This window comes from Microbacterium sp. Leaf151 (assembly GCF_001424225.1).
GTDB lineage: Bacteria > Actinomycetota > Actinomycetes > Actinomycetales > Microbacteriaceae > Microbacterium.
Window position 1 is genome coordinate 285,258 of sequence record NZ_LMOR01000002.1, and the last position, 56,218, is coordinate 341,475.

A 56,218-nucleotide genomic window follows, 5' to 3' on the forward strand; every position below is an offset into this window, starting at 1 on the left:
CCGCTGACGACCCGGTACGTGCGCGAGCGACGTCGTCAGCGCGCCACCCCGTACGGCAGCGTCACCACGGGCCGCGGACCATCAGCAGCACGGGAGCAGGACCGCCCGCGGCACGCCACCGAGCAGCCGTAACGGGTTGACGTACTCCCCGTCCAGGCGCACCCCGAAGTGCAGCGTCCGCGGCGCGGTGTGCCCGCCCGCTGTGAGCCGACCGACCGGAGCCCCCCGCGCGACGGCATCGCCGACGGCGAGATCGGAGGCGACGGGCTCGAGCGTCGTCACCAGCCCGCCCCCGTGATCGATCGTCACCACCGGGCGACCGGCCACCTCGCCCGCGAACGCCACGTGCCCGTCGGCGGGGGAGCGGACGACCTCGCCGGATGAGAGATCGAGTCCCCGGTGGCCCGGTCCGTAGGCGTGGGCCGGAGCCTCGTAGGGCCGCACGACCTGGACGTGCTCGACGGGCCACACCCATCCGAGGTCGGCGAGTGGCTCCGGTGCCGCGAGAAGGAGCGCGGCGAGCACCGCGAAGGAACGGAGGGATGCCGACATCATCGAGGCAGTCTGCCGCGCGCGTTCTCCGGCGGGCCGCGCTCTCTACGCGGGTGGGGACCGGCACGCGGTGGGGAGGAGCGGTCCTGTATGCTGGGGGATGCATCCCGCATGTCGGGATGACTCCGCGTGCCCATTGCGCACCGCGTCGTTCTCGCGAATGACGCACCGCGCGGCATCCACACCCCATGGTCCTCCGCTCCGGCGGGTGGCGGGTGTGCGCCGGGCACCAGGCTCGTCAGGCGAACCGCTTGACGCGAACAACCACAACCACGGCGCGAAAGCGCTCAGAAACAGGAGTACGACCATGGCCGTCGTCACCATCCGCCAGCTGCTCGACAGCGGCGTTCACTTCGGACACCAGACCCGCCGGTGGAACCCGAAGGTGAAGCGCTTCATCCTCACGGAGCGCTCCGGCATCCACATCATCGACCTGCAGCAGTCGCTCGGGTACATCGACAAGGCGTACGAGTTCGTGAAGGAGACCGTCGCGCACGGCGGCACCATCCTCTTCGTCGGCACCAAGAAGCAGGCGCAAGAAGTCCTCGCCGAGCAGGCGACCCGCGTGGGCCAGCCCTACGTCAACCAGCGCTGGCTCGGTGGTCTCCTCACCAACTTCCAGACGGTGTCGAAGCGTCTCGCCCGCATGAAGGAGCTCGAGGAGCTCGACTACGAGAACCCGGCCGAGAGCGGCTTCACCAAGAAGGAGCTGCTGCTCAAGAAGCGCGAGCTCGACAAGCTGCACAAGTCGCTCGGTGGTATCCGCAACCTGCAGAAGACCCCGTCGGCCATCTGGGTCGTCGACGCCAAGCGCGAGCACCTCGCGGTCGACGAGGCCAAGAAGCTCGGCATCCCCGTGATCGGCATCCTCGACACCAACGCCGACCCCGACGAGTTCCAGTACCCGATCCCCGGTAACGACGACGCGATCCGCTCGGTGAGCCTGCTCACGCGCATCATCGCCGACGCCGCCGCCGAGGGCCTCATCCAGCGTCACCAGCCCGCCGGTGAGGACGAGGCCGCCGAGCCCCTCGCCGAGTGGGAGCGCGACCTGCTCGAGACGCCCGCCGAGACGAACGCCGAGACCACCGAGGCTGCAACGGAGTCGCCCGCCGACGCCGCCGGCGCCGAGGCTCACGACGAGACCGTCGCCGCCGAGTCGGGCGAGACCGCGACCGAGGTCGCCGACGCCGAGGCAACCGACGCCGTGGCAACCGACGCCGAGGCCGCTGACGCCGAGGCCACCGACAGCAAGTAAGCCGCGCGACGCCCGGTTCACCATCGCGTGAACGGTGCGTCACCCGCACAGGCTACGATCCGGCGGGGTCGTGACTGCCCCCTCGCTCGAGGGTGGCGACACGGCCCCGCCGGGCTCACATCGAGAACGAAAACGACAAGGAGACCGCCACACCATGGCAAACTTCACGATCGCCGACATCAAGGCGCTGCGCGAGCAGCTCGGCACCGGCATGGTCGACACCAAGAAGGCGCTCGAAGAGGCTGACGGCGACGTCGAGAAGGCCGTCGAGATCCTGCGCCTCAAGGGTGCCAAGGGCAACGCCAAGCGCGCCGACCGTTCCACGAGCGAGGGCCTCGTCGCCGCTCGCGAGACCAACGGTTCCGTGACGCTTCTCGAGCTCGCCTGCGAGACCGACTTCGTCGCCAAGAACGAGCGCTTCATCGCTCTGGCCGACAAGGTCGTCGACGCCGCCGCCGCCGCGGGTGCCGACTCGGTCGAGACGGCCCTGTCCGCCGACGCCGACGGCAAGACCGTCGAGCAGCTCATCTCCGACGAGGCCGCCATCATTGGCGAGAAGGTCGAACTGCGTCGCGTGCGCACGATCTCGGGCGACAAGTTCGAGGTGTACCTGCACAAGACCAGCAAGGACCTGCCTCCGCAGGTCGGCGTGGTGCTCGCCTACACCGGTGACGACGCCGAGACCGCTCGCTCCATCGCGCAGCACATCTCGTTCGCGAACCCCTCGTACCTCACCCGCGACGCCGTGCCCGAGGCCGACGTCGACAAGGAGCGCGAGATCGTCACCGAGATCTCCCGCAACGAGGGCAAGCCCGAGGCCGCCCTGCCGAAGATCGTCGAGGGCCGCGTCAACGCCTTCTTCAAGCAGGTCTCGCTGCTCGACCAGGACTACGCGAAGGACAACAAGCTGTCCGTCGCGAAGGTCGCGTCCGACGCCGGTCTCACCCTGACCGACTTCGCCCGCTTCAAGGTCGGCGCGTAACGCACGCATGACAAGGCCCGGGATGCCATGGCATCCCGGGCCTTTTCCCTGCCCGGGCTCCCGCTGCGACCGCCGCGGACGCACGCAGGAAACGCGCGGGGGATAGTTTGTTCAAGACGAGAGGACACCACACGTGATCGATGAGGCCAGCAAGCGCCGCCGAGTTCTTCTGAAGCTGTCGGGGGAGGCGTTCGGGGGCGGCCAGTTGGGCGTGAACCCGGATGTCGTGAGTCAGATCGCGCGAGAGATCGCCCAGGCCGTCGACCGGGTCGAGATCGCGATCGTGGTCGGTGGGGGCAACTTCTTCCGCGGCGCCGAGCTCAGTCAGCGCGGCATGGACCGCGGACGCGCCGACTACATGGGGATGCTCGGCACCGTCATGAACGCCCTCGCCCTGCAGGACTTCCTCGAGCAGGCCGGAGCCGCCACCCGCGTGCAGTCGGCCATCTCGATGACCCAGGTCGCCGAGCCCTACATTCCGCGTCGCGCCGTCCGCCACCTCGAGAAGGGGCGCGTCGTTATCTTCGGCGCCGGTGCGGGACTGCCCTACTTCTCGACCGACACGGTCGCCGCCCAGCGGGCACTCGAGATCGGCGCGACCGAGGTGCTCGTGGCCAAGAACGGCGTGGACGGCGTCTACACCGCCGACCCGCGCACCGACTCCTCCGCCACGAAGCTCGACCACATCACCTACCGCGACGCCCTGCAGAAGGGGCTCAAGGTCGTCGACTCGACCGCGTTCAGCCTTTGCATGGATAACGGCATCGACATGCGCGTGTTCGGCATGGAGCCCGGCAACGTCACCGACGCGCTGCTGGGCGAGACCATGGGAACCCTGGTCACCGCGTGACGCGCCGCGCGGGCCCGGGGAGCCGGGCCCGCGCGCGACTAGACTGAGACGTCAGTCCCAACGAATGGAGTCACCGTGATCGCCGATGTCCTCGCCGATGCCGGAGCGCGCATGGATCGCGCTGTTGAGGCCGCCAAGGAGGACTTCGCGACCGTCCGTACCGGGCGCGCGAACCCCCAGATGTTCCAGAAGGTGCTGGTCGACTACTACGGGTCGCCGACACCCCTCGCGCAGCTCGCGTCGTTGAACAACCCCGAGGCCCGCACGCTCGTGATCAACCCGTACGACAAGACGGCGCTGAAGGCGATCGAGCAGGCCATCCGCGACATGCCCAACCTCGGCGTGAACCCGACGAACGACGGCACGATCGTGCGTGTCACCATGCCCGAGCTCACCCAGGACCGCCGCAAAGAGTACGTCAAGATCGTTCGCGGCAAGGGTGAGGACGCGAAGGTGCAGGTGCGCAACCTCCGTCGTAAGGCGAAAGACGACTTGGACGCTCTCAAGAGCGACGTCGGCGAAGACGAGCTCGTACGCGCCGAGAAGGAGCTCGACACCGTCACGCGCACGCACGTCGACATGATCGACGAGGCGCTCAAGCGCAAAGAGGCCGAGCTGCTCGAGGTCTGATCCGAATGCCCGACGCCCCTGAGACCGGCGAAGATCAGCCGGTCGATCTGCCCGGCTCGCGTCGGGAAGAGGCCGCGCGCCGCTCACCGGTCACGGGAGAGGGCGTGACGGCCATCGAATCGCAGTTGCGTGCCATGCGCACGGATGCCGAGCAGCACATCGCCCATGCCCGCGCGGAGTTCGGGCAAGCGAATGAGCGGCTCAAACAACGCACCGGTCGCGACCTCATCGTCGCGACGCTGATCGGCGTGGGCATCGGCGCGGTCCTCGTCGCCTCGCTCATCTTCGTGAAGTGGCTCTTCGTGTTCTTCGCGGGGGCGGCCATGGTCCTCGGGGTGCTCGAGTTCTCCCGCGCTCTGCAGGTCGCAGGACGTCGCGTCGACGTGGTTCCGCAGCTCGTGATGGGATCACTGCTTCTGCTGAGCGGATTCTTCCTCGGTCCCTGGGTGCATTGGATCGCGGCCCTCACCGCCGTGGTCGTCGTCGTCGTGTGGCGCGTGATCGCCCAGATGATCGCGTCGGACGGCCGTGCTCGGATCGACGTGATCGGCGATGTGCTGGTCGGGGGATTCGTCCAGCTGTACGTCCCCTTCCTCACGAGCATGGCGGTGGTGCTGCTCGCGCAACCCCGCGGCGAGTGGTGGGTCCTGGCCTTCATCATCCTGGCCGTCGCCGCCGACACCGGCGCGTATGTGTCGGGCCTCACCTTCGGGCGGGGCGGGCGGCATCCGATGGCCCCCCGCATCAGCCCCAAGAAGACGTGGGAGGGCTTCGCCGGTGCCTGCGTCGCCGCCCTCGTCGCGGGCGCGCTCCTTGCCGTGTTCATGCTGCAGGTTCCCTGGTGGGCGGGCCTGGTGTTCGGTGCCGTGGTGCTGGCCACGGCGACGGTCGGGGATCTCGGCGAGTCGATGGTGAAGCGCGATCTGGGCATCAAAGACATGAGTTCCTGGCTGCCCGGGCACGGCGGGGTGCTCGACCGCCTCGACTCGATCCTGCCGTCAGCCACCGCCGCCCTGGTGACCTACTACCTCCTCGCACCGTTGGGAGTGTCATGAGCGAGACGCAGATCCACGACAAGGTCGAGGCGATGCCATTCCCCGATTCCGGTCGGGCGAAGGGCTACGAGAGACGTGCCGTCGACACGTTCCTCTCCCGTGCGCGCGAAGTGTTCGAGAGCGACGACGTCGGGACGCTCCGGTCCTCCGACGTCCGCGCGGCGGCGTTCCCCCTCGTGCGCGGGGGCTACTCCGTCACGGCTGTCGATGCCGCCCTCGGACGGGTCGAAGACGCCTTCGCGGCACGCGAGCGCGAACACGCCCTGTCGCGACTCGGGGCCCGCGCGTGGGTCGCCGAGACCCGGGACACAGCTCAGGTCGTCCTCGATCGTCTGCGTCGTCCGAGAGGGTCGCGCTTCGAGCGTGTGGGCATCCTCCGCTACGGCTACCGTGTCGACGAGGTCGACGTGGTGGCCGACCGCGTGGCGCGGTATCTCGCGGCGGGCGACCCCGTAACCCCCGATCAGGTGCGTGCGGTGGCCTTCCGGATGCAACGCGGCGGGTACCGCGAAGCTCAGGTCGACGCCGTCCTCGACGCCGTCGTCGATGTGATGCTCGCCGTCGGATGAGCGCGGATGACACCTCCCGCCGCGCCTCGGTAGACTCAGCGGCACTGTGACTTCCGGTTCGCACCTCTCCCGCACCTCATCGCCCCGTGTCGCCCGTCGCGGCGAGACGGGACACGACGTGATCCCTCCGGTGATGCCCCGTCGAGCCAACCCCCGCTGGTCACGCCGCCGCGGCGTCGTCGGCGCCTTCGGCGCCTGCGCGGCGGTGCTCTTCACCGTGGCCTACGTAGGCCCCATGGGTGCGGCGCTCCAGCCCGCGCAGGCCGATGAGCCGCGGACGGTCACGCTCTACGCCGAGGGCTTGGACGACACGCAGGCGGTCTCGACCCTCGGCGAGAAGCAGGCGCCGCAGCTCGATCGCTCCAGCTACAACGTCTACGTCAAGCCCAAGCCGACACCGACGCCCACGCCGACCCCGACCTCGACGCGCGAGAGCGAGTCGGACTCCGAGTCGTCGGCGGGCAGTTCCGGGCCGCTGTTCTACACGGGCGGCGGGGCTCCCGCCGAGTGGATGGCCGCGGCGGGCATCGCCGAGTCCGACATGGGCTACGTCGACTACATCGTCAGCCGCGAGAGCGGGTGGAACCCCAACGCCACCAACCGCTCGTCCGGGGCGTGCGGGCTCGTCCAGGCGCTTCCGTGCAGCAAGGTGCCCGGCAACGGTTACGACCCCGTCGACAACCTGCGCTGGGCCACCGGTTACGCCACGGGCCGTTACGGCAGCTGGGCCGGCGCCTACGCGTTCTGGACCAACAACCACTGGTGGTGAGCGGCATCCATGCCCCGCTCCCGTAAACGACGCCCGGAGCCCGATCGCGGCGACGACTCCCTCGACCGCCTCATCGCCGGGTGGAAGCGCACCGAGGTCAGACGCGGCATCGAGTGGACCGTGCAGCCGATCTCCGCCCCGCAGGCGCAGAAGGACTACATCTGTCCCGGCTGCGGGCGGGCGGTTCTGACGGGGACCGCTCATCTCGTCGTCTGGCGCGCTGACGGCGTCCTCGGCGACGCCGCCGACCTGGCGGCACGTCGACACTGGCACACACACTGTTGGAGGATCGCCTGATGGAGATTCGCGGCCCCGTTCTGCTTCCCGCCCGTCGGGAAGACATCGAGTTGCACACGGTCGACGACCTCACCCTCGTCGGTGAGCTGGCTCTCCCCGCCGACCGGGCGCCGGTCGCCACTCTCGTGACGCTGCATCCTCTGCCGACAGCGGGTGGATTCATGGACTCGCACATCCTGCGCAAGGCCGCCGGCCGCCTTCCCGCTCTCGCCTACATCGCCGTGCTGCGCTTCAACACCCGCGGGACGACCTCGCCCCGGGGTACGAGTGAGGGCGCCTTCGACGGGGGAGCGAGCGAGGTGTTCGACGTGGCGGCCGCGGTCGACTTCGTTCGGGAGCGGGGTCTCCCGCGGCCGTGGCTGGTGGGCTGGTCGTTCGGCACCGAGCTGGCGTTGAAGTACGGCCGCGACCACGACATCGAAGGCGTCATCCTGCTGTCGCCACCCCTTCACCGCGCGACCGCCGACGAGGTCGCCGCCTGGGCGGGTGACGAGCGTCGGATGGTCGTGCTCGTGCCCGAATTCGACGACTACCTGCGGCCCGACGCGGCGCGCGAGCGTTTCGCCGCGGTTCCGGATGCCACCCTCATCGCCGTCGAGGGCGGCAAGCACCTGTGGGTGGGCGAGACGCAGACCCGCCGCGTGCTGACCGAGATCGTCGCCGCGGTCGTCCCCGACGCCCTGCCGCTGCCCGTGGAATGGGACGGCGACGTCGCCGACTGAGCTCAGCGCTCGTTCTGCCGGGGGATGATGACCTCGCGGTAGATGATGAGGATGCTGGCGGCCACCGGGATCGCGATGAGCGCGCCCAACAGGTTCAGCAGCGCGCCGCCCGCGAGCGCCGAGATGACCACGACGGATCCCGGCACCGACACCGCGCGATTCATGATGCGCGGGGAGATCACGTACGCCTCGATCTGCATGTAAACGAGGTAGTAGACCAGGGCGATGATCGCGATGGTGGGCGATCCGACCCCCGGGATCAGGCAGGTCAGCACGATGATCGTCGACCCGGTGAGAGTTCCCACAAGGGGGATGAGCGAGAAGAAGAAGGCGATCACCGCGAGCACGGCGGGGAACGGCGCCTGGATGATCGACAGGAAGATCGCGCTCAGCACGCCGTTGATGACGCCCAGACTGACCTGGCCCATGACGTAGTAGCCCACGGAGTCGGTGATCTTCTCGGCGAGTTCGATGAAGCGCGCGCGCTTGGACGCCGGCACGAGCTGGTACACCGCCGACTTCAGCGACGGAGTGGATGCCGTGAAGTAAATGGTCAGGATGAGCACGATGAACGCGCCGCCCAGGCCCGCCGCCACCGCCCCGCCGACGGTCAGGAGGCTGTTGCCGATCATGGTCGAGATGGAACCGACGTCGAGAGTGGAGATCCACTGCTGCACGCCCGCCCACACGTCGTCCAGGCGCAGCCAGGGGAGGTTCGCCGACACCCAGTCCTGCACCTGCCGCACGACCTCGTTCCAGCGGTCGGGCTGGAGCAGCTGCTCCACCTGCACGACGAGTTGCGCGATCTGCCCGACGATGATGGGCACGACCATCACGATGATCCCGGCGAAGATGCCGAGGACCCCGAGGATCGTCACGAGCACGGCCGCCCAGCGCGGGAGGCCGCGCCTCTCGAGGAACGAGACCACGGGGTCGAGCCCGAGCGAGAGGAAAAGCGCCGTGCCGACGTAAAGGAGGATCGTCGAGAGGTTCTGTACACTGCCGATGAGCAGGAGGCCGACTCCGACGCCGAGCGTAGCCAGCAGTGCGACCCGGAATGGGTTGTGGATCTTCATGCCGCCAGACTCCCGCCTCAGCGGGCGTTCGCGCCCGTGACGTCAGGATACTGACGACGGCGGCGCCAATTGCGCGCGACGGGCCTCGCCGAGAACTTTCAGCCGCCCTCGGATACTCTGGAACGTCGATTCTTCGGTGGCGCCCGAGCCGCCGGTGGGGATGGTGTGAAGCGTGAGATTCGTCTGGGCTGTGGTGGCGTTCGTCATCGCGGCCGTCATGATCGGTGCCGGAATCGCCCAGAGGACGGTGTTCCAGGGTCCATCCGAGGCCTCGGCGACCGTTCAGACCGAGGGCACGTCCGCCTACACGCTCGTCGATGGCGCGCTGCTCACCAGCGTGCCGGGGGCTCAGACGCTGCGCGTGGAGGGTGACGGCGAGGTGTTCGCCGCCTACGGCCGCACCGCCGACATGGAGGCATGGCTGGCCGATGTGCCCTACACCGCCGTGACCGTCGACGGCGAAGGCGTCGTGCAGACCAGTGAGGTGCAGCCCACCGTGACGGCGACCAGCGCCGCGGCGGCCGGTCGCAGCCCCGTCGACTCCGACCTGTGGCTCGACGAGTACGAACAGACGGGCACGCTCTCCGCCACCCTGCAGTTGCCGAGCGAGATGAGCGTGCTCATCGCGTCCGACGGCATCGCCCCCGCTCCCGCCAACGTCAGCGTGAGCTGGCCCATCGACGACTCCACCCCGTGGGCCGGCCCCCTCATCGTCGGCGGGGGCATCGTGCTGCTCGTCGGTCTCGTGCTCTACCTGCTCGGCATCCGGCACGTGCGCCGCTCGCGTCGTCCGCGCCGAAAGGGACTGCCCCTGCCCGTCACCGAGCCGATCTCGATGGTCGGCGGCGCCGAGGCGAAGGGCGTCATCAGCGACAGCCCCGGCCGACGCGGTTCGCGTGGACGTGGCGTCCTCGGCGGACGCAGGGCGCTCATCGCGATGCCCGCTCTGGGTGTCTCGGTCGCCCTCCTCGCCGGCTGCTCCGCCGACGCGTGGCCGCAGTTCGCCGCTCAGGAGACACCGAGCCCTACACCGACCGTGATCGTCCCCGAGGGGCAGTTCCCTCCCGCCGTCACCGAGGCGCAGGCGCAGCGCATCGTGTCGCGCGTGTCGTCGACAGTGGCGCAGGCCGATGCGGCCCTCGACGCGACGGGGGCCGCTGAGCGTCTCGCGGGCCCCGCGCTGGCGGAACGCCAGACCAACTACACGCTGCGCGCGGCGATCCCCGACCGGGCCACTCTGCCGGCCATCCCCGCCGAGCCGGTGCAGATCGTGCTCCCGCAGACCACGGGGGCCTGGCCGCGCACGCTCATGACGGTCGTGGAGTCCGCGGATGCCGCGACGCCGACGACGACGATCATGATGATGACGCAGGAGTCGCCCTGGGACGAGTACAAGGCGTCCTACGTCGGCAACCTGGAGGCATCCACCAATCTGCCCGAGCTCGCTGCGCCCTACGTCGGGGCGACGCAGGTGCCGCCGGACTCGAGTTTCCTCGTGCTGGCGCCCGAGAAGGTCGCCGCGGCGTACGCCGACATCATCAACAACGGGCAGAACAGTGCGTCGTGGTCGACGTTCGACACCGCCAACGACCTGTTGCTGTCGGCCATCCAAGACAATAAGACCAAACGCACCGACGAATTGAACCAGACCGGTGCGGGAACCGCGGAGATCAGCTTCGCGGCGTCGGCCGGCCCCGCGACCCCGATCGCCCTCGCCACGCTCGACACCGGCGCGATCGTCGCGGTCAACGTCTACGAGAGCGACACCGCGAAGCCGACCAACGCCGACGCTGTCATCAAGCTCGACAACAACCCCGCGGTCAAGGCCCTCACCGGGGTCGACCAATCCGCGACCGGCTTCACCACGACCTACTCCGATCAGGTGTTCTTCTACGTGCCCAGCCAGGGCTCAGACGACCAGATCCGCCTGCTCGGTTACCGATCCAGCCTCCTCGAAGCGAAGGTGTCCCCGTGAGCACTCCCGCCCCCGGTTCCGTCTTGCGCGGTGCCGTCGACCTCTCGTCGCTGCGCAACCGCCCGCAGACTCCCGCGCCCGCGTCTGCCGACGCCCAGGCGGGTGGCGCGACCCCCCTCGTCTTCGATGTGACGGATGCCACTTTCGGCGACGTCCTCGAGCTCTCGCGCACCGTGCCGGTGGTCATCGACCTGTGGGCCGAGTGGTGTCAGCCCTGCAAGCAGCTGAGCCCCGTGCTCGAGAAGGTCGTCACCGAGCTCGGCGGACGCCTCGTGCTCGCCAAGGTCGATGTCGATGCGAACCCGCAGCTGGCGCAGGGCTTCCGTGCGCAGTCCATCCCGATGGTCCTCGCGCTCGTCGCGGGGCAGCCCGTTCCTCTGTTCACGGGGGCGGTACCCGAAGAACAGGTGCGCGACGTGTTCGCCCAGCTGCTGCAGCTCGCCGCTCAGCACGGCGTGACGGGCACAGTGCCGGTCGAGGGGGTCGCGCCGGCCGAGGAGCCCGGTGACGAGCCACTCCCGCCGCTGCACGCCGAAGCATTCGCCGCGATCGAGGAGGGCGACTACGCCCGTGCGGTCGCCGCCTACGAGAAGGCCCTCGTCGAGGATCCGCGCGATGCCGATGCGCGAGCCGGTCTCGGGCAGGTGCGCCTGCTCGCTCGCGTGCAGGACGCCGACCTGCAGGCTGCCCGCGCGGCCGCCGCAGCGTCGCCGACCGGTATCGAGGCGCAGTTCCTCGTCGCCGACCTCGATGTCGTCGGCGGACACGTCGACGATGCCTTCGGGCGTCTGCTCGAAATCTTCGCGGCGCTTCCCACGGACGAGCGGGCCCCCGTGCGCGAGCGTCTGCTCGAGCTGTTCGGCCTCATCGGTGACGACGACGCACGCGTCATCCGCGCGCGCACCCGCTTGGCATCCCTGCTCTTCTGAGCCACCGGCGGGGGCGTGATCCTCGCCCCCGCGCCACGTACGAAGGCCCCGTCCGAGGACGGGGCCTTCGACGTTCGCGTGCCGTCAGGCGTCGGCGCGGTGGTGCAGCCAGAGCACACCCAGCGGCGGGAGCGTCAGCGTCGCGTTGCCGCGGGCGTCGGTCGTCACCGCGCCGAGGTTACCCTGGCCCGAGCCGCCGAACACCTCGGCGTCGCTGTTGAGCACCTCGGTCCAGGTGCCCGCCTCGGGAAGGTCGAGCGGGAAGTCGCCCAGGGGAACGCCCGAGAAGTTGCAGACGACTGCGACGGTGTTGCCGTGGTGGTCACGGCGCGCGAAGGCGAGTACGTTCGGATTCCACGCCGGCGCACCGAGGCGAGAGAATGCCGCCCCGTCGTGATCGCGCGACCAGAGGGCCGCCTGATCCTTATAGACGCGATTCAGCTCGGCGACGAACTCGTGCAGCTGTCGGTGGGCGGGCTGGTCGAGCATCCACCAGTCGAGGCTGCGCGATTCGGACCACTCCGACATCTGGCCGAACTCCTGGCCCATGAACAGCAGCTGTTTGCCCGGGTGGCCCCACATGTAGGCCAGGAACGCGCGCATGTTCGCCAGCTTCTGCCAGTGGTCTCCCGGCATCCGTCCGAAGAGGCTGCCCTTGCCGTGCACGACCTCGTCGTGGCTGATGGGGAGCACGAAGTTCTCGCTGAACGAGTAGACAAACGAGAACGACAGTTCTCCTTCGTGGTGCGAGCGGTACATGGGGTCGCGCCCGATGTACTGCAACGAGTCGTTCATCCAGCCCATGTTCCACTTGAAGCCGAAGCCCAGACCCGCGGCCGACGTCGGCGCGGTCACCCCGGGGAAGCTGGTGGACTCCTCGGCGATGAGCGCGATGCCGGGGTAGCGCTTGTAGGAGGTCGCGTTCACCTCCTGCAGGAAGCGGACGGCCTCGAGGTTCTCGCGGCCCCCGAACTGGTTGGGCGCCCACTCTCCCTCGTTGCGGGAGTAGTCGAGGTAGAGCATGGACGCCACGGCATCCACCCTCAGTCCATCGACGTGGAACTCTTCGAACCAGTACAGCGCGTTGGCGACGAGGAAGTTGCGCACCTCGTTGCGGCCGTAGTCGAAGATGAGCGTGCCCCAGTCCTTGTGCTCGCCGCGACGCGGGTCGGGGTGCTCGTAGAGCGCTTCACCGTCGAAGCGGGCGAGGGCGAAGTCGTCCTTCGGGAAGTGTCCGGGGACCCAGTCCATGATGACGCCGATGTCGGCCTGGTGAAGCCGGTCGATCAGGTAACGCAGGTCGTCGGGGTTTCCGAAGCGGCTGGTGGGGGCGTAGTAGCCCGACACCTGATAGCCCCACGAGCCGCCGAAGGGGTGCTCGGACAGGGGCAGGAACTCGACGTGCGTGAAGCCCTGGGCACCGACGTAGTCGATGATCTCGTCGGCCGCGTCGCGGTAGGACAGGCCCTGCTTCCACGAGCCGAGGTGCAGCTCGTAGATCGACATCGGGCGATCGATCGGAGCGGTGGAGGAGCGGTGCGCGATCCACGCCTCGTCTGCCCAGCTGTAGTCGGATTCGGTGACGACCGACGCCGTCGCCGGCGGCACCTCGGCGAGGCGCGCCATGGGGTCGGCCTTCTCGATCCACTGACCGCCGCGGGTCAGGATCTCGAACTTGTACCGCGTGCCGGTTCCGATGCCCGGGATGAACACCTCCCACACGCCGCTGCCACCCATCGAGCGCATGGCACTGCCCGAGCCGTCCCAGCCGTTGAAGTCGCCGATGACGCGCAGGGCACGCGCATCGGGTGCCCAGACCGTGAAGGCCACGCCGTGCGATCCGTCGAGCTCGCGTACGTGTGCCCCGAGGACTCGCCACAACTCTTCGTGGCGGCCCTCCGAGACGAGGTGGAGGTCGAGCTCGCCGATGGAGGGCGCATGCCGGTAACCGTCGTCGGCGACGTGTTCGCTGCCCTCGTAGCGCGCGCGCACGGTGTATGCACCGGGGTGGTCCTCGGTGTGCGCCTCCCAGATACCGCCGCGTAGGTGCTCCAACGGCACGCTCTGACCGTCGGCGAGTTCGGCGACGACCTCGAGGGCGAGGGGACGCCGCGAACGGATCACCCAGCCGTCACCGGTCTCGTGCACGCCCAGCACGCTGTGCGGGTCGTGGTGGGCACCGTGGGCGACGGCATCCAGGATCTCAGCGGGGAGCGGGGTCATCGGTTCTCCTTGACGTGCAGGATGTGCACGGGCTCGTTGAAGGCGTCGAGACGCACGAAGTTGTGGTCGGCCCAGGTCCAGACCTGGCCGGTCACGAGGTCTTCGACGTCGTACGACGCGCCCGGCTCGATGCCGAAGACGGTCGTGTCGAGGTGGACGGTCGTCTCGCGTGTGGAGTGCGGGTCGACGTTGGCCACGACGATGATCGTGTCGGAGGCGCCGGTCGGCGAGAGCTCTGCGGGCAGGTGCTTGGAGTAGACCAGGGTCGCGTCGTCGTCGCTCCAGTGCACGTCGAGGTTGCGCAGCTGACGGAGAGCCGGATGGGCGCGTCGCGCCGCGTTGAGCATGCGCAGGTACGGCGCGATCGAGTGCCCGGAGGCCTCAGCGCCCTCCCAGTCGCGGAACTTGTACTCGTACTTCTCGTTGTCGATGTTCTCTTCGGACCCCGGGCGGGCGACGTTCTCGATCAGTTCGTACCCCGCGTACACGCCGTACGTCGGAGCCGCGGTCGCGGCGATGGCGGCGCGGATCTTGTACGCCGGCCGTCCGCCGTACTGCAGGTATTCGGTGAGGATGTCGGGGGTGTTCACGAAGAGGTTGGGGCGCAGGAAGTCGTCGGTCTCGTGCGCGAGCGCACCGAGGAACTCCTCGAGTTCTTCCTTCGTGTTGCGCCAGGTGAAGTACGTGTAGCTCTGTTGGAAACCTGCCATGGCCAAGCCCTGCATGGGGGCGGGCCGTGTGAAGGCCTCGGCGAGGAACACCGCATCGGGCTCTTCGGCGCTCACCGTGGCGATCAGCCACTCCCAGAACTGCAGGGGCTTGGTGTGCGGGTTGTCGACGCGGAAGATGGTCACGCCCTGGGCGATCCAGTGGCGCACGATGCGCAGCACCTCGGCCCGGATGCCGTCGGGATCGTTGTCGAAGTTGACCGGATAGATGTCCTGGTACTTCTTCGGCGGGTTCTCGGCGAACGCGATCGAGCCGTCGGGCAGCGTCGTGAACCACTCGGGGTGCTCCGCGACCCAGGGGTGATCGGGCGACGCCTGGAGCGCGAGGTCGAGGGCCACCTCGAGGCCGTTGTCGCGCGCAGCTGCCACGAACGCCCGGAAGTCGTCGAGGGTGCCGAGGTCGGGGTGGACCGCGTCGTGACCGCCCGCGGCACCGCCGATGGCCCACGGCGAACCCGGGTCGCCCGGCTGCGTGACGAGAGTGTTGTTCGGGCCCTTGCGGTTGGTCTCGCCGATGGGGTGGATCGGCGGCAGGTAGAGCACGTCGAAACCCATGCCGGCGACGCCGGGGAGACGGTCGACGGCGGTGCGGAACGTGCCGCTGACGACGGAACCGTCCTCGCCTCGCGTGGCGCCCTCGGAGCGCGGGAAGAACTCGTACCAGGCGCCGACGCCGGCGCGTTCGCGTTCGACGAGCAGCTCGGCATCCCGGCCCACCGAGACCAGACCCATCATCGGGCGTGCGGCGAACAGCGCGGCGATCGCGGGATCGCGCACGATCGACAGGGCGACGTCGTCGTGGAGGTCCGGGTCGCGAAGAGCCCGCGCGGCTTCGTACAGCGCATCTTTGTCGGTGCCGGGGCGCTTCTTCTCGCCGCGCGCGCGATCGAAGAGCTCCGCGCCCATCTCGCGCATGAGCGCACTGTCGACACCCGCCGCGATCTTGACCTCGGCGGCGTGCTCCCACGTGGCGAAGTCGTCGGCGAAGGACTCGAACCGGAACCGCCACACGCCCTGCTCGAGCGGCGCGACGATCGTGGACCACCGGTCGAATCCGTCGTTCAGGGGGCTGAGGCGGTGCAACGACTCGTCACCCGAGGGCGAGAACAAGCGCAGGTTGACACCGATGCGGTCGTGACCCTCGCGGAAGGCGGTGACCGTGAACGGCACGGCTTCCCCGACGTAGGCCGATGGGCGGAAGGCTCCGCCCGGCACGCTCGGGTGGGGGAGCGCCATCGGAATGCGCGGTGTGACCACGCGTCGCGACGTGGGCGTCGGTTTGACCGGACGCACGGGGATCGAGGCGGCGCTGCGCCAGGGCAGCTCGGGCGAAAGTGTCGTCGTGGTGGCCACGATCCGAACCTACCGCGGGCCACCGACGTTGCCGCATCGTTTCGTGCGGCCTTGACAGCGGGGCCTGATCAGTCGACGCGGAACAACCGCATCGACGCACCGGCGAGGGGAACGACGTCGCCCGGCGCGAACGTCGCGCGGACGTCGGAGGGTGTCTCGTCGGCGCTGGACCACAGCTCGACGAATACGGCGTCCTCGAGGTCGGGGAGAACGATGTCGGATGGGTGCTCCGTGCCGTGGATGACCAACAGCACGCGATTGGGCGCCTCGAGCTCGGGTGTCGAGGTCGCGAGGTATTGCAGCGTGCGGTGGGCCGGGTCGTTCCACCGGTCGCTCGACATGGTCTGGCCGTGCTCGTCGAACCACTCCATGACCGACGCCGAGGGGATCTGCTCCCCGAGGCGCGCGAAGCGCTGAGGACGCAACGCCGGGTTGTCGCGACGCAGCTGGAGCAATCGCTGCGTGTGGGCGAAAAGGTCGCGCTGCCACGGCGCCATGTCCCACGACAACCAGGTGAGGGCCGAGTCATGGCAGTAGGCGTTGTTGTTGCCGCGCTGCGTGCGTCCCATCTCGTCGCCGGCGGTGATCATCGGCACCCCTGCCGAGAGCAGCAGCGTGCCCATCAGGTTGCGCATGGCCGTTCGCCGGGTGGCGAGAACGCGCTGATCGTCGGTCGGGCCCTCGGCCCCGTGGTTGAAGGAGCGGTTGGTGTCGGCTCCGTCCCGATTCTGCTCGCCGTTGCCGAGGTTGTGCTTGACGTCGTACGACACGAGATCGCGCAGGGTGAAGCCGTCGTGCGCGGTGACGAAGTTCACGCTCGCGAGGGGCCCGCGCTCCTCGCTGAAAGTGTTCGAGGAGCCGGCGAGGCGCGTGGCGAACCCGCCGATGCCGACGGGGGCGGTGTCGGCGCGGCGGGCGTAGTCGATGTCGCTCAGCCAGAAGTTGCGGACACGGTCGCGGTAGCGGTCGTTCCATTCGAGCCAGCCGTCGCCGAAATTGCCGGTCTGCCAGCCGCCCATCCCGACGTCCCACGGCTCGGCGATGAGCTTCGTGCCTGAAACGGCGGCTTCTTCGCGGAGCGCGGTGAGCAGCGGGTGGTCGGGCGCGAACGAATGCCTTTCGTCGCGGCCGAGGGTCACCGCGAGATCGAAGCGGAACCCGTCGATCTGCACTTCGTCCGCCCAGTAGCGCACCGAGTCGAGCACGAGACGGGCCGCGGCATCCGTCGACGTGTTGACCGCGTTGCCGCACCCGGTCTCATCGATGTACGCGCCCTCCGCCGTCTGCCGGTAGTACGACCGGTTGTCGATTCCGCGCAGACTCGTGCGTGGCCCTCCGAGGCCCTCTTCGGCGGTGTGGTTGTAGACCACGTCGAGGATGACCTCGAGCCCCGCCTCGTGCAGCAGCTTGACCATTCCCTTGAACTCGCGCAGGACGGCCTCGGGCCCCTCTGCGCGGTTCGCCGCCGTGGCATAGGGCGCGTGCGGGGTGAAGAAGTTCAGCGTGTTGTAGCCCCAGTAGTTGGTGAGACCGAGCTGAAGCAGCCGCGGTTCGGTCGCGAACGCGTGTACCGGCAGCAGCTCCACGCTGGTGATACCCAGTGAGAGAAGGTGCTCGATCATCGCGGGGTGGGCGAGGCCCGCATACGTGCCGTGCAGCGCCGGCGGGATGAACGGATGCCGCTTGGTCAAGCCCTTCACGTGGCCCTCGTAGATGACCGTGCGATCCAGCGGCACGCGCGGCTTGGTCGAGGTACCCCAGTCGAAGGAACCGTCGACCACCACCGAACGCCAGTCGCCGAAACTACCCGAGACGAGTCCGCGCGAGTAAGGATCGACGAGCAACGACTGCGGGTTGAAGGTGTGGCCCGCACCGTGCGGCCCGCCGACGCGGATGGCGTAGCGCGCGCCGGGGCGCAGCAGAGGCGTGGTGGCCTCGAAGACTCCGCCTCCGACGGGGGAGAGGGCGATCGTCTCGGTAGCCCAGTCGAGATCGACGTCGTCGAAGATCAGCAGCTGCATCGCATCGGCCGACGCCGACCAGACGCGCAGCGTTCCGCCGTCGGGGCCGAGGCGCACACCGAGGTCGTCGAACGCGGGGTTCAGCAGAGCAGGACGGGTCGCCAGGGCGGGCTCGGTTCGGACCATGCGTCTTAGGGTAGTGAAGGCAGCGGACAGCGTGAGGGGGACGTAGGGTGCAGGTCTACCTCGATCACGCCGCGACGACGCCGCTGCGCGCAGAAGCCCGCGACGCGTGGCTCGACGCGCATCGGGTGCTCGGCAATCCGTCATCCATCCACGGAGCGGGCCAGGCGACGCGTCGATTGCTCGAAGACGCCCGCGAGCAGCTCGCCGAGGTGCTCGGCTGCCAGCCCATCGAGATCGTCTTCACCTCCGGCGGCACGGAGGCGGCCAACCTCGCGCTGAAGGGCCTGTGGTGGTCGCGGCCCGAGGGGAGGGATGCCGTCGTGCTCCCCGACGGCGAACACCATGCGACGCTCGACGTGGTGAGTTGGCTCGCGTCTGCCGAGAGCGCGGCGGTGCGCGCCGTGGCGCTCGACGCGCGCGGGCGCATCGACGCCGACGCGTTCTCCTCGGCCCTTCCCGGTTCGGCCCTCGCGACCGCGCTCGTGGCCAACAACGAGGTGGGGACCCTTCAGGATGCCGCGGGCCTGGCCGCTGCGGCATCCGGGGCCTCCGTTCCCCTGCACCTCGACGCCGTCTCGGCGCTGGGGCAGGTTGAGGTCGACTTCGCCGCTTGGCGGGGGGAAGGCACCGCCCCCGGGGGTCTCGCGGCGATGTCGGTCTCGGCGCACAAGGTCGGCGGCCCCGTCGGGGTGGGCGCGGCGGTCGTGTCGCGGCATGCGCGGCTGACCCCGCTGGTGCACGGCGGCGGCCAGCAGCGGGGCCTTCGCGCGGGGACCCAGGACGTCGCCGGGGCGGCCGCGTTCGCTGCGGCGGCCCGCGCCGCTGAGGCGGAGCGCGTCGGGGAGTCGGCGCGGCTCGTCGCCCTCCGCGAGCGGTTGATCGCCGGCATCCGCTCGTCGATCCCGCAGGCGCGCCTGCTCGGCGACCCGGACGATCGCCTCCCCGGCAATGCGCACGTGCTGTTCCCGGATGCCGCGGGCGAGACTCTGCTGTTCCTGCTCGACATGGCGGGGATCGCGGTGTCGACGGGGTCGGCGTGTCAGGCGGGCGTCGCCGAGCCGTCGCACGTCGTCCTGGCCCTCGGCCTCGACGACCGGGCGGCGCGTTCGGTGCTGCGTTTCACCCTCGGCTACACCTCCACCTCGTCCGACGTCGACGACGTGCTCGCCCGCCTGCCCGAGGCCTACGCCCGAGCCGTGGCATCCGGCGCCCGTACAGCGGCACGTTCGTAGACTGGGGCGATGCGAGTTCTGGCGGCGATGAGCGGTGGGGTCGACTCCGCGGTGGCGGCGGCCCGCGCCGTCGAGGCGGGGCACGACGTGGTCGGCGTGCATCTCGCGCTCTCGCGTGCCGGAGGCACGCTCCGCGCGGGCAGCCGGGGGTGCTGCACGATCGAAGACGCGATGGACGCGCGCCGCGCCGCCGACAAGCTCGGGATGCCGTTCTACGTGTGGGACTTCTCGGAGCGCTTCCGCGACGACGTGATCGACGACTTCGTCGCCGAGTACCGTGCCGGTCGCACCCCGAACCCCTGCATGCGCTGCAACGAGAAGATCAAGTTCGCCGCCCTCCTGGAGCGCGCGCTCGAGCTCGGCTTCGACGCCGTGTGCACCGGCCACTACGCGACCCTCGTCGACACGCCCGAGGGCCGTGAGCTGCACCGCGCGTCCGACAACGCCAAGGACCAGTCGTACGTGCTGGGCGTCCTCACCGCCGAGCAACTCGCACACACCTCCTTCCCTCTGGGGTCCACGCCGTCGAAGGCGCTCGTGCGTGCGGAGGCGGAATCGCGCGGTCTCTCGGTGGCGCAGAAGCCCGACAGCCACGACATCTGCTTCATCCCCGACGGCGACACGCGCGGCTGGCTCGCCGACAAGGTAGGGGCCGAGCGCGGCGAGATCCTCGACCGCACCGGCGCCGTGATCGGTTCGCACGAGGGCGCTCACGCGTTCACCGTCGGACAGCGCCGCGGTCTGCAGCTGGGCGTGCCGGCGGCCGATGGAAAGCCCCGCTTCGTGCTCGAGGTGCGGCCGGTCAACAACACGGTCGTCGTCGGCCCGAAGGAGGCGCTCGCCTGCTCCGAGATCGCGGGGGAGCGCTTCACCTGGGCGGGACGCGCACCGTCGACCGACTCCTTCGCCTGCGACGTGCAGATCCGTGCGCACGCCGACCCGGTTCCCGCGTTCGCGTCTCTGGTAGACGGTCTGCTCACGGTGCGGCCCGACACTCCGTTCGACGGCGTCGCTCCGGGGCAGACCGCGGTGCTCTACGACGGCACGCGCGTGGTCGGGCAGTTCACGATCGACCGGACCGTGTCGGCGGTGCCGGTCGACGCCTGAGCCGGGGCGCCGCGTTTCCGACCCGGTAAGTGTGATCGGGGGAGGGCGTTGGACGAGCGGAGGGTGCCGTTCACGTGGGGGTCCTCTTTCCGTCCCGGGTCCTCCGCTCGTCACCCGGGCGCCGGGCATCGTCGACACAGCAAGGCCCTCGGACGATGTCGGAGCCCGTCCCTAAGCTGAGACGGTGACTTCCCCCGACCAGCTTCCCGACCTCTCCCTCGACGACGCACGTGTCGAGGCGGCCGACCTCACCCAGCGCATCGTCGGTGCGCGCGAGGTGTACTACGGGCGTGACGCTGAGCTCGTCGACGACGCCACCTACGACGGCTGGATGCACCGGCTCGAAGCCCTCGAACGGCTGCATCCGGAGCTGCAGGGGCAGGACAGCCCCACCCTCTCGGTGGGCGCGGCCGAGGCGACCGACCTCGCCACCATCGAGCACGCCGAGCGCATGCTCAGCCTCGACAACGTCTTCTCCGCCGACGAGCTGCGCGACTGGGCTGTCAAGACCGAGGCGGCCGCCGGGCGGAAGGTGCACTGGCTCAGCGAACTCAAGATCGACGGCCTGGCGATCAACCTGCGCTACGAGAACGGCGTGCTGACGTCGGCGGCGACCCGCGGCGACGGGCGCGTCGGCGAGATCGTCACCGACAACGCTCTGCGCGTGACGGGGGTCCCGCGCCGGCTCTCGGGCGAGGGCCATCCCGCTCTCGTCGAGGTACGCGGTGAGGTCTTCATCCCGGTGGCGAAGTTCGAGAACCTCAACCGTCTGCAGGGGGAGTACCGCGACCGCGCGGTCGCCGAGGCGCGCGAACGGGCGGCAGGCCGTCGGGGTGCGCGCGCCTTCGACGAAGAGAAGGCCGAGATCGCCGCCGCCCGACGCTTCCCCGCCTTCGCGAATCCGCGCAACGCCGCCAGCGGCGGTCTCCGTCAGCAGATCGAGAAGAAGACCGGGCTCGAGCTCGAAGCAGGGCTCGCCCGTATCGAGTCGCTCGCGCTCTACGTCCACGGGATCGGCGCGTGGCCCGAGCCGCCGGTGGCGGCGCAGAGCGAGATCTACGACCTCCTCGGATCGTGGGGCCTGCCTACATCCCCTTACAGCCGGGTGGAGTCGACCATCGACGGCGTCCTGTCGTTCGTCGCGCACCACGGTGAGCATCGGCACGCCGTCGAGCACGAGATCGACGGCGTGGTCGTCAAGGTCGATGAGCTCGCGCTGCACGACGAACTCGGGGCGACCAGCCGCGCTCCGCGCTGGGCGATCGCCTACAAGTACCCGCCCGAGCAGGTCAACACGAAGCTGCTCGACATCGTCGTCTCGGTCGGGCGCACGGGCCGTGCGACCCCCTTCGCGGTCATGGAGCCGGCGAAGGTTTCGGGCAGCGTCGTGCGACAGGCGACCCTGCACAACCAGGACGTCGTGAAGGTCAAAGGCGTCCTCATCGGCGACACGGTCGTGCTGCGGAAGGCCGGCGACGTCATCCCCGAGGTGCTCGGGCCGGTGGTCGAACTGCGAGACGGCAGCGAACGCGCCTTCATCATGCCCACCGACTGCCCCGAGTGCGGCACGGCGCTCCGGCCCGCGAAGGAGGGCGACATCGACCTGCGCTGTCCGAACGCGCGATCCTGCCCGGCACAGGTCCGCGGGCGCGTCGAGCACATCGGCTCGCGGGGCGCCCTCGACATCGAGGCACTCGGTGAAGTGACGGCCGCGGCCCTGACGCAGCCCGAGGTGCCCGAGCGGCCGCCGCTCGACACCGAGGCGGGGCTGTTCGATCTGACGATCGAGGAGCTCGTCCCCATCGAGGTGGTCGTCCGTGAGTCCGAAACGGGTGAACGCAAGATCGACCCCGACACCGGTGAACTGGTGCGACGAGCTCCCTTCCAGAAGCTCGGTCCCGCGTCCTACCCGCCGGGCAGCGAAGAACTCGATGCCGCCGAACGGCGACGCCGCGGCATCCGGAAAGACTTCCGAGAGGTACTCCCGTCGGAGCAGGCGACGAAGCTGGTGGCCGAACTGCAGAAGGCCAAGACGAAAGACCTGTGGCGTCTGCTCGTGTCGCTCAACATCCGTCACGTCGGACCGGTCGCAGCCCGCGCCCTCGCGCAGTGGTTCGGCTCGCTCGACGCCATCCGCGCGGCATCACGCGAAGAGCTCGCCGCTGTCGAAGGGGTGGGCGGCATCATCGCCGACGCGGTGATCGATTGGTTCGAGGTCGACTGGCACCGCGAGATCGTCGACCGCTGGCAGGCCGCCGGCGTGCGCTTCGCCATTCCCGGCCATCCCGGTCCGGGAGCCGCGGCGGCCGCGGGCGGCGTGCTCGTGGGGGTCACGGTGGTGGCGACAGGCTCGATCGAGGGGTACACGCGCGAGGGCGCGCAGGAGGCGATCATCTCCGCGGGGGGCAAGGCGGCGTCGAGCGTGTCGAAGAAGACGGACTTCGTCGCGGCGGGTCCGGGTGCAGGATCCAAACTCGCGAAGGCCGAGGCACTCGGGCTGCGGATTCTGGATGCCGCGCAGTTCCGCATCCTCGTCGAGCAGGGCCCTGCGGCGCTCGACGGCGATCAAGAGACGGTCGATGAGGACGCGGGCGGCGGTTCCGCCGACTGACACGTCCGGCGGGAGGAGACGACGGAGGGGCGGGAGACCGAGCACCCGCCCCTTCGTCCGATGTCAGCCCTGGCAGGCCGTTCCGGCTTGCGTGAAGCTCTCCTGCAGCGCGGTCACCTGAGCGCCGAACTCGCTCGCTCGGGTGGGGTCGGCCGTGAAGCCCTCGAGGAACGCCGCATACTCGTCGAGCTGGGCGCCGGCCTTCTGCGCGACGGGAGCGATCTCCTCGTTCGTGATGCGCGAGAACTCGCCCTGTACCTTCTCGGTCAGCGCGTTGAAGGCCGTGAGAGTGCCCTGCAGGTCGGCGGTGTCCATGGCCTGGCTGGTCGACACCACGTCGCGGAAGGACGCGATGACGATCTGGCAGGCGTCGGCCTTCGACTGTCCGCCCTCCGTGTCGGCGGCCTCCGGCGACGGTGACGAGGCCGCCGGGGTCGAGGCGGCCGGTGCCACCGACTCGGCCGCTGTCGTCGAGGCGTCACCGGCGGAGCAGCCGGCGAGCAGCAGCAGCGCCGACGCGGCGAAGAGAGCGAACGGCACACGTGTTCTGGTCATGATTTACCCCCACAAGTCACAGCCGGGCCGCGATCGACCCGCGTTGCCACCGTAGCGAAGGACGCGAACGCGGTAGCCTCCGCCGCGGCGGCTCAGTCGGACAACAGCTGGTCGCGCACCTGCCGCCGCAGGACCTTGCCGATGAGCGAGCGCGGGAGCTCCTCGACCACGACGAGGCGCTTCGGCACTTTGTAGGGCGTCAGGATGCCGCGCGCGAACGCGCGGACGGCCTCCGCCTCGAACGTGTCGGGATCCGAAGGGACGACCGCCGCGACGACCTGCTCGCCGGAGTGCTCGTCGGGCAGCCCCACGACCGCGACGTCGATCACGGACGGGTGCTGGCGCAGCACGCTCTCGACCTCGGTGGGGGCCACGTTGAAGCCGCCGGTGATGATCAGTTCTTTGATCCGGTCGGCGATGCGGACGAAGCCCGCCTCGTCGATCGTCACGATGTCACCGGTGCGGAACCAGTCGTCGACGAACACGGCCGCGGTTTCTTCGGGCTTGCCGTAGTACCCGCGGAACACCTGCGGCCCCCGTACGAGGAGTTCGCCGCGCTCGACGTCGGTGTGCGGGTCGTCGGGGTCGACGACGCGGCACTCCGTCCCCGGGAGGGGCAGCCCCACCGTTCCGGCGACACGGTTGTCGGCGACGGGGTTCGCCATCAGCACGGGGGAGCACTCGCTGAGGCCGTACCCCTCGACGAGGAACCCGCCCGTCGCCTTCTCGAACGGCACGACGAGCTCGTGCGGGAGGGCCATGGCGCCGGAGATGGCCACGTCGGTGCCGGCGAGCGAGACACCCTGCTGCTGCGCCGCCGTCAGGAGCCGGTCGGCGATGGGCGGCACGAGCGGGAGGAACGTGGCCGGGTGCTTCTTCGTGGCGGCGAGCACGAGATCGGGATCGAACTTCGGGAAGAGCACCAGACGCGCGCCCATGGACATCGCGAATGTCAGGCACAGCGTGAGGCCGTAGGCATGGAACATCGGCAGGACCGCGTAGACCACGCACCCCTCGCCCCGGACGATCTGCGGGACCCACGCCCGCGCCTGAGCGGCGTTCGCGAGGAGGTTCGCGTGAGTGAGCATCGCACCCTTCGGTGTGCCCGTCGTGCCACTCGTGTACTGGATGATCGCGAGGTCATCGGCCGCGGGGCCGGGATGCGAGGCCGGAAGCGCCGTGTGCCGGACGAGATCGTCCCAGTCGACCGCGCCTTTCGTCTTCGCATGGAGTGCCGACCGCGACCGCCGTGCCTTGGCGAGCGGAAGTCGGAGGGCGAGACGCGTCATCAGGGGCATCGCGCGGGTCACGTCGACCGAGACGAGCGTGTCGACGCGGAGGTCGACGGGGAACTCCTGCACCGTCGCGACGACCTTGCTCCACACGATCGCGTGCTTCGCACCGTGGTCTTCGAACTGCTTGCGCAGTTCGCGCGGGGTGTAGAGCGGATTGTGTTCGACCACCACTGCGCCCAGGCGCAGCACCGCGTAGAAGGCGACGATGTGCTGCGGACAGTTCGGCAGCACGATGGCGACGGGATCCCCCGCACGGACACCCTGGGCCGCCAAGGCGGCAGCTGCGCGCGCGATCTGCTCGGAGAGCTCGGCGTAGGTCGTCTCCCGTCCGAAGAACTGCAGGGCAGGGGCGTCGGGATAATCGCGGACGGACGCGTCGACGATGTCGATGAGCGAACCGCTCTGCGGGGCCAGGTCTTCCGGCACCCCCGCGGCGTAGCTCGTGGTCCAGGGTCGCGGCGGATCGAAGCTCGTCACCCGGCCAGCCTAGAACGCGGGCTGTTCCCGCCGGCCGACCTGTCCACAGCCGACGAGGAACGATCGGTCACCCGGTTCCCGGGGGACGGGAATCGACGCGCACCCCATCCACCGCGGTCCCGGGTGTCGGCGACGCGCGAACTAGACTCGACGGGTGTCTGAAATCACCCCTGATCTCGTGCGCCATCTCGGTGTGCTCGCTCGGATCCAGTTGAGCGACGAAGAGGTGCAGAGCCTCACCGGCCAACTGGATGCCATCGTCGACAACATCGCGAAGGTGTCCGAGGTCGCGACCCCGGATGTCGTCGCGACGAGCCACCCGATCCCGCTCGAGAACGTCTTCCGCCCCGACGTCGTGCAGCCGCAGCTGACGCGCGAGCAGGTGCTGCAGAACGCGCCCGACCAAGCCGACGGCCGTTTCCGCGTCACCGCGATCCTGGGGGAGGAACAGTGACCGGCAACATCCCGTCGACGACCGACCTCGTGTGCACTGCGTCCGCGAAGAAGGAGCAGGGACGATGAGCGATCTCACCCGCCTGACCGCAGCCGAGCTGGCCGCGAAGCTCTCGGCATCCGAGGTGTCCAGCGTCGAAGCCACGCAGGCGCATCTCGACCGCATCGCCGCCGTCGACGGTGACGTCCACGCCTTCCTCCACGTCAGTGACCACGCGCTCGACGTCGCGCGCGACATCGACCGCCGCCGCGCCGCCGGTGAGCCGCTGCACGAGCTGGCCGGTGTTCCCCTGGCGGTGAAAGACGTCCTGGTCACCACCGACATGCCCTCCACGAGCGGATCGAAGATCCTCGAGGGCTACATGTCGCCCTACGACGCCACTGTCGTTGCGCGCTCGCGCGCTGCGGGCCTGGTTCCGCTGGGCAAGACCAACATGGACGAGTTCGCGATGGGCTCCTCCACCGAGTTCTCGGCATACGGCCCCACCCGGAACCCGTGGGATCTCGACCGCATCCCCGGAGGCTCCGGCGGTGGGTCGGCCGCGGCCGTCGCCGCTTTCGAGGCGCCGCTCGCCCTCGGCTCCGACACCGGCGGCTCGATCCGCCAGCCTGCGCACGTCACCGGCACGGTGGGCGTGAAGCCGACCTACGGCGGAGTGAGCCGGTACGGCGCCATCGCGCTGGCATCCAGCCTCGATCAGGTCGGGCCGGTCACCCGCACCGTGCTCGACGCGGGACTGCTGCACGACGTCATCGGCGGACACGACGCGAACGACTCGACCTCGCTCTCTGACGCGTGGCCGTCGTTCGCCGCGGCCGCCCGCGAGGGTGCGACGGGTCAGGTGCTGAAGGGACTCAGGGTCGGCGTCGTCCGCGAGCTCGACGGCAGCGGCTTCCAGTCGGGTGTCACCGCGTCGTTCCGTGCGGCGCTGTCGGCGATGGAGGCACAGGGGGCCGAGATCGTCGAGATCAGCGCGCCGCACTTCGAATACGGCGTGGCCGCCTACTACTTGATCCTCCCCGCCGAGGCGTCGAGCAATCTCGCGAAGTTCGACTCCGTGCGCTTCGGCATGCGTGTGAACCCGCGGGGCGCGGCCACCGTCGAGAACGTCATGGCCGCGACCCGCGACGCCGGCTTCGGCCCCGAGGTCAAGCGACGCATCATCCTCGGCACCTACGCCCTGTCGGCCGGCTACTACGACGCCTATTACGGCAGCGCGCAGAAGGTGCGCACGCTCATCCAGCAGGACTTCGACGCGGCCTTCGGCCAGGTCGACGTCATCGCGACCCCGTCGGCACCGACCACGGCGTTCCGCATCGGCGAGAAGATCGACGACCCGCTGCAGATGTACCTGAACGACATCACGACGATCCCGGCGAACCTCGCGGGAGTCCCGGGCATCTCCATCCCCAGCGGCCTCGCCGAAGAAGACGGTCTGCCCGTTGGCATCCAATTCCTCGCCCCCGCCCGCGAAGACGCCCGTCTGTACCGTGTCGGCGCGGCGCTCGAAGCGCTGCTGGTCGACCAATGGGGCGGACCGCTGCTGGATCGTGCCCCCTCTCTCACCCTTCGACAGGCTCAGGGACCGAAGGCAGGATTGATCTGATGGCCAAAGACGCACTCATGGACTTCGACGAGGCGCTCGAGCTCTTCGAACCCGTCCTCGGCTTCGAGGTGCACGTCGAGTTGAACACCGCCACCAAGATGTTCTCGGCGGCACCCAACCCGGCCAACGAGGCCAACCACGGCGCAGAGCCCAACACGCTCGTCGCCCCCGTCGACATGGGACTCCCGGGTGCCCTCCCGGTGGTCAACCAGGAGGCGATCCGCTCCTCGATCAGCCTCGGCCTCGCCCTCGGCTGCTCGATCGCTCCGTCGAGCCGCTTCTCGCGGAAGAACTACTTCTACCCCGACCTCGGGAAGAACTACCAGATCTCCCAGTACGACGAGCCGATCGCCTTCGAGGGCTCGGTCGACGTCGAACTCGCCGACGGGACGATCGTGACGATCCCGATCGAACGGGCGCACATGGAGGAGGACGCGGGAAAGCTCACCCACATGGGAGGCTCGACCGGTCGCATCCAGGGTGCGGAGTATTCGCTGGTCGACTACAACCGCGCCGGAGTCCCCCTCGTCGAGATCGTCACCAAGCCCATCTTCGGTGCCGAGCACTCGGCTCCCGACCTGGCGAAGGCCTATGTCGCGACCATCCGCGACATCGTCCGCGGACTCGGCATCTCGGAGGCGAAGCTCGAGCGCGGCAACCTGCGCTGTGACGCGAACGTGTCGCTGCGCCCCCGCGGTCAGGAGAAGCTGGGCACCCGCACCGAGACGAAGAACGTCAACTCGATGCGCTCGGTCGAGAGAGCGGTGCGTTACGAGATCCAGCGGCAGGCCGCGATCCTCGCCAAGGGCGGCACGATCACGCAGGAGACGCGGCACTGGCACGAGGACACCGGGCGCACCTCGCCCGGCCGTCCCAAGTCGGATGCCGACGACTACCGCTACTTCCCCGAGCCTGATCTGCTGCCCGTGGTCCCCGCGCCGGCGCTCATCGAAGAGCTGCGCGCAGCTCTCCCCGAGCCGCCGGCCACTCGCCGTCGCCGTCTGAAGGCCGAATGGGGCTTCACCGACCTGGAGTTCCAGGACGTCGCGAACGGTGGACTGCTCGACGCCGTCGCCGAGACCGTCGCGGCGGGTGCCGCCCCCGCGGCCGCTCGAAAGTGGTGGACCGGTGAGATCACCCGCGTCGCCAACACCCAGGAGCGCGACGCCGCCGACCTCGTGTCGCCCGGCAACGTCGCCGCGCTCCAGAAGCTCGTCGACGCGGGAACCCTCACCGACAAGCTCGCGCGCCAGGTGCTCGAGGGCGTCATCGCCGGCGAAGGAACACCGCAGGAGGTCGTCGACTCGCGCGGTCTCGCGGTCGTCTCCGACGACGGGGCGCTCATCGCGGCGATCGACACCGCCCTCGCCGCTCAGCCCGATGTGCTCGCGAAGATCCGCGACGGCAAGGTGCAGGCAGCCGGCGCCGTCATCGGCGCGGTCATGAAGGCCATGAGAGGTCAGGCCGACGCCGCGCGTGTACGCGAGCTCGTGCTGGAGCGCGCCGCCGCGCTGTGAGACACCGGATGCCACGACCTCGGCCGTCATGAACGGCTCGGGGTCGTGGCATCCGTCGTTCCGTCAAGGGTCGGCGGCCGGGCGAGCCCCGGCCCCGGCCCGATGTCGGAGGTCCGGGAGACAATGGAAGCATGGGACGCGGAGACGGCACGGGGCGCATCGTCTCGCGCGCCGACGCCGATGACACCGGCACGGGCATCCTGCACGTCGACATGGATGCGTTCTTCGCATCTGTGGCCGTCCTCGACGACCCGTCGCTGGCGGGCAAGCCGCTGATCATCGGGGGATCCGAGGGCCGTGGCGTCGTCTCGAGCGCGTCCTATGAGGCCCGTCGGTACGGGGTCAAGTCGGCCATGCCCGTCGCCATCGCCCTTCGACTGTGCCCGACGGCGATCGTGGTCAATCCGCCGTACCACCGTTACACCGAGATGTCGCGTCAGGTGATGGCACTCTTTCACGACGTCACTCCTCTGGTCGAACCCCTCTCGATCGACGAGGCCTTCCTCGACGTCCGCGGCGCGCGGCGGCTCTGGGGCAGCCCCGGCACCATCGCCCGCGAGCTGCGCGCCCGGGTGAGGGCAGAGACCGGACTCACCTGCAGCATCGGCGTGGCGGCGACCAAGCACGTGGCCAAGATGGCCTCGACGATCTCGAAGCCCGACGGGTTGCTCGTCGTGGCGGCGGCCGACACCGAAGCGTTCCTCCGACCCCGTTCGGTGCGGGCGCTGTGGGGCGTCGGCCCCAAGGCGGCCGAGGCGTTGGAGTCCCGCGGCATCCGGCTCGTGTCCGACATCCTCGACACTCCGCGGCATGCCCTGGATCAGGTCCTGGGTGGCGCGATGGGCGAGCGGATCTGGCATCTGTCGCGGGGCATCGATGCGCGCGAGGTGCACACGGGTCGCTCCGAGAAGAGCGTCGGTCACGAAGAGACTTTCCACACCGACATCTCCGACACCGCCACGCTCCACGTCGAACTCCGACGCCTCGCCGACCGTGTCGGCGCGCGTCTGCGTGCCCAGCAGTACGAGGCGTCGACCATCTCCATCAAGGTGCGCTTCTCCGACTTCACGACGCTGAGCCGCTCGCGCACGCTGACCGAGCCCACCTCGGTCGGCCAGCGCATCGGCGACGCGGCGATCGAGCTGTTCGATTCCGTCGACCGCCGGCAGGCCGTGCGGCTCGTCGGAGTGCGCGGCGAGAAACTCAAGCCCGCGGCCATGGCGGCCACCCTCTGGGATGACGACGCCGAGTGGCGCCGCGTCGAGGGGGCGCTCGATGGGGCCACCGCCCGCTTCGGACGCGGCGCGGTGACACGCGGTTCGCTGCTGGGACCGTCACGGGGTGGGGGAGCGCTGCCGACGAACCCGCGGCCGTCGTACGACCACTGAGTCGTCGGGACGCACGTGCCCTCCGCCGGGCTCAGGAACCTCGGTGCAGCGGTCTGGTGGGATGAATCCTTCCGATGGGCTCGGGGGGCTTCGGTACGGGTCCGTGCGGTCCCTTCGCGAGCTCACGAACTCCGATACAGCGGCTTGGCGAGACCGGCCCTCTTGACGCGCTCGGGGCCTCGGCGTGGCCCGGGTCCGCGCGGCCCCTTCGACGAGGTCGGGGACCCGGCTGGGACGTCGCACGCGCGCGAGCTCGATGCAACGCCCCTTCGACGCGACGGAGCCACCCGCTACGGTGGTGCACATGCCCAACATTGCACTCGAACTCGGCAAGCAGTCCACCCACTTCGGCGTCTCCGCCGCATACGGCGAGCAGCAGGATGTCGACGGCGTGCGCATCGTCCCCGTCGCCCTCGTGTGGGCCGGTTACGGCGGCGGCTCCGACGAGCAGGGCAACGGCGGTGGCGGGGGTGGCGGCTACACGTTGCCGCTCGGCGCCTACATCCGCCGCGGCGACGACCTGCGCTTCGATCCGAACCTCGTGTCGCTGCTCGCCGTCGGCATCCCGTTCGTGTGGGTCGCCGGTCGCGCGCTCAGCCGTGTCATCCGCGCCCTCAAGAAGTAACACCGATCCGATCGACGTCGCCCTCGGCGCGGCGGTGGTCGCGCTGGCCGACCGCGTCGCCGCCGTCGGAGCGTCCAACCCGGTGGTCGTGCTCGACGGCCGCAGCGGGGCCGGCAAGAGTTCTCTCGCCCGCCGGCTCGTCGCCGGCTGGCCCGGTCGGGACCGCGTGCAGCTCGTCGCGCTCGATGACGTCTACCCGGGCTGGGACGGCCTCGCCGACGGCGTCGCCTACGCGCGCGAGAGCATCCTGCGCCCCCACGCGCGGGGGCTGATCGGGGTGTGGGAACGGTGGGACTGGGAGGCGGACGCACGGGCCGAGGCCCATGCGGTCGATCCGTCGCTGCCCCTCGTCGTCGAAGGTTCGGGTCTGCTCACACCGGAGGTCGCCGCCCTCGCCGACGTGTCGGTCTGGGTCGAGGCGCCGACCTCGTCGCGCAAAGCGCGCGCTCTGAGCCGCGACGGCGACACCTACCGTCCGCATTGGGACCGGTGGGCGCTTCAAGAAGACCATCACATCGCCGTGCACGACCCGGTTTCGCTCGCCTCGCTGGTCGTTCGGGTGCCGTAGCGTCGTCGTCCTCGACGCGTCGTCCATCATGCACACGCGGTCAGCGTCGGTCGAGGGCGGTCATCAACCCGTCGAGGCGGTAACCGATCCAGTCGTACACCCCGAAGCGCGGGTCGTCGGGCTGATGGTCGTCTTCGGTCTGGATGCCGAGCCGTGTCGCCAGCACCAGACGGACCGCCGACAGCGTCCGCATCCATGCCAGGGCCTCGCCCTCGCCCAGCGCGACGGCGATCGTGGCATCCGGGTCGCTCGTGGGGTCGAGATCGGCGCCGTCGATGCCCAGGGTCCGGAGGACCGTCGCGGCATCCTGCCCTCGACGCTCGAGGAGGTCGCCGCCCGTCAGTCGGCGGAATTCTCGACTCGCAGCCTCATCGTCGGGGTACGCATCGGGAAGCAGCCGCGTCACCGCGGGATCGGCGGCCGACCGGGTGTCGGCGAGGAGATCGCGGAACTGACCGACGATGCCGGCGAGGTGCAGAGCTTCGAGCCCGCTGATCTCGAGCACGACGATGCGCTCACTCACGCCGGGTCCTTTCTGACAGTGGCCCAGAGGCCGAAGTCGTGCATGGCCTGCGTGTGCGCCTCCATCACCTCTCGGGGTCCGCGCGCGACGACCGCGTGGCCGTCGTGATGAACGGCGAGCATCAGACGGTGCGCGGTGGGGGCGTCGAAGCCGAAGTAGTTGCGGAAGACGTGCGCGACGTAGCTCATCAGATTCACGGGGTCGTTCCACACGACGGTCTGCCACGTCGAGGGGGGCTGTTCCGACGGCGCCCGATCGGTTTCGGCGTCGAGGTCGGGCATGGTCAGGCCACCCATCACGCCCACCCGAGCTCGTGGAGCCGCTCGTCGTCGATGCCGTAGAAGTGGGCGATCTCGTGCACGAGGGTCGTGTGGATCTCATCGCGCAACTCGTCCTCGTCGGCGCACGCCGCGAGGTGGGGCTCGCGGTACAGGATGATGCGGTCGGGGAGTTCCCCCACGCCATATCGATCGCGCTCGGTCAACGCCCACCCGTCGTACAGGCCCAGCAGGTCGAGGGAGCCGTCCTCGGGGCGGTCCTCGACGACGAAGACGACGTTGTCGAGGCCCTCGATCATGTCGTCGGGAAGCTGATCGAGCTCGTCCACCACGAGGCGTTCGAAAGCCTCGGCGTCGAGGGTGAGAGCGGGATGATCCTGGATGCCGTCACCGGTCGGCGTCGTGGCCCCCTCGCGCTCGGACGAGGTCGTCATGCTCCCCGCGTACGGGTCTTCGCCGTCGTGCACGCGAACCTCCCGGGGGTGTGTGGAGCACGTGGCCGGCTCCGGCGTCGGGTCGCTACTCCGTCGTCGATTCTACGGGCGCGCGGTCCTCGCGGGCCGGAAACACGAGAGCCCGGCGGAGTGTGTCCGCCGGGCTCTCGATGAGGGAGGAGCGTGCTTTTGCCCGATCTTCCTTTGGTTCGACTGGGGTGGCTAACGGGACTTGAACCCGCGACCCCCGCGACCACAACGCGGTGCTCTACCGACTGAGCTATAGCCACCATGTGTCTGCCGCAGCAGACAACTGAACGATTATGTCATACGTCCAGTGCGAACGACGACACGGCTGCCGTCGAAACGGCCTTCGCCTCGTCGCTCGTGGGACCGGGCTGGGGGACGAAGACCGCGGCGCGATAGTAGGCAAGTTCGCGGATCGATTCGCGGATGTCGGCGAGGGCGCGGTGGCCCCCGTGCTTGGCCGGCGCCTGGTAGTAGGCGCGCGGGTACCACCGGCGCGAGAGCTCCTTGATGCTCGAGACGTCGACGTTGCGATAGTGCAGCCACCGGTCGACGCGCGGCATGTATTTCGCCAGGAACATGCGATCGGTGCCGATCGTGTTGCCGGCGAGGGGCGCTTTGCCCTCGACCGGGGCGAAGCGCTGAATGTACTCGAGCGCCTGGAACTCGGCATCCGCGAGGCTCACCCCGTGCGGGATTTCGTCGAGCAGGCCGGAGGACCGGTGCATCTCGGTGACGAAGTCGCCCATGTTGGCCAGGGCGGAGTCGTCGGGCTTGATGACGATCTGGAAGCCGGGGTCGATCACGTTCAGCTCGAAGTCGGTGATGACGACGGCGATCTCGACGAGTTCGTCGACCGCGAGGTCGAGGCCCGTCATCTCGCAGTCGATCCAGACGAGCCGGTCGTTCTCGGAGGCGTTTACCATCCCCACATTCTAGTGAGGGGGCTCGGCGAGGGGATCTGGTCCCCCAGACACGATTCGAACGTGTGACCGGCGGATTAGAAGGCCGCTGCTCTATCCACTGAGCTACTGGGGGTCGTCTTCAGGATATCCGTCGTCGCCGACGCGCCGCACCAGCCCCTGGCGCGCCCGCCCGCGCGGGCGTAATCTCCGGCGCAACGAGAGCGAAGGAGCACTCATGTCGGAAACGGTGACCAAGCGTCTCTGGGTGGCCTACGGACCCGTCGGGGTCGTCGGGAAGATCCAGCAGGATGCCGAGGGATACAGCGTGCACATGGCGGGCAAGGGTGAGCGGCTCGGCGTCTACCCGTCGATGGAGATCGCGAAGAACGCCCTCCACTCCCACCTCAAGCCCGGGAGCGACCGGCCGGAGTTCCGCGAGCACTGAAAATGGCTGCGCCTCTCGGGTTCGGAGGATCCGGCCCGGGGGCGCATCACTGCACGTGTCGGGTGGCGCTGAGTACGCGCTTCGCTTTCGCGGGGAAACCCACTCCGGTGGTGCTCATCGGAACCGGCATGCCATTGGACGCTTCGGTATGACCGGGCCCCGCGTCACGCGCGGGCGAGCCGCCGGGTGCGCGGCGCGGTGCGGGTGAAGGCGAGCAACGGCATCGCGACGTGCACGAGTGGGCCGATGCCCAGGGCGAAGACGAGCGTGCCCACGCCGACGGTCCCGCCGAGGAGCCAGCCGAGGATGAGCACCGTTCCCTCGACCGTGAGCCGGCACGCCCAGATGGGCCATCCGAGCCGTCCATGCAGACCCGTCATGAGTCCGTCGCGTGGGCCGGGTCCGAAGCGGGCGCCGATGTAGAGCCCCGAGGCGACCGCCACCAGCACGACACCCGCGACGAGCAGCAGCACCTGCATCCAGAGTGCGTCGGGGTGCGGGAGGATCCCGAGTGCGATCTGCATGCTCGTCCCGACGAGGAGGATGTTGGCGATGGTGCCGACCCCGGGCTTCTGGCGAAGCGGGATCCACAGCAGCAGCACGGCGAGACCGACGATGTTGGTGATCCAGCCGATCCCGAGGCCCGTGACGCGCGACAGGCCTTGAGCGAAGACCGTCCACGGGTCGACGCCGAGTCCGGCGGCCACGGTGAGCGCGCACCCGACGCCGTACAGCACGAGTCCGACGAACAGGCGGGAGATTCGGGAGAGCATGGAGAGATCCAATCATGAGATTGGACGCAGGTGAGGATGCCAATCCGGCTATCGTGGCACGATGGACTCCCGCATCTCCGCTCGCGCTCTTTCCGTCGCTCTCGGCGGCTGGCGGGGGAGCGGACCCGCCTATGAGGCACTCGCCGACGGCATCCGGTTGCTGTGTCTCGACAACAGGCTCGCCCCCTCGACGGCCCTGCCCGCTGAGCGAGAACTCGCGTCGGCTTTGCACCTGAGCCGGACGACGGTTGCTGCCGCGTACCGCAGTCTGCGCGACAGCGGGCACATCGAGAGTCTGCGCGGGAGCGGCAGCGTGACGCTTCCCCTGCGGAGGAACGACCCCGGGCGGTTGGACGCCGGCGATGCGGCCATCGACCTGCAGCAGGCGAGCCCCGCCGCGTGGCCCGGCCTGCCCGCGGTCATCGCCGAGGCGACGCAGGATGCCCCTGCCCTGGTCTCGCGTATCGGGTACGACGTGGTCGGCGACGCGGGGTTGCGTGCCGCGATAGCGCAGCATTACGCGGGGCGCGGCATGCCCACGTCGCCCGACCAGATCCTCGTCACGACGGGCGCCCAGAGCGCCATCCACCTCATCGCCTCGGTGCTGCTCGGCCGAGCAGACCGGGTGATGCTGGAGACGCCGACGTATCCGCACGCCGCCGACGCCTTCCGACGCGTCGGGGCGCGGCTCATCGGCGTGCCGGTCGACTCGGACACCGGATGGGACCTCGAGCGCGCCGCGCAGAGCTTCGCCCGCGCTCTGCCGACGTTGGCCTACCTGATGCCCGACTTCCACAATCCGACGGGCCGGACCATGACCCTCGAAGAGGTTTCGGCCTTCGTATCGGCGGCCCAGGCGGCGGGCACGCTGCTGGTGCTCGACGAGACGACGGCGCAGCTCGACATCGACCGCCCGGTCGGACCTGCGCCGTTCCCCGACGACGATCGCATCATCCGTGTCGCATCGCTCGGCAAGACCGTGTGGGGCGGGCTTCGCGTCGGGTGGATCCGCGCGGCCCCTGACATCGTCAGGCGCCTCGCGAGCGGACGTCCGGTGCACGATCTCGGCACTCCCGAGATCGAGCAGGCCATCGCCCGGCGACTCGTACCCCGTCTCGACGAGATCGCGCATCAACGCGGGGAGCTGCTGCGCGCGGGCCGCGACAGTCTGGTCGCGGCGCTTCGCCGGACGCTGCCCGACTGGGAAGTGCCCGACGTGTTCGGCGGCGTGTCGCTGTGGGTGGGTCTCGGCGAGCCGCTCAGTACGCCGCTGGTCATGAATGCCCGCGCGCGTGGGCTGGCGCTCTCGGCGGGGTCGCGCTTCGCCGTGGAGGGCGGTCACGATCGGCGCCTGCGCGTTCCGTTCACGTCGCCCCCGGCGACGCTCGAACGTGCCGTCGACGTCTTGCGCGCCGCCTGGGACGATGTGCGCGGCGGTCGGACGAGTGCCGCCCGCGAAGACTTCGCCCGGGTCGTCTGACCCGCCCGGCTGGAGCTGACGCTTCGCCGACTGCGCATCAGCGCGCATAGCGCAGGCACTCGAGCGCGTCGCTCGACGACCAGAATTCTCCGAGCCGGCGGAAGCCGCCGGATGCGGCGTGGAACCGCTCGGCCGCGTAGCGCCAGCCGCCGTCGGACGAGATCGCCCGGATGTGACCCACGACGATGCCGCGCGGATCGGCGATGCGCCAGAGGCCGGCGGCGACGTGCGTCGCCGCTCCCCACCCGGCCGAGCGCGGAGCCGGGGCGAGATCGTTCCACAGTGCGGTGGTCATGCCTCGACGGTACGACCGACCTCCGACATCGACTCCGGCGCGGGCAAGGGGCCGTTCCTCCCCAGCCGAGCGTCACCGTCATCCCTCCACGGAACGGTGGAATCGTGTCACCCGCGCTCGCTCGACCCGGTCATTCTGAGTGAACTCCGGCATCCGTCGGGCACACGGATGCCGGAGCGCACATCACGTCGAGAGGACACATCATGAGCGATCACATCACCCTCGTGGGCAACATCGTCGGGGACATCGAACAGCGGGCCACACGTGCCGGCGGCTCCGTCGCCGCCTTTCGTCTCGCCGTCGGCGAGCGAAGGCTCGACAAGGAGCGCGGTGAGTGGGTGGACGCGCACACCAACTACTACTCGATCTCCGTGTTCGGGGAGTTGGGCGCCAATGCGCTCCGATCGCTGCGAAAAGGCGAGCGCGTCGTCTTGAGCGGAAGACTGAGGTTGCGCGAGTGGGAGACCGAGACCAAACGCGGTGTGAGCGCCGATGTCGTCGCCGATGCCATCGGCCACGATCTGCGGTGGGGAACCACGCGCTTCGACCGTGCGCCCAAGCCCGGCGCTCCGACGGAGGCGGCATCCGACTCCGTCACGGCGGCCACCGCCCGTGGCGGAGCAGAAGGGGCGGACGCCGCGGAGGAGGCGGCGTGGTCGGTGCCGGGTGCGCCGAACGAACCGGTCGGTGTCGGCGCGGGCCCGGGTGGCGCCGTTGCGATGGACCCCGACAGACCGTTCTGACCACTGCCCGCGGTGGGCGGCGGCCGAGGGAGCGCGGCGTGCGGGTCCGTAGACTCGAAGCCGTGTCTCGCTCCTTCGGTCGCCCTCTCGCCGCCCTGACCCTCCTGGCCGTTCTGGCCGTCACGGGCTGCACCGGCGAATCTCCCACGACGCCGACCGACACGGTCGACACGAGCGCCCCGGTGTCGTCGGCTCCGACGGATGCCGTTACCGCTGCACCGAGCTCGCCGGCTGCCGTCGCATTCGTTCCGGGCGGGAGCGCGCAGCAGAACCTCCCCTTCTTCACGCAGGTCGTCGCCACGGTCTGGGCGGGACCCGGTCAGGTCGACGGACGCGCCTACATCGACGCGCTGGCGGGGGCGGGGTTCGACAAGGGGGCTATGCAGGTGACACCCGACGAGTCGACGATCGGGAACGCCGCCGAGAGCATCGAGTTCTCCGTCCGGCTGGGCGCGGACTGCCTCGTCGGTCAGGTCGGACCTTCCATCGGCAATCCCGTCACGACGGTGCTACCCGGCCTTTCGTCGGGCGGGTGCCTGATCGGGCAGACGCGGCCGATCGACTGGTGAGAGGCGTTCGGCGCCCGTCGGCTCCCGCCGCACGCCGCCCCTAGACTGGACGGGATATGGCCGAATACATCTATTCCATGGTCCGTGCCCGCAAGGCTGTGGGCGACAAGCTCATCCTCGACGACGTCACGATGTCGTTCCTCCCCGGTGCGAAGATCGGGATGGTCGGCCCGAACGGCGCCGGAAAGTCCACGATCCTCAAGATCATGGCCGGGCTCGACAATCCCTCGAACGGTGAGGCGCGTCTGAGCCCCGGCTTCTCGGTCGGCATTCTCATGCAGGAGCCCGAGCTCGACGACACCAAAACGGTGCTGGAGAACATCCAGGACGGTGTGGCGATCAAGCCCAAGCTCGACCGTTTCAACGAGATCTCGGCCCTCATGGCCGACCCCGACGCCGACTTCGACGCACTGCTGGCCGAAATGGGCACACTGCAGGAAGAGATCGACGCCGCCGACGGCTGGGACCTCGACTCCCAGCTCGAGCAGGCGATGGACGCGCTGCGCACGCCGCCCGCCGACGCGTCGGTGGTCCCGCTCTCCGGTGGAGAGCGTCGTCGTGTCGCCCTTGCGAAGCTCCTGCTGCAGAAGCCCGACCTGCTGCTTCTCGACGAGCCCACCAACCACCTCGACGCCGAAAGCGTGCTGTGGCTCGAGCAGCACCTCAAGGCGTACAAGGGCGCGGTCATCGCCATCACCCACGATCGGTACTTCCTCGACAACGTCGCGGAGTGGATCGCCGAGGTCGACCGCGGGCACCTCTACCCGTACGAGGGCAACTACTCGACCTACCTCGAGAAGAAGGGCCAGCGGCTGGAGGTCCAGGGCAAGAAAGACGCCAAGCTCGCCAAGCGCCTCAAAGAGGAACTCGAGTGGGTGCGCTCCAATGCCAAGGGCCGCCAGGTCAAGTCGAAGGCGCGCCTCGCGCGATACGAAGAGATGGCAGCCGAAGCCGAGCGCACGCGCAAATTGGACTTCGACGAGATCCAGATCCCCGCGGGCCCGCGCCTCGGCGGCATCGTCATCGACGCGAAGAAGCTCGAGAAGAGCTTCGGCGACCGTTCGCTGATCAGCAACCTCAGCTTCAACCTGCCCCCGAACGGCATCGTGGGGGTCATCGGCCCCAACGGCGTCGGGAAGACGACTCTCTTCAAGACCATCGTCGGCCTCGAGCCGCTCGACGGGGGAACGCTGAAGATCGGCGAGACGGTCAAGATCAGCTACGTCGATCAGTCGCGCGCGGCCATCGACCCCGAGAAGACTCTCTGGGAAGTGGTGTCCGACGGCCTCGACATCATCACGGTCGGCAAGACCGAGATCCCCTCGCGCGCCTACGTGTCGAAGTTCGGCTTCAAGGGGCCCGATCAGCAGAAGAAGGCCGGTGTGCTCTCCGGTGGTGAGCGCAACCGCTTGAACCTGGCCATGACACTGAAAGAGGGCGGCAACCTGCTGCTCCTCGACGAGCCGACGAACGACCTCGACGTCGAGACCCTCAGCTCACTCGAGAACGCCCTTCTCGAGTTCCCTGGCTGCGCCGTGGTCATCACCCACGACCGGTGGTTCCTCGACCGCATCGCCACGCACATCCTCGCCTACGAGGGCACCGAGGAGCACCCCGACCAGTGGCACTGGTTCGAGGGCAACTTCGAGGCGTACGAGGCCAACAAGATCGAACGCTTCGGGGCGGATGCCGCGAACCCGGCGCGTTCGACGTACCGCAAGCTCACGCGTGACTGACACTCCTGCAACCCCCGACTCGGGTCCGGCCGGCGCCGGACCCGAGCGGGTGCACGTGCCGATCCCCCTGCGGTGGGGCGATCTCGACGCCCTCGGACACGTCAACAACACCTCGATGCTGAAGCTGCTCGAAGAGGCTCGCCTGCGCGCATTCTGGCGCGGCGACGACGACGGCATCCCGCTGCCGACCGCGGTGTTCGACATGAGCGTGCTCGAGAGCGGGGGAGAGCGCGCGACGCTCATCGCGCGCCAAGAGATCGAGTACCTCCGCCCCGTTCCTTACAGCCAACGCCCTCTCGACGTGCGCCTGTGGATCGGTGCGATGGGGGGATCGAGCGCTGACATCTGCTTCGAGGTCTTCAGCCCGACGGGTTCCGACGAGCCGGTGCTCTACGCCCGAGCGACCGTCGTCGTCGTCCTCGTCGACACCGCCAGCGGTCGTCCGATCCGCTGGAGTTCCGCCGAGCGAGAGGCGTGGGCGCCGTACATCGGCGACCCGATCGACTACCGTCGACGTTCCGCTCGGGGCTGACGGCGAAGGCGCGATGCGGCTCAACGCTCGTTCGCGTCGTCTGACGAGCGCCGACTTCGGCACCCTTGGCGCCGGTGGCCGGCGTCAGCCGCTCGCGGCCCCGGCCATCGCTCTCGGCATCCGCCGACGGCGTCAGTCGCGCGGCACCCGCACCATGATCTCCTGTGCCACGCTCGCCACGAGCAGACCGTCGCGCGTGTAGATGCGTCCGGTCGACAGGCCGCGGCCGCCGCGCGCGTTGGGCGACTCCTGAACGTACAGGAGCCAGTCGTCGACGCGGCCGGGACGATGCCACCACATCGCGTGGTCGAGGCTGGCGACCTTGAGCCCCGGCGTGCTCCACGCCACACCGTGAGCTCGAAGGATCGTCTCCTGGATGGTGAGGTCGCTGAGGTACGCGAGTGCGGCGCGGTGCACCGCGGGATCGTCGGGCAGGGGGCGACGCGTGCGCATCCACACGGCCTGACGAGGCACGTGCGGGCCCTCGACCGAGGTGTACAGGGGTGAGGGGACGTGCAGTACGTCGGCCGGACGCTCGGAGAACATCCGACGACTCAGCGGGTGCAGACCCTGCGGATCGAACTCCGGGAGGTCTTCGGGGAGCGGGATGCCGTCGGGCATCGGCTCGGCGTGCTCGAGACCCGGGTCGTCGTCTTGGAACGAGGCGATCATCGAGAAGATGGGCACGCCCGCCTGGTAGGCCTGGGTGCGGCGTGTCGAGAACGAGCGGCCGTCGTGGATGCGATCCACCGAGAACGTGATGCCGTCGGCGGGGTCGCCGGGGCGCAAGAAGTAGCCGTGCATCGAGTGCACCGTGCGTTCGGGTGGCAGGGTGCGTGATGCCGCGACGATCGACTGCGCGAGCACCTGGCCGCCGTAGACGCGGCCGAACGGCATAGCCTGCGAGACGCCGGTGAAGATGTCTTCGGTGGTCCGGGCTCCGGCGTCGCGGAGGTCGAGGACCGCGAGCAACGACGCCACGGGATCGACGGCGTCGGTCACGCTGACTCCATTCCGGTACGGCGAGCCCGCACCGCTTGGTAGTTTAGGGCGGGTGTCCGCGCGTCTGTTGTTCCCCGATCCGCAGGCGGCCGCCGACCTGCTCACCTTCGCGTCCCGCGCGATCCGCTTGGGCGACGGGACGGTGCGACTCCGGGCCGAGAACGGCGTGCTCGTCACGACCGCCGCACCCCTCGCGCCCCGCGGCCTCTTCGACACCACGCCCACGGTGCTGGGACTGCGTGTGTCGGCCATCGATCCCGAGCTGGAGTGCGATCTCGTCGTCGACGCCGCGGCTCTGCTCCCGGCTCCCGATGATGCGCAGGCCGTGATCCTTCCCGAGACCGCGACCTCTCCCGCGTGGGCGGGGATCTCGCCGCCGCGCAGCGGATGGGACCAGACGGATGCCATCGACGCGGCGGTTCTGGCATCCCGTGCGCAGTTCGGAGTCGCCGCCGTCGCGGACGCTCTGCCCGCGGACGCAGGCGAGGACGTCGTGCGCGTGATTCGCGCGCAGGTGTGGGGTCAGCCCGATGACGCTCTCGGCGGCCTGCCGCTGGGGACGGCGTTCGCCGCATTCGCGCTGGGGTTCATCGCCGGCGGCGAGACGGCTACGGTGCGCACGAGCGGCGCCTGGACGCGCGTCACACTCGCGCGCGGCCACGTGCTCGTGCGGGGCCCGGTGCGATCCGGACTCACGGCCGTGCGCGCGACAGGCGCCTGACCCAGCAAGCGCATAGGTGGCCGCCATACGATGAGGGAAGCAAGGGGAGTACTCCCGTCGCGATGCATCCGTCATCACGAGGCCACCGCTGGTCTCCGGGTGCATTGGTCCGATTCGGGCGGAGGAGACCTTGACGTCGCAGCCCCGTGCTGCCCGTCGAAGGGTGCCCCTGTGGTCTCGTTCTCCCGTCTGTTCGATCTCGCGTCCAAGGCCGTCGACAAGGCATCGTCGTCGTCGTCATCGCCGCGTCCGCCGGCCGCGGCCGGCGGCAAGGATTGGCGCGACATGGTGCGCTCCGCAGCAGATGCCGTCACCGGTGATCGGCGCACGGGTTCGGCTGCCGCGGTGCCGCCCGCCCCGCCGGCCGGTCACGGTGCCCCGCCCGCGCCGACCGGGCGTTACGCTCCACCCACGGCATCCGGAGGCTCGTCGAGCCTCTCGCCCGACGATCGCGCCGCGATCGCACGCTACGACTACCTGCTGCGCACCGCCGACCCTGACCGGGTCGAGCAGATGCACCGCGAAGCCTTCGAACGGCTGACGCCGGCGCAGCGAGCACACGTGCGGGAGCGGATGGATGCCGATCTTGCGCCCCACGAGCGCCCGCGCTCCGACACCCCCGATGAGCTCGCTCGGACGGCGGCGCGCGCGGAAGCAGCGCGCCCCGGACGCATGTCGACCCTGCTTGCCCGCGCCGGCCGCGGGGGCCTGATCGGAGCCGGTGTCGTCGGTGCCGGGGGGCTCCTCGCGGCCGTCGCGGGCGGCGCCGTCGTGAGCGCCGTCGCCGGTCCCCTGCTCGCGCAGGCCGGTCAGATGGGTGTCGACTTCATGGGGCTCGCCGAGGGCGTCGACCTCGAGGGTCTGGCATCCGGGGTCGATCTCGCAAGCCTTGCCGAGGGCGTCGATGTCGGGGCCGCGGGCGAGTGGGCCGGCGGCGCAGCCGACTGGGTCGGCGGCGCGCAGGATGCCGTGTCGGGTGCAGGCGATCGCATCAGCGGCTTTGGTGACAGCATGTCGAACTTCGACCTTCCGGGCTTCGGCGACTTCCTCGGTCGCTGACGCGTCCCGGGCGACGTGCGGTGCGGCTGGGCCCAGCCAGGCTCGCCCGCGCCGCACGTCTCCGGTTCCGGCCGCGGCCACAGGCCCCGCAGGACGCGGTCGTGAAGTCCGCGGGATCGGGCGCTGCGCATTCTTCCTCAACCCGCTTCGCCTGGCTCACCGGCGAACTCCTCGCCGTCACCCGGTGAAGCGGACTCCGTGTTGGCGGGCTCCATGCCGTCACTCGCTAGCCGGCGTTCACGCCGCCGCCCCCGTCTCGCTACTCGGCGGCGCGCACTGGCAACCCGGTGTCGGGACGACCGTTCTGCTGAGGACCGATGCCGCGGGGCTCGAAGGTGTTGACCATGGCGTGGGCGGCGCGCTCGAGGTAGTCCCAGAGCGGCGCCTCGAACGCGGGCGGGAGGGCGATCTCGTCGACCGCTGCACGCATGTGTCGGAGCCATCGGTCGCGCGCATCGGGGTCGACGTGGAAGGGCATGTGCCGCATGCGCAGACGCGGGTGTCCGCGTGTCTCGCCGTAGATGGGGGGACCGCCCCAGTACTGCGCCAGGAACAGCGTCAAGCGCTCTGCGGCGGGGCCCAGGTCTTCTTCGGGGTACATCGGCTTGAGCACCTCGTCGGAGGCCACGCCGCGGTAGAACGCATCGACGAGGCGACGGAAGGTGTCCATCCCCCCGACCTGGTCGTAGAAGCTGACGGGTTCGCTCATCTCGTGCCTTCTTCGTCGGCGCGGACGGCCGGGGGCGTGGGTTTGGGGGTGTCGGCGCCCGGCAGGTCGAGCGTCGTCGTGGGCGCCGCGTCGTGCACTGTCTTCTTCTGCGTCACGGGTGCGGCGTCATCGCCGTCGCCGGCCGAGGCGAGGGGCTTGCTGCGTCGGCGCGGTTTCCAGACCGGGCGTGCGTCGCCCGCCGCGACGGGCGTCTCTTTCGTCTTGGGCGGGTGTGCGCCGCGGACGCTCTGCGCGCCCTCGGCTCCGGTGAGCACGATGGAGTTCAGCTGCGGCAGCGAGATGCCCAGCTCGTCGATCGCGCGCTTGAGGCGGGCGCGCAGTTCGCGAGCGACGTCGTCCTTCGCGCTCGAGCGCGTCTTCATCACCAGACGGATGACGATCGCGTCGCCGCCGATGGATTCGAGGCCCCAGATCTCGGGCTGCTCGATGATGCGCGAGCGCCACTTGTTCTCTTTCGCCATCGTCTTCGCGGCGCTCAGCATCGCTTTCTCGACGACGTCGAGGTCGGCATCCACCGGTACGGCCAGATCGATGATGACGCGCGACCAGCCCTGCGACATGTTTCCGATACGGGTGATCTCGCCGTTGCGGACGTACCAGAGCGTGCCGTTGACGTCGCGCACGTGCGTGATGCGCACGCTGACGAACTCGACGATGCCGGTCGCGAGGCCCAGATCGACCACGTCGCCGATGCCGATCTGATCCTCGGCGACGATGAAGATGCCGTTGAGCACGTCTTTGACGATGTTCTGGGCGCCGAAACCGAGCCCGGCGCCGATCGCCGCGGTGAGCAGGGTCAGCGACGCGAGGGCGTCAGGGGCGACGATCCCGGCGATCCACACGAGCGCGACGATCACGAGGATGACGTTGACGATGTTCTGCAGGATTGTGCCGAGCGTGCGGGTGCGCTGCACGAGGCGGACGGCGCTGAGCGGGGAGCGGTCGAGAGCCTGCGTGTCGTCGACGCGGGCCTTGCTCTTGGCACCGTTGACGATGCGGTCGACCACGCGGCGGATGATCACGCGCAGGATCCAGGCGGCGACAGCGATCCCGACGATGATGCCGAGGACCCGCAGAAGAACGCCACCGAAGCCGAGCAACTGGCCACCGATCCAGGTCCAGGTGTCGAGGTCGGCCAGCTGTGCGGGCGAAGTGATGGAGGGAGACGGGCTTGGTTCGGGAATGGTTTCGGCGAGAACGGACATCCCATTCAGACTAACGACGGATGCCTCGGCGCCGGCTGAGCGTCGAGGCATCCGTCTGGTCGGAAGCGTGGGGAGGAGGGGTCAGGCGTCGCGTGTCCGCAGCGCCGCCCACCCGAGCAGAACGGGCACGAGTGCCCATGCGGTCAGCGCGATCGCGGGACCCGCGAGGTCGGTCGCGCCGGGAGTGGTGAGCTGTGCGGCGGCGTTCATCGGCAGGTACTGGGCCGAATCGAGGAGCCACTGCCACCGCTCCCCGGCGAAGGCGAACAGGCTCACCACGACGGGGAGGACGAACAACACCCCGACGGTGGCGGCGATGGCTCCCGCGCCATTACGCACCAGGAAGCCGAAACCGAGCCCGATCAGGCTGAAGGCGATCATCGAGGCGACGCCCAGAGCGAGCGGGATGATCGAACCGGAGGGATCGGACCAGTCCATGCCCGCCGAGACCAAGGGGGCCGTGACGGCACTCGCGAGCAGGTAGGTCAGGGCCGTCGCGACAGCCATGACGGTCGACACGACGACGGCTTTGGCCAGAAGGACCAGGCCACGTCGGGGTTCGGCCGTCAGGGTCGACCGGATCATGCCGGTCGAATACTCACCGGTGATGACGATCGCACCGAAGATCCCGGCCACCAGCATCGTGAACTGGACGGGCGCGGTCAGCAGGGTGGCGGGGGCGAATCCGCCACCGTTGTCATTTGCCGCGAGGGCGAGCAGGAACGAGATCCCCAGCGATAGCACCGCGGTGATTCCCAGCGACCACCACGTCGAGCGCAGGGTCAGGATCTTGATGGTCTCGCTGCGCAACAGGCGAGCGAAAGTAAGGCGGTGGGCGGGTGCGTGCGTGGCGCGGCGGGGTGCCGCAGCGAGCGAGGTCATGCGATCTCCTTGGTCTTGTATTCGACCGAGTCCTCGGTCAGGGCGAGGTAGGCGTCTTCGAGAGAGCCGCTTCGCGGGGTGAGTTCGTAGAGGGGGATGCCGTGTCGAGCGGCGAGGTCGCCGATGGTCTGGGCGGTGACCCCCGTGATCTGGGCGGTGCCCGGCTCGAGCACCGAGACGGTGGCATCCGGGATCTGGAGGGCCGCGACGAGGTCGGACAGGCGGGGGGAGCGCACAACCAGCGCCGTCGAGGTCCACGACCCGACGAGCTCCGACAGGGGAGCGTCGGCGAGCACCCGCCCGCGCCCCAGGACGATGACGTGGTCGGCCGTCTGTGACATCTCGCTCATCAGGTGACTCGACAGCAGCACGGTCCGCCCCTCCGAGGCGAGGTGACGTACGAAGGTGCGCACCCAGCGGACGCCCTCGGGATCGAGACCGTTCACCGGCTCGTCGAGGATGAGGGTGTGGGGGTCGCCGAGCAGCGCGGACGCGATCCCGAGACGCTGGCCCATGCCGAGCGAGAACTTGCCGGCGCGCTTTCCCGCGACCGATCCGATTCCGGTGAGTTCGATCACCTCGTCGACGCGCGCGCGGCCGATGCCGTGCGTCGCGGCGAGGGCGCGGAGGTGGTCCCGGGCCGAGCGTCCGGTGTGCACGGCCTTGGCATCCAGCAGCACGCCGACCTCGGTGAGGGGGGAACGCAGCCGCTGGTAGTCCTGTCCGCCGACGGTGACGGAACCGGCCGTGGGCCGGTCGAGCCCCACGATCATGCGCATCGTCGTCGACTTGCCCGCGCCGTTGGGGCCGAGGAAGCCGGTCACACGTCCCGGGGCGACGGTGAAGGAGACGCCGTCGACCGCGGTCTTGGCGCCGAATCTCTTGGTGAGGTTTTCTGCAACGATCATGCTTCCACGCTAGGAAGCCGCGCTCGATCGGTCGTCCTCCCCGGGGATGACGTGGACGCACCGCGAGGATGATCCGCAACGACGGATGCCCCCTCCCGAAGGGGAGAGGGCATCCGATCCGGCGGAAGCGTTTACTGCGCGTCGCGCTCCTGCACGGACAGCGCGCGCTCGACGCCGGCGAGGTTCTCGCCCACCAGGCGACGGAGCGCGGGGGCGGCGTCGGCGTTCTGCGTCAGCCACTGACGCGTCGCGTCGCGGAGGGCCTTGTTCGCGAGAGCGGCGGGATAGAGCCCGACGATGAGGTACTGCGCGATCTGGTAGCTGCGCGACTCCCAGATGGGCAGCAGCATGGCGAAGTAGGGCTCGACGAACTCGGCCAGCGCGTCGACCGTGGCGGGGTGGGTGAAGCCCGCAGCCGTCGCCCGCACGATCGTGTTCGGCGCATCGGCGGAGTCGATGAGCGAATCCCACGCCTTCTGCTTCGCTTCGCGCGACGGCAGGGACGCCAGCGCGGTGGCGGCGAATTCGCCGCCCTTCGCCGTGTTGTCCGCGGCGCGCGCCGCCTCGATGTCGGCCGCGGTCGCCACCCCCGCCGCAGCGAGCGAGATGAGCAGCTGCCACGACAGGTCGGTGTCGACCTCGAGTCCCGCGAGCACCGTGTCGCCGTCACGCAGCGAGCGCACCGTCTCGGCGTGAGCCGGGGTGGACGCCGCCGACGCGAATGCCGTGACGAACTGCAGCTGGCTGTCGCTCCCGGCTTCCGCGGACTGCGCCAGCTCCCACAGACCGTCGGCGACGCGCTGACGCGCCTCGTCACGGGTGGCGGGGGTGACATAGGCGTTGGCCGCGAGCTGCAACTGAGCGAGGGTCGTGCGCACCGTGGTGGACTCGGTCTCGGAGCCGATGTTGCGCAGCACGAGGTCGAGGTAGTCGGTGGCCGGGGCCTCGGCATCCCGGGTCTGGTCCCAGGCCGCGCCCCACACGAGCGAGCGCGCGAGGGGGTCGGAGATGTGCTTCAGGTGCGCGATCGCCGTGGCGAGCGAGCGCTCATCGAGACGGATCTTGGCGTAGGCGAGGTCGTCGTCGTTGAGCAGGACGAGATCAGGACGACGGATGCCGCGCAGCTCCGCCACCTCGGTGCGGTCGCCGTCGACGTCGAGCTCGATCCGGTGGACGCGCTCCAGGGCGCCCGCGTCGTTCAGCGAGTAGAAGCCGATCCCCAGGCGGTGGGGGCGGATCGTGGGGTAGTCGGACGGCGCCGTCTGCACGATCGCGAAGCGAGAGATCGTGCCGTCGGCGCCCTCCTCGATCAGCGGGGTGAGGGTATTGACGCCGGCGGTCTCGAGCCACTTCTTGGCCCAGTCGCCCAGGTCGCGCCCGCTCGTGGTCTCGAGCTCGGTGAGCAGATCGCCCACCTCCGTGTTCGACCACTGGTGCTTCTGGAAATAGGCCGCGACTCCCGCGAAGAACTGCTCGATGCCGACCCAGGCGGCGAGCTGCTTGAGCACCGACCCGCCCTTGGCGTAGGTGATGCCGTCGAAGTTGACCTGCACGTCTTCGAGGTCGTTGATCTCGGCGACGACCGGGTGGGTCGAGGGCAACTGGTCCTGGCGGTACGCCCAGGTCTTCTCCATCGCGTTGAAGGTCGTCCAGGCGGCCTCCCACTCGGTGGCCTCGGCGGTGGCGATCGTCGACGCCCATTCGGCGAACGACTCGTTGAGCCACAGGTCGTTCCACCACTTCATGGTGACCAGGTCGCCGAACCACATGTGGGCGAGCTCGTGGAGGATCGTCACCACGCGGCGTTCCTTCACGGCATCCGTCACCTTGCTGCGGAAGACGTAGGTCTCTGTGAAAGTGACCGCCCCGGCGTTCTCCATGGCACCGGCGTTGAACTCGGGCACGAAGAGCTGGTCGTATTTGGCGAAGGGGTAGGGGAAGCCGAACTTCTCCTCGAAGTACGCGAAGCCCTGACGGGTCTTCTCGAAGACGTAGTCGGCGTCGAGGTGCTTCCACAGGCTCTTGCGGGCGAAGACACCGAGGGGGATGACGCGGCCGTCGGCGCTCGTCAACTCGCTGAAGGTCGACTCGTAGGGACCGGCCACGAGGGCGGTGATGTACGAGGAGATGCGCGGCGTCGGCGGGAAGTCCCACCGCGCGACGTCGTCGGAGACGGCGACCGGATCGGGCGTGGGGGAGTTGGAGACGACCTTCCACGCCGCGGGCGCGGTGACCGAGAAGGTGAACGCGGCCTTCAGATCGGGCTGCTCGAACACCGTGTACACACGGCGCGAGTCGGGTACCTCGAACTGCGAGTAGAGGTAGACCTCGCCGTCGACGGGGTCGACGAAGCGGTGCAGGCCCTCGCCGGTGTTGGTGTACTCGCAGTCGGCCTCGACGACGAGCTCGTTCTCGGACCCGAGGCCCTCGAGCGCGATGCGCGAATCGGCGAACACCTCCGCCGGGTCGAGGGGGCGGCCGTTGAGCGTGACGGCGTGCACCGTGCGGGCGATCAGATCGATGAAGGTCGACGACCCCTCGGTGGCGGCGAAGGTGACGACCGTGCGCGAGGAGAAGACCTCGTCACCGCGGGTGAGGTCGAGCTCCACCCGGTACTCGCGGGTGTCGACGATCGCGCGGCGTTCCTGCGCTTCGATGCGGGTGAGGTTCTCTCCTGGCACTGGCGTTCTCCCGGGGATCAGGGTGGATCGTCGCAGACGCGTCGGCACGGGTGGCGACGGACGCCGTCGGCGACGACGACAACCACATAAGCCTAGTGTCGAGATACCCCCCGTCCGGGCTGTGCAGGCAAGTGGGAGGATGTCTGCGTGAGCACGACCGACACGGACAGCACCCCCGAAACCGTCCTCTACGCCTCTCCCGCCGCGTCCTCCGGACCCAAATGGGTCGAGACGCCCGTGGCCTACGACGGCATCCTCCTCGCCGGGTTCGGCGGACCGGAGGGGCAGGACGACGTCATCCCGTTCCTGCGCAACGTCACGCGCGGACGCGGCATCCCCGACGAGCGCCTCGAGGAGGTGGCCCACCACTACCGGCACTTCGGCGGCGTGAGCCCCATCAACCAGCACAACCGCGAGCTGAAGGCGGCGCTCGAGGCCGAGATCGCGGCGCGCGGCCTGGGTCTGCCGGTCTACTGGGGCAACCGCAACTGGGAGCCCTACCTCGAAGAGGCGGTGACAGAGGCTGCCGAGGCCGGCGACACCACGCTGCTGGCGATCGCGACGAGCGCGTACAGCTCGTTCTCGAGCTGCCGTCAGTACCGCGAAGACTATGCGCGTGTCCTGGAGGCGACGGGGCTCGGCGAGACGGTGACCATCGACAAGGTGCGCCAGTTCTTCGACCACCCCGGTTTCGTGACGACGTTCGTGCGCGGGGTGACGGATGCCGTGTCGGCCTACGTCGCGGAGGGCATCGTGCCCGAGAAGATCCGTGTGCTCTTCTCCACCCACTCCATCCCGTCGGCGGACGCCGAGCGCTCCGGACCCCGCGACGTCGACTTCGGCGAGGGCGGTGCGTACGCCGCCCAGCACAAGGCCGTCGCGGCGTTCGTCATGGCCGAGGTCGCGGCCGCCGTCGCCGACGTGGAGTGGGAGCTGGTCTACCAGTCGCGCTCCGGCCCGCCCACGCAGCCCTGGCTCGAACCCGACGTCAACGACGTGATCGCCGAGCTCCCTGGCCGCGGTGCGGAGGCCGTGGTGATCGTGCCCCTCGGCTTCGTCAGCGACCACATGGAGGTGCTCTGGGACCTCGACACCGAGGCGATGGAGGCGGCCGAGGAGGCCGGCATCAAGGCGGTGCGAACCCCGACGCCCGGCATCGACCCCGCCTATGTCTCGGGGCTCATCGACCTGGTGGAGGAGCGGCTCGCGGGCACGCCGAAGGCCGAACGTCCGCACCTCACCGACCTCGGACCTTGGTACGACGTCTGCCGACCCGGCTGCTGCGAGAACATCCGCGCGGGCTTCAAGCCGGTGGCCGCGGGTCTTCGTCCCTGAGACCATCGACGCCGCCCGTTCCCTCGAAGGGGGCGGGCGGCGTCGGCGTATCCGCCCCGCGGTGTCGGTGATCCTCAATAGGATTCCCTCATGCGCATCCACATCGGCACCGATCACGCCGGTCTCGAGTTCTCCACCCAGATCCAGCACCACCTCGCCTCGCAGGGGCACGAGGTGATCGACCACGGGCCCGTCGAGTACGACCCGCTCGACGACTACCCCGCCTTCTGCATCCGGGCAGCCCAAGCGGTCGTCCGTGACCAGGCGGAGGGCGTCGACGCCCTCGGCGTGGTCTTCGGCGGCTCGGGCAACGGCGAGCAGATCGCCGCCAACAAGGTGCTCGGCGTACGCGCCGCGCTCGTGTGGAACATCTCGACCGCCGAGCTCGCCCGCGAACACAACGACGCCAACGTCATCTCGATCGGCGCGCGCCAGCACTCCTTCGAAGAGGCCAGCTCGTTCATCGATCGCTTCATCGCGACCCCGTTCTCGGGTGAGGAGCGTCACGCGCGACGCATCGGGCAGCTCGCCGCGTTCGAGCAGGACGGGGTGCTGCTGCCCGATCCGCGCGCGGGCGCCTCCGAGAGCACCATGACCGACGCCAGCGACTCGTTCGACCCCGAGGCAGGCTGATGCCCGAAGGGCATTCCGTCCACCGCATCGCCCGGCAGTTCGAGCGCAACATCGTGGGCCGCACGGTCGCGGCATCCAGTCCCCAGGGCCGTTTCGTCGAGGGCGCCGAGGTCATCGACGGGCGCGAGGCGCTCGAGGTGCAAGCCGTCGCCAAGCAGATGTTCCTGCGGTTCGACGGAGACGTCTGGCTGCGTGTTCACCTGGGGATGTACGGCGCCTGGGATTTCTCGGGCGACGTGTCGGTCGATGCGACCATCGCGTCGTCCAACGGACGCATGGGGCAGACGAACCAGCGCGGCACGGTGATCGACGACGCCATCATGGATGCCGCCGGCGAGAACTCCCTCAGTTCGATCGGCGCCCCGCGACGCGCCCGCGTGCGCATGTCGGAGCAGACCACCGGGCTCGACGAGCAGACGGAATGGCCGCCGCCGGTCGTGGGCGCGGTGCGCCTGCGTCTTCTCACCGAGACGACCTGCGCCGATCTGCGGGGTCCGACGGCGTGCGTCCTGCAGACACCCGACGAGATCGCCGCGGTCATCGCCAAGCTCGGCCCCGATCCCCTCGTCGACGATGTCGCCGAGGGGGAGGAGCGCTTCACCGCCACGGTGAGGAAGAAGCCGACGGCGATCGGACTGCTGCTGATGGACCAGGCGGTGGTGAGCGGGATCGGCAACGTCTACCGCGCCGAGCTGCTGTTCCGTGCGCGGCAGAACCCCCACACCCCCGGCCGTGAGGTGCCGGAAGAGGTCGTGCGCGGTATCTGGCGCGACTGGGCGCGACTGCTGCCCATCGGCGTCGAGACCGGTCAGATGATGACCATGGACGACCTCGACCCCGCGGCCTACCGCCGCGCCATGGCCCACCGCGACGACCGGCACTGGGTGTACCACCGCGCGGGCCTGCCCTGCCGTGTCTGCGGCACCACTGTGCTGATGGAGGAGGCGGCGGGGCGCAAGCTCTACTGGTGCCCGAGGTGCCAGGCGTGAGGCGGCGGGCGGTCTTCCGCGCGGGCTGCTGAGCTCGCCCGCGCCACCGGCGTTCTAGGCTGAACCGGTGCGTCAGAACCCCAGCTTCGCGATGACCGACGTCGGTGAGATCCGACGCCTGATCGACCGCCACCCGTGGGTCACACTCGTCAGTCAGACCGACGACGGCCTCGTCGCCTCGCACTACGCCGTCATGCTCGACGACGAACGTGACGACCTCACCATCGTCGGTCACGTCGGCAAACCCGACGACCTCATCCTCGGGCTCGGCGATCGCGAACTGCTCGTGGTCGTACAGGGCCCCCACGGCTACATCACCCCCCGGTGGTACGGCGACGTCCCGGCCGTGCCGACGTGGAACTTCGTGTCGGCGCACCTGTCCGGCATCCCGGAACTGCTCACGCCGCAGGAGAACCTGCGCGTGCTCGAACGTCTGGTGGCCCGTTTCGAGGGCGACGACGCCGACGCGCGCGGCCTCTACGCGCTGCCCAACGACGCCGCGTTCGTGGAGCGGCTGGAGCGTGGGACGGTCGGCTTCCGCCTCACGCCCACGCGGGTCACCGCCAAGCGCAAGCTCAGCCAGAACAAGAGCGCCGAGGTGGTCGAGACGGTGATCCAGGGCGTGTCCGCACAGAACCCCGAGCTCTCGGCCGAGATGCGTCGGGCCGCCGACGCGCGGGTGCGCCCGTGATCGGCGAGAGCGCGGGGTTCCTCCGCGCGGTGCGGGTCGCGGGTCCCGGTAGCGAGTTCCTCCCCACCGATGAACCGGTCGACATCGTCATCGCGGGCGGGCGAATCGCCGACATCGCGCCCACCGGCAATCTGCGTCCGACCGGTCTCGTGATCGACGGCGAGGGCGGCTGGTTGCTTCCAGGGCTCTGGGACCACCACGTCCACGCGCTCCAGTGGGCGCTCGTCGCTGATCGCGTCCCCCTCGCCGGAGTCTCGTCGGCGCGCGAGGCGGCCGCCGTCATGGGCGCGGCGGCGCTGAGCGAGGGATGCCGCGTCGGCGTCGGATTCCGCGACGGCCTGTGGTCCGACGCGCCGAGCCTGCAGATGCTGGATGCCACCACCGGCGTCTTTCCGACCTATCTCATCAACGCCGACGTGCACAGTGTCTGGCTCAACTCGGCGGCCTTCCGGCGCGAGGGCTTCGCGCCCGTGGCATCCGGGATGCTGCGCGAGGAGGACGCCTTCGAGATCTCGCGTCGCCTGAACGCCGTCCACCCCGAGGTCGCCGACCGGGCCGTGGAGCGCATGGCGCGGGCAGCCGCCGCCCGCGGAATCGTGGGCATGGTCGATCTCGACATGACGTGGAACGACGGCCCGTGGCAGCGGCGCGCGGCGCGCGGTTTCGACACGGTGCGCGTGACGTACGGCACATACCCGCAGCACCTGGATCGGGCGATCACCGAGGGCCTTCGCACGGGAGACCCCGTGCGCGGCGCCGTCGACGACCTGATCCGTGTCGGACCGTTCAAGGCCATTACCGATGGATCGCTCGGGACACGCACCGCCGCGTGCGCGCACCACTACCCGGGCGACGTCGACAACCACGGCCTGCTGACCGTGGCACCCGACGAGCTCGTCGAGATGATGACGCGGGCGACGGCGGCGGGTCTGGAGTGCGCCATCCACGCGATCGGCGACGTCGCCAACAGTCACGCCCTCGACGCGTACGCACGAAGCGGTGCCGTCGGCACCATCGAGCACGCGCAGCTCGTCGCCCACGCCGACATCCCGCGCTTCGCTCGGCTGGGGGTGGCGGCGAGTGTTCAGCCCGAGCATGCGCTGGACGACCGCGACATGACGGATGCCGTGTGGGCGGAGCAGTCCGCGCAGCCGTACCCGCTACGGGCCCTGGTCGACAGCGGCGCGAACGTGCGCTTCGGGTCCGACGCCCCGGTGGCGCCGCTCGATCCGTGGGCGGCAATGGCGTCGGCGGTGTTCCGCACACGCGACGGGCGCGACGCCTGGCAGCCGCACCAGAGAGTCGACATCGGCACGGCGATCGCGGCATCCACCGTCGGCGGATCGACGGCGCCGGCCGAGATCTCACCCGGCGCGGCGGCGGATCTCGTCATCGTCGGAGCAGACCCCCTCACGGCCGACGAGCGGAGCCTGCGGACGATGCCGGTGCGCACGACGCTGATCGCCGGTCGGGTCACGCACGGCTGAGCCCCGCGCGTGAGGGGTCGATGAGCGTCGCCTGGCATTCACTCGGCGACACGTGCTGACCCCTCACGCGATCGTCACGAGAACGACGAAGGGGGCGGCGCCGAAGCACCGCCCCCTCAGAAAACACGTCTTACGCGGCGAGGTGCGCGAACAGGAACCAGCGGTCCTTGTCGAGGCCGCGCTTGATCTCGATGGCGACGTCCTGGCTCGACATGTCGACCTCGTTGAGGCCCTCGATGGCGGCCTCGAGGTCGACGAGCACGGCGTCGATGTCGGCGATGACGGCGCGGATGACGACGTCGGACTGTGCGAAGCCGGCGGGCACCTCGGTGGCCTTGGCCTTGGCTGCGACGGTCGACAGACGGGCGTCGATCGGCAGGCCCAGGGCGACGATGCGCTCAGCGGCGAGGTCGGCCCAGTCCTGCGCGTGGGCGACGACCGTGTCGAGCAGCTCGTGCACGCCGATGAAGTTGGCACCGCGCACGTGCCAGTGTGCCTGCTTGCCGTTGACGACGAGCGCCTCGAGGCCGATCACGACGGGGGAGAGGAACTGGGCGGTGCCGGCTGCCATGGTCGGATCGACGGTGGTGGCGGCGGGGGTCTGAACGATGCTCATTTTTGCTCCTTAGGCGACGTTCGAAGTCTGATGTAAAGAACGCTACTCACTCTGTTCCATTCCGCAAGCAAGATGAGGCTCGGCTAAATCCCTGGTGAATAGGCAATCCTCACCTACTCTCCGGCGGCATTTGCGGCGGCGTCGGCGACCGTGGATAGGGTCGGGCGCATGACGATCGCCCCGGATGCCACCGTGCTCGCCCTCCCTGACGCCGCCCCCGCTCTCGATGCCGCCGCGTTCGTGGCATCCGGTGCGCGGATCGTGGGGGAGGTGCACCTCGGCGAAGGCGCGAGCGTCTGGTACAACGCGGTCCTTCGAGCGGACAGCGCGTCGATCACGGTCGGGGCGCGCAGCAACCTGCAGGACAACGTCTCGGTGCACGTCGATGCCGGGCGGCCCGTGGTCATCGGGGCCGACGTGTCGGTGGGGCACAACGCCGTCGTCCACGGATGCACGATCGGCGACGGCTCGCTGATCGGCATGGGCAGCGTCGTCCTCTCCGGCGCCGAGATCGGACCCGGATGCCTCGTGGCCGGGGGAGCGGTCGTGCTCGAGGGCACGGTGGTGCCGGCGGGCTCGCTCGTGGCGGGCGTTCCGGCGAAGGTGCGGCGTGCGCTCAGCGACGATGAGCGGGCTAAGATGCTGCGGAACGCGCAGACCTACGTCGCGCACAGCGCTCGGCACCGTTCAGCGCTGCTCGTCGGAGAACGGCCGGCACTCGGCGAGTGAAGCCCCTTGCGGGACGCGGGTCGGTCCGTAGGCTCGCGCCATGCACATCACGTCACTGCAACCGGGTGAAGTCTTCGTCTTCGGATCGAACGCATCCGGCGCGCACGGCGGGGGAGCGGCGCGCTTCGCCCTCGACCACTTCGGCGCCGTCTGGGGTCAGAGCGAAGGACTGCAGGGCCAGTCGTACGGCATCGACACGATGTCGGGGCTGACGGTGTTCGAGGAGCAGGTGCGACGGTTCGTCGCCTTCGCGGCCGCGC

Annotated in this window: 56 protein-coding genes and 2 tRNA genes (2 of these 58 only partly in view); 36 read left to right on the plus strand and 22 right to left on the minus strand. The window is 69.6% G+C overall.

The features are described from left to right. Positions 1-7: the 3' end of a DUF3060 domain-containing protein gene (locus ASF76_RS05410; protein ID WP_156459153.1), read on the plus strand. The gene continues 581 nt to the left of window position 1, outside the view; 7 of the gene's 588 nt are visible here — the last part of the coding sequence; its start codon lies beyond the left edge, outside the window; it ends in the stop codon at positions 5-7. Between the two features lie 74 nt (positions 8-81). On the opposite strand, the gene ASF76_RS05415 is transcribed toward ASF76_RS05410, so the two are convergent. Continuing rightward, complete coding sequence (locus ASF76_RS05415; RefSeq protein ID WP_055954151.1) at positions 82-555, minus strand: murein hydrolase activator EnvC family protein; 474 nt, start codon at positions 553-555, stop codon at positions 82-84. A gap of 304 nt (positions 556-859) precedes the next feature. Here ASF76_RS05415 and rpsB point away from each other — a divergent pair, with 304 nt between their 5' ends. The 9 genes from rpsB to ASF76_RS05460 all read left to right on the plus strand — a co-directional run bounded on the left by rpsB (position 860) and on the right by ASF76_RS05460 (position 7,684). Continuing rightward, positions 860-1,810, plus strand: coding sequence for a 30S ribosomal protein S2 (gene rpsB / locus ASF76_RS05420; protein WP_055954155.1), 951 nt, complete (start codon positions 860-862; stop codon positions 1,808-1,810). A gap of 154 nt (positions 1,811-1,964) precedes the next feature. Beyond that, positions 1,965-2,792 carry a translation elongation factor Ts gene (gene tsf, locus ASF76_RS05425; RefSeq protein ID WP_055954158.1) on the plus strand — a complete coding sequence of 276 codons (828 nt, stop codon included), beginning with the start codon at positions 1,965-1,967 and terminating at the stop codon, positions 2,790-2,792. A gap of 133 nt (positions 2,793-2,925) precedes the next feature. After that, the gene (pyrH, locus tag ASF76_RS05430) at positions 2,926-3,642 is read left to right on the plus strand and encodes a UMP kinase (RefSeq protein WP_055954160.1); all 717 of its coding nucleotides are present in this window, start codon (positions 2,926-2,928) and stop codon (positions 3,640-3,642) included. Between the two features lie 75 nt (positions 3,643-3,717). Beyond that, positions 3,718-4,272, plus strand: a complete 555-nt coding sequence (gene frr / locus ASF76_RS05435) for a ribosome recycling factor (protein WP_055954162.1) — start codon at positions 3,718-3,720, stop codon at positions 4,270-4,272. A 5-nt stretch (positions 4,273-4,277) separates the two neighbouring features. Then, positions 4,278-5,327, plus strand: a complete 1,050-nt coding sequence (locus tag ASF76_RS05440) for a phosphatidate cytidylyltransferase (protein WP_055954165.1) — start codon at positions 4,278-4,280, stop codon at positions 5,325-5,327. Beyond that, the gene (locus ASF76_RS05445) at positions 5,324-5,896 is read left to right on the plus strand and encodes a DivIVA domain-containing protein (RefSeq protein WP_055954168.1); all 573 of its coding nucleotides are present in this window, start codon (positions 5,324-5,326) and stop codon (positions 5,894-5,896) included. Before ASF76_RS05440 ends, ASF76_RS05445 begins: the two co-directional genes overlap by 4 nt. 46 nt (positions 5,897-5,942) lie before the next feature. Continuing rightward, positions 5,943-6,665, plus strand: a complete 723-nt coding sequence (locus tag ASF76_RS05450; RefSeq protein WP_235561241.1) for a transglycosylase SLT domain-containing protein — start codon at positions 5,943-5,945, stop codon at positions 6,663-6,665. Positions 6,666-6,674: 9 nt separating this feature from the next. Next, positions 6,675-6,962 (plus strand): hypothetical protein, encoded by a 288-nt coding sequence (locus ASF76_RS05455; RefSeq protein ID WP_055954171.1) that lies wholly within the window; start codon positions 6,675-6,677, stop codon positions 6,960-6,962. Then, positions 6,962-7,684, plus strand: a complete 723-nt coding sequence (locus tag ASF76_RS05460) for an alpha/beta hydrolase (RefSeq protein ID WP_055954174.1) — start codon at positions 6,962-6,964, stop codon at positions 7,682-7,684. The genes ASF76_RS05455 and ASF76_RS05460 overlap by 1 nt, the downstream gene beginning before the upstream one ends. A gap of 2 nt (positions 7,685-7,686) precedes the next feature. On the opposite strand, the gene ASF76_RS05465 is transcribed toward ASF76_RS05460, so the two are convergent. Then, on the minus strand, positions 7,687-8,760 hold the full coding sequence (locus tag ASF76_RS05465) for an AI-2E family transporter (RefSeq protein ID WP_055954177.1): 1,074 nt from the start codon (positions 8,758-8,760) through the stop codon (positions 7,687-7,689). A 172-nt stretch (positions 8,761-8,932) separates the two neighbouring features. On the opposite strand from ASF76_RS05465, the gene ASF76_RS05470 reads away from it, so the two are divergent. Both ASF76_RS05470 and ASF76_RS05475 read left to right on the plus strand, forming a co-directional pair. Further along, positions 8,933-10,735 (plus strand): hypothetical protein, encoded by a 1,803-nt coding sequence (locus ASF76_RS05470; protein WP_055954180.1) that lies wholly within the window; start codon positions 8,933-8,935, stop codon positions 10,733-10,735. Next, complete coding sequence (locus ASF76_RS05475; RefSeq protein ID WP_055954183.1) at positions 10,732-11,664, plus strand: tetratricopeptide repeat protein; 933 nt, start codon at positions 10,732-10,734, stop codon at positions 11,662-11,664. The genes ASF76_RS05470 and ASF76_RS05475 overlap by 4 nt, the downstream gene beginning before the upstream one ends. A gap of 84 nt (positions 11,665-11,748) precedes the next feature. Here ASF76_RS05475 and glgB read toward each other — a convergent pair whose 3' ends face one another. From glgB to glgX, 3 genes are all read right to left on the minus strand, one after another. Next, positions 11,749-13,887, minus strand: coding sequence for a 1,4-alpha-glucan branching protein GlgB (glgB, locus tag ASF76_RS05480; RefSeq protein WP_055954185.1), 2,139 nt, complete (start codon positions 13,885-13,887; stop codon positions 11,749-11,751). Then, positions 13,884-15,851, minus strand: a complete 1,968-nt coding sequence (locus ASF76_RS05485) for an alpha-1,4-glucan--maltose-1-phosphate maltosyltransferase (RefSeq protein WP_055955356.1) — start codon at positions 15,849-15,851, stop codon at positions 13,884-13,886. The genes glgB and ASF76_RS05485 overlap by 4 nt, the downstream gene beginning before the upstream one ends. Before the next feature lie 185 nt (positions 15,852-16,036). Next, a complete protein-coding gene (gene glgX / locus ASF76_RS05490; RefSeq protein ID WP_055954189.1) occupies positions 16,037-18,115 on the minus strand; it encodes a glycogen debranching protein GlgX in 2,079 nt (692 codons plus the stop codon). Positions 18,116-18,162: 47 nt separating this feature from the next. Between glgX and ASF76_RS05495 the strand changes: the two genes are divergently transcribed. The 3 genes from ASF76_RS05495 (at position 18,163) to ligA (ending at position 23,065) form a co-directional block, all read left to right on the plus strand. Continuing rightward, positions 18,163-19,347 carry a cysteine desulfurase family protein gene (locus tag ASF76_RS05495; protein WP_055954192.1) on the plus strand — a complete coding sequence of 395 codons (1,185 nt, stop codon included), beginning with the start codon at positions 18,163-18,165 and terminating at the stop codon, positions 19,345-19,347. Positions 19,348-19,356: 9 nt separating this feature from the next. Next, entirely contained in the window at positions 19,357-20,454 is a 1,098-nt protein-coding gene (mnmA, locus tag ASF76_RS05500; protein ID WP_082484883.1) for a tRNA 2-thiouridine(34) synthase MnmA, read from the plus strand. Between the two features lie 184 nt (positions 20,455-20,638). After that, positions 20,639-23,065 (plus strand): NAD-dependent DNA ligase LigA, encoded by a 2,427-nt coding sequence (gene ligA, locus ASF76_RS05505; protein WP_055954198.1) that lies wholly within the window; start codon positions 20,639-20,641, stop codon positions 23,063-23,065. 63 nt (positions 23,066-23,128) lie between these two features. On the opposite strand, the gene ASF76_RS05510 is transcribed toward ligA, so the two are convergent. Continuing rightward, positions 23,129-23,620, minus strand: a complete 492-nt coding sequence (locus tag ASF76_RS05510) for a hypothetical protein (protein ID WP_055954201.1) — start codon at positions 23,618-23,620, stop codon at positions 23,129-23,131. A gap of 92 nt (positions 23,621-23,712) precedes the next feature. Continuing rightward, complete coding sequence (locus ASF76_RS05515; protein ID WP_055954204.1) at positions 23,713-25,392, minus strand: long-chain-fatty-acid--CoA ligase; 1,680 nt, start codon at positions 25,390-25,392, stop codon at positions 23,713-23,715. A gap of 154 nt (positions 25,393-25,546) precedes the next feature. Here ASF76_RS05515 and gatC point away from each other — a divergent pair, with 154 nt between their 5' ends. From gatC to ASF76_RS05545, 6 genes are all read left to right on the plus strand, one after another. Continuing rightward, positions 25,547-25,846: an Asp-tRNA(Asn)/Glu-tRNA(Gln) amidotransferase subunit GatC gene (gene gatC, locus ASF76_RS05520; RefSeq protein ID WP_055954207.1), complete on the plus strand. Its 300-nt coding sequence runs from the start codon at positions 25,547-25,549 to the stop codon at positions 25,844-25,846. Positions 25,847-25,910: 64 nt separating this feature from the next. Next, on the plus strand, positions 25,911-27,452 hold the full coding sequence (gene gatA / locus ASF76_RS05525) for an Asp-tRNA(Asn)/Glu-tRNA(Gln) amidotransferase subunit GatA (protein ID WP_055954210.1): 1,542 nt from the start codon (positions 25,911-25,913) through the stop codon (positions 27,450-27,452). Continuing rightward, complete coding sequence (gene gatB, locus ASF76_RS05530) at positions 27,452-28,969, plus strand: Asp-tRNA(Asn)/Glu-tRNA(Gln) amidotransferase subunit GatB (protein WP_055954213.1); 1,518 nt, start codon at positions 27,452-27,454, stop codon at positions 28,967-28,969. The genes gatA and gatB overlap by 1 nt, the downstream gene beginning before the upstream one ends. Before the next feature lie 131 nt (positions 28,970-29,100). After that, positions 29,101-30,357: a DNA polymerase IV gene (locus ASF76_RS05535; protein ID WP_055954216.1), complete on the plus strand. Its 1,257-nt coding sequence runs from the start codon at positions 29,101-29,103 to the stop codon at positions 30,355-30,357. 304 nt (positions 30,358-30,661) lie between these two features. After that, the gene (locus tag ASF76_RS17430) at positions 30,662-30,982 is read left to right on the plus strand and encodes a hypothetical protein (protein ID WP_055954219.1); all 321 of its coding nucleotides are present in this window, start codon (positions 30,662-30,664) and stop codon (positions 30,980-30,982) included. Next, positions 30,957-31,550 carry a hypothetical protein gene (locus tag ASF76_RS05545; RefSeq protein WP_235561242.1) on the plus strand — a complete coding sequence of 198 codons (594 nt, stop codon included), beginning with the start codon at positions 30,957-30,959 and terminating at the stop codon, positions 31,548-31,550. The genes ASF76_RS17430 and ASF76_RS05545 overlap by 26 nt, the downstream gene beginning before the upstream one ends. Before the next feature lie 40 nt (positions 31,551-31,590). Here the strand turns inward: ASF76_RS05545 and ASF76_RS05550 are convergent, their stop codons facing one another. The 6 genes from ASF76_RS05550 to ASF76_RS05575 form a co-directional block, all read right to left on the minus strand. Next, positions 31,591-32,073: a DUF2017 family protein gene (locus ASF76_RS05550; RefSeq protein ID WP_200936083.1), complete on the minus strand. Its 483-nt coding sequence runs from the start codon at positions 32,071-32,073 to the stop codon at positions 31,591-31,593. Then, entirely contained in the window at positions 32,070-32,369 is a 300-nt protein-coding gene (gene clpS, locus ASF76_RS05555) for an ATP-dependent Clp protease adapter ClpS (RefSeq protein WP_082484915.1), read from the minus strand. The genes ASF76_RS05550 and clpS overlap by 4 nt, the downstream gene beginning before the upstream one ends. After that, a complete protein-coding gene (locus tag ASF76_RS05560) occupies positions 32,369-32,650 on the minus strand; it encodes a metallopeptidase family protein (RefSeq protein ID WP_235561256.1) in 282 nt (93 codons plus the stop codon). The genes clpS and ASF76_RS05560 overlap by 1 nt, the downstream gene beginning before the upstream one ends. A 349-nt stretch (positions 32,651-32,999) precedes the next feature. Beyond that, positions 33,000-33,075, minus strand: a tRNA-His gene (locus tag ASF76_RS05565). A gap of 36 nt (positions 33,076-33,111) precedes the next feature. Then, positions 33,112-33,738: an oligoribonuclease gene (gene orn / locus ASF76_RS05570; protein ID WP_055954229.1), complete on the minus strand. Its 627-nt coding sequence runs from the start codon at positions 33,736-33,738 to the stop codon at positions 33,112-33,114. Between the two features lie 36 nt (positions 33,739-33,774). Then, a tRNA-Arg gene (locus tag ASF76_RS05575) sits at positions 33,775-33,850 on the minus strand. Between the two features lie 102 nt (positions 33,851-33,952). Here ASF76_RS05575 and ASF76_RS05580 point away from each other — a divergent pair. Continuing rightward, entirely contained in the window at positions 33,953-34,162 is a 210-nt protein-coding gene (locus tag ASF76_RS05580; protein ID WP_055954232.1) for a hypothetical protein, read from the plus strand. Between the two features lie 164 nt (positions 34,163-34,326). Here the strand turns inward: ASF76_RS05580 and yczE are convergent, their stop codons facing one another. Beyond that, positions 34,327-34,935, minus strand: a complete 609-nt coding sequence (yczE, locus tag ASF76_RS05585) for a membrane protein YczE (RefSeq protein ID WP_055954235.1) — start codon at positions 34,933-34,935, stop codon at positions 34,327-34,329. Between the two features lie 61 nt (positions 34,936-34,996). Here yczE and yczR point away from each other — a divergent pair, with 61 nt between their 5' ends. After that, a complete protein-coding gene (yczR, locus tag ASF76_RS05590; RefSeq protein WP_055954238.1) occupies positions 34,997-36,415 on the plus strand; it encodes a MocR-like transcription factor YczR in 1,419 nt (472 codons plus the stop codon). 37 nt (positions 36,416-36,452) lie between these two features. On the opposite strand, the gene ASF76_RS05595 is transcribed toward yczR, so the two are convergent. Beyond that, positions 36,453-36,710: a hypothetical protein gene (locus ASF76_RS05595; protein ID WP_055954241.1), complete on the minus strand. Its 258-nt coding sequence runs from the start codon at positions 36,708-36,710 to the stop codon at positions 36,453-36,455. Between the two features lie 203 nt (positions 36,711-36,913). Between ASF76_RS05595 and ASF76_RS05600 the strand changes: the two genes are divergently transcribed. From ASF76_RS05600 to ASF76_RS05615, 4 genes are all read left to right on the plus strand, one after another. Further along, the gene (locus tag ASF76_RS05600; RefSeq protein ID WP_055954244.1) at positions 36,914-37,453 is read left to right on the plus strand and encodes a single-stranded DNA-binding protein; all 540 of its coding nucleotides are present in this window, start codon (positions 36,914-36,916) and stop codon (positions 37,451-37,453) included. A gap of 62 nt (positions 37,454-37,515) precedes the next feature. Further along, a complete protein-coding gene (locus ASF76_RS17300; protein ID WP_200936084.1) occupies positions 37,516-38,022 on the plus strand; it encodes a DUF6993 domain-containing protein in 507 nt (168 codons plus the stop codon). A 56-nt stretch (positions 38,023-38,078) separates the two neighbouring features. After that, positions 38,079-39,758 (plus strand): energy-dependent translational throttle protein EttA, encoded by a 1,680-nt coding sequence (gene ettA / locus ASF76_RS05610; RefSeq protein ID WP_055954247.1) that lies wholly within the window; start codon positions 38,079-38,081, stop codon positions 39,756-39,758. Further along, on the plus strand, positions 39,751-40,290 hold the full coding sequence (locus tag ASF76_RS05615; protein WP_055954250.1) for an acyl-CoA thioesterase: 540 nt from the start codon (positions 39,751-39,753) through the stop codon (positions 40,288-40,290). Before ettA ends, ASF76_RS05615 begins: the two co-directional genes overlap by 8 nt. Positions 40,291-40,422: 132 nt before the next feature. Here ASF76_RS05615 and ASF76_RS05620 read toward each other — a convergent pair whose 3' ends face one another. Further along, positions 40,423-41,292, minus strand: a complete 870-nt coding sequence (locus tag ASF76_RS05620; protein WP_235561243.1) for an acyl-CoA thioesterase — start codon at positions 41,290-41,292, stop codon at positions 40,423-40,425. Positions 41,293-41,344: 52 nt separating this feature from the next. On the opposite strand from ASF76_RS05620, the gene ASF76_RS05625 reads away from it, so the two are divergent. Beyond that, positions 41,345-42,013, plus strand: a complete 669-nt coding sequence (locus ASF76_RS05625; protein ID WP_055954253.1) for a hypothetical protein — start codon at positions 41,345-41,347, stop codon at positions 42,011-42,013. A gap of 171 nt (positions 42,014-42,184) precedes the next feature. Continuing rightward, positions 42,185-43,072: a hypothetical protein gene (locus tag ASF76_RS05630; protein ID WP_055954256.1), complete on the plus strand. Its 888-nt coding sequence runs from the start codon at positions 42,185-42,187 to the stop codon at positions 43,070-43,072. A 259-nt stretch (positions 43,073-43,331) separates the two neighbouring features. Here the strand turns inward: ASF76_RS05630 and ASF76_RS05635 are convergent, their stop codons facing one another. The 5 genes from ASF76_RS05635 to pepN form a co-directional block, all read right to left on the minus strand. Then, positions 43,332-43,781 carry a globin gene (locus ASF76_RS05635; RefSeq protein WP_055954258.1) on the minus strand — a complete coding sequence of 150 codons (450 nt, stop codon included), beginning with the start codon at positions 43,779-43,781 and terminating at the stop codon, positions 43,332-43,334. Beyond that, on the minus strand, positions 43,778-45,007 hold the full coding sequence (locus ASF76_RS05640) for a mechanosensitive ion channel family protein (protein ID WP_055954262.1): 1,230 nt from the start codon (positions 45,005-45,007) through the stop codon (positions 43,778-43,780). Before ASF76_RS05640 ends, ASF76_RS05635 begins: the two co-directional genes overlap by 4 nt. An 81-nt stretch (positions 45,008-45,088) precedes the next feature. Beyond that, the gene (locus ASF76_RS05645) at positions 45,089-45,889 is read right to left on the minus strand and encodes an ABC transporter permease (RefSeq protein WP_055954264.1); all 801 of its coding nucleotides are present in this window, start codon (positions 45,887-45,889) and stop codon (positions 45,089-45,091) included. Beyond that, entirely contained in the window at positions 45,886-46,797 is a 912-nt protein-coding gene (locus ASF76_RS05650) for an ABC transporter ATP-binding protein (RefSeq protein ID WP_055954267.1), read from the minus strand. The genes ASF76_RS05645 and ASF76_RS05650 overlap by 4 nt, the downstream gene beginning before the upstream one ends. 131 nt (positions 46,798-46,928) lie before the next feature. Beyond that, positions 46,929-49,478 carry an aminopeptidase N gene (gene pepN / locus ASF76_RS05655; RefSeq protein WP_055954270.1) on the minus strand — a complete coding sequence of 850 codons (2,550 nt, stop codon included), beginning with the start codon at positions 49,476-49,478 and terminating at the stop codon, positions 46,929-46,931. Positions 49,479-49,625: 147 nt separating this feature from the next. Here pepN and ASF76_RS05660 point away from each other — a divergent pair, with 147 nt between their 5' ends. The 5 genes from ASF76_RS05660 to ASF76_RS05680 all read left to right on the plus strand — a co-directional run bounded on the left by ASF76_RS05660 (position 49,626) and on the right by ASF76_RS05680 (position 54,613). Then, on the plus strand, positions 49,626-50,813 hold the full coding sequence (locus ASF76_RS05660; RefSeq protein WP_055954275.1) for a ferrochelatase: 1,188 nt from the start codon (positions 49,626-49,628) through the stop codon (positions 50,811-50,813). A gap of 90 nt (positions 50,814-50,903) precedes the next feature. Next, a complete protein-coding gene (locus tag ASF76_RS05665; protein ID WP_055954278.1) occupies positions 50,904-51,446 on the plus strand; it encodes a ribose-5-phosphate isomerase in 543 nt (180 codons plus the stop codon). Then, on the plus strand, positions 51,446-52,435 hold the full coding sequence (locus ASF76_RS05670) for an Fpg/Nei family DNA glycosylase (RefSeq protein ID WP_055954281.1): 990 nt from the start codon (positions 51,446-51,448) through the stop codon (positions 52,433-52,435). The genes ASF76_RS05665 and ASF76_RS05670 overlap by 1 nt, the downstream gene beginning before the upstream one ends. A 67-nt stretch (positions 52,436-52,502) precedes the next feature. Further along, a complete protein-coding gene (locus ASF76_RS05675; RefSeq protein WP_200936085.1) occupies positions 52,503-53,126 on the plus strand; it encodes an FMN-binding negative transcriptional regulator in 624 nt (207 codons plus the stop codon). Next, on the plus strand, positions 53,123-54,613 hold the full coding sequence (locus tag ASF76_RS05680; protein ID WP_055954283.1) for an amidohydrolase: 1,491 nt from the start codon (positions 53,123-53,125) through the stop codon (positions 54,611-54,613). The genes ASF76_RS05675 and ASF76_RS05680 overlap by 4 nt, the downstream gene beginning before the upstream one ends. 130 nt (positions 54,614-54,743) lie before the next feature. On the opposite strand, the gene ASF76_RS05685 is transcribed toward ASF76_RS05680, so the two are convergent. Continuing rightward, positions 54,744-55,229: a Dps family protein gene (locus ASF76_RS05685; RefSeq protein WP_055954286.1), complete on the minus strand. Its 486-nt coding sequence runs from the start codon at positions 55,227-55,229 to the stop codon at positions 54,744-54,746. Between the two features lie 168 nt (positions 55,230-55,397). On the opposite strand from ASF76_RS05685, the gene ASF76_RS05690 reads away from it, so the two are divergent. Continuing rightward, positions 55,398-55,958, plus strand: a complete 561-nt coding sequence (locus tag ASF76_RS05690) for a gamma carbonic anhydrase family protein (protein ID WP_055954288.1) — start codon at positions 55,398-55,400, stop codon at positions 55,956-55,958. Between the two features lie 40 nt (positions 55,959-55,998). Beyond that, positions 55,999-56,218 carry the 5' portion of an A1S_2505 family phage non-structural protein gene (locus tag ASF76_RS05695; RefSeq protein ID WP_055954290.1) on the plus strand. 143 nt of this gene lie beyond the right edge of the window, so the window shows 220 of its 363 coding nt (coding positions 1-220); the start codon lies at positions 55,999-56,001; its stop codon lies beyond the right edge, outside the window.

Excerpts from the sequence above, each read along its gene's own strand:
- ASF76_RS05650 (WP_055954267.1), bottom strand. The coding sequence starts at position 46,797 with ATGATCGTTGCAGAAAACCTCACCAAGAGATTCGGCGCCAAGACCGCG.
- ASF76_RS05580 (WP_055954232.1), top strand. The coding sequence starts at position 33,953 with ATGTCGGAAACGGTGACCAAGCGTCTCTGGGTGGCCTACGGACCCGTC.
- ASF76_RS05465 (WP_055954177.1), bottom strand. The coding sequence starts at position 8,760 with ATGAAGATCCACAACCCATTCCGGGTCGCACTGCTGGCTACGCTCGGC.
- clpS (WP_082484915.1), bottom strand. The coding sequence starts at position 32,369 with ATGGGTGGCCTGACCATGCCCGACCTCGACGCCGAAACCGATCGGGCG.
- ASF76_RS05455 (WP_055954171.1), top strand. The coding sequence starts at position 6,675 with ATGCCCCGCTCCCGTAAACGACGCCCGGAGCCCGATCGCGGCGACGAC.
- rpsB (WP_055954155.1), top strand. The coding sequence starts at position 860 with ATGGCCGTCGTCACCATCCGCCAGCTGCTCGACAGCGGCGTTCACTTC.
- ASF76_RS05685 (WP_055954286.1), bottom strand. The coding sequence starts at position 55,229 with ATGAGCATCGTTCAGACCCCCGCCGCCACCACCGTCGATCCGACCATG.
- ASF76_RS05415 (WP_055954151.1), bottom strand. The coding sequence starts at position 555 with ATGATGTCGGCATCCCTCCGTTCCTTCGCGGTGCTCGCCGCGCTCCTT.
- yczE (WP_055954235.1), bottom strand. The coding sequence starts at position 34,935 with ATGCTCTCCCGAATCTCCCGCCTGTTCGTCGGACTCGTGCTGTACGGC.
- ASF76_RS05535 (WP_055954216.1), top strand. The coding sequence starts at position 29,101 with ATGGGACGCGGAGACGGCACGGGGCGCATCGTCTCGCGCGCCGACGCC.
- ASF76_RS17430 (WP_055954219.1), top strand. The coding sequence starts at position 30,662 with ATGCCCAACATTGCACTCGAACTCGGCAAGCAGTCCACCCACTTCGGC.
- ASF76_RS05665 (WP_055954278.1), top strand. The coding sequence starts at position 50,904 with ATGCGCATCCACATCGGCACCGATCACGCCGGTCTCGAGTTCTCCACC.
- glgB (WP_055954185.1), bottom strand. The coding sequence starts at position 13,887 with ATGACCCCGCTCCCCGCTGAGATCCTGGATGCCGTCGCCCACGGTGCC.
- ASF76_RS05645 (WP_055954264.1), bottom strand. The coding sequence starts at position 45,889 with ATGACCTCGCTCGCTGCGGCACCCCGCCGCGCCACGCACGCACCCGCC.
- yczR (WP_055954238.1), top strand. The coding sequence starts at position 34,997 with ATGGACTCCCGCATCTCCGCTCGCGCTCTTTCCGTCGCTCTCGGCGGC.
- ASF76_RS05600 (WP_055954244.1), top strand. The coding sequence starts at position 36,914 with ATGAGCGATCACATCACCCTCGTGGGCAACATCGTCGGGGACATCGAA.
- ASF76_RS05485 (WP_055955356.1), bottom strand. The coding sequence starts at position 15,851 with ATGGCGCTCCCCCACCCGAGCGTGCCGGGCGGAGCCTTCCGCCCATCG.
- gatA (WP_055954210.1), top strand. The coding sequence starts at position 25,911 with ATGAGCGATCTCACCCGCCTGACCGCAGCCGAGCTGGCCGCGAAGCTC.
- ASF76_RS05690 (WP_055954288.1), top strand. The coding sequence starts at position 55,398 with ATGACGATCGCCCCGGATGCCACCGTGCTCGCCCTCCCTGACGCCGCC.
- ASF76_RS05595 (WP_055954241.1), bottom strand. The coding sequence starts at position 36,710 with ATGACCACCGCACTGTGGAACGATCTCGCCCCGGCTCCGCGCTCGGCC.
- ASF76_RS05440 (WP_055954165.1), top strand. The coding sequence starts at position 4,278 with ATGCCCGACGCCCCTGAGACCGGCGAAGATCAGCCGGTCGATCTGCCC.
- orn (WP_055954229.1), bottom strand. The coding sequence starts at position 33,738 with ATGGTAAACGCCTCCGAGAACGACCGGCTCGTCTGGATCGACTGCGAG.
- mnmA (WP_082484883.1), top strand. The coding sequence starts at position 19,357 with ATGCGAGTTCTGGCGGCGATGAGCGGTGGGGTCGACTCCGCGGTGGCG.
- ASF76_RS05670 (WP_055954281.1), top strand. The coding sequence starts at position 51,446 with ATGCCCGAAGGGCATTCCGTCCACCGCATCGCCCGGCAGTTCGAGCGC.
- tsf (WP_055954158.1), top strand. The coding sequence starts at position 1,965 with ATGGCAAACTTCACGATCGCCGACATCAAGGCGCTGCGCGAGCAGCTC.
- ASF76_RS05560 (WP_235561256.1), bottom strand. The coding sequence starts at position 32,650 with ATGATCGAGGGCCTCGACAACGTCGTCTTCGTCGTCGAGGACCGCCCC.
- glgX (WP_055954189.1), bottom strand. The coding sequence starts at position 18,115 with ATGGTCCGAACCGAGCCCGCCCTGGCGACCCGTCCTGCTCTGCTGAAC.
- ASF76_RS05510 (WP_055954201.1), bottom strand. The coding sequence starts at position 23,620 with ATGACCAGAACACGTGTGCCGTTCGCTCTCTTCGCCGCGTCGGCGCTG.
- ASF76_RS05460 (WP_055954174.1), top strand. The coding sequence starts at position 6,962 with ATGGAGATTCGCGGCCCCGTTCTGCTTCCCGCCCGTCGGGAAGACATC.
- ASF76_RS05640 (WP_055954262.1), bottom strand. The coding sequence starts at position 45,007 with ATGTCCGTTCTCGCCGAAACCATTCCCGAACCAAGCCCGTCTCCCTCC.
- ASF76_RS05445 (WP_055954168.1), top strand. The coding sequence starts at position 5,324 with ATGAGCGAGACGCAGATCCACGACAAGGTCGAGGCGATGCCATTCCCC.
- gatB (WP_055954213.1), top strand. The coding sequence starts at position 27,452 with ATGGCCAAAGACGCACTCATGGACTTCGACGAGGCGCTCGAGCTCTTC.
- ASF76_RS05635 (WP_055954258.1), bottom strand. The coding sequence starts at position 43,781 with ATGAGCGAACCCGTCAGCTTCTACGACCAGGTCGGGGGGATGGACACC.
- ettA (WP_055954247.1), top strand. The coding sequence starts at position 38,079 with ATGGCCGAATACATCTATTCCATGGTCCGTGCCCGCAAGGCTGTGGGC.